Origin of the sequence: Mesorhizobium sp. Cs1321R2N1 (genome assembly GCF_037179725.1) — a bacterium.
Lineage (GTDB): Bacteria > Pseudomonadota > Alphaproteobacteria > Rhizobiales > Rhizobiaceae > Mesorhizobium > Mesorhizobium salmacidum.
In genome coordinates, this window is sequence record NZ_JAPYKP010000036.1 from 1 (window position 1) to 46,728 (window position 46,728).

Below are 46,728 nucleotides of genomic sequence, written 5' to 3' on the forward strand. Positions count from 1 at the left end.
GCGAATATGGCGACATGATCGTCATGGGTATCGTCGATCCGGTCAAGGTCGTGCGCACGGCCCTCCAGGACGCGGCATCGGTCGCCGGCCTGCTCGTCACCACCGAAGCCATGATCGCCGAAGCTCCGAAGAAGGACTCTGGCGCCGGCGGCATGCCTGGCGGCATGGGCGGCGGCGGCATGGGCGGCATGGGCGGCGGCGGCATGGGCGGTATGGGCGGCATGGGTTTCTGACCGCGCAATTTGACCATCTCGGAAGGGCGGCAGCGATGCCGCCCTTTTGCTTTTGCCTTTTGTCGATAGGGGCTATGGCAGCTCCATCGAGGCGGACCTTGGAAGGCCCTTCGCGCTTGCAAACAATTTTTTGTGCATTGCAATATGTTGCTCGATGGATATGGTTCCACTGTCGGCCATCTACTCCTCCCAGATGCGATGCCGACGCTGAAATGCAGCGCACCTCCTCCCGCGCTGTTTTCGACATCGGCCCGCTGCCATCGCCGCGGCAGCGGGCCTTTTTGCGTGAGCGATAGGGTTCGCCCGAAGCTGGCTCTAAGCGATGCGGATGCTGTGGACTTCCAAGCCCTTCTTCCCCGGCCGGCATTGGACCATTACCTTTTGCCCCTCCACCAGATTGGTGAGGCCAGAATCGGTCAACGCAGTGGCGTGAACGAAGACGTCCTTGCTCCCATCTTCAGCAGCAATGAAGCCGAAGCCCTTTTTGGGATTGTACCACCTCACTGTGCCCGCACTCTCCGTCGTTCCACCCACTGCAGAGACGGATCCTTCAGCACGATAGGCAGGCGGCGACGTTTTGGCGACCTCGTCAATCTCCAGCAACTGGGTGACCTGGGGACCCTTTGACCGCTCTTCGACGGCGACCTTGAGCCGGGTTCCTTGGGAGACACTGCGGCTTCCGGCTAGCTCAAGTACTCTGCTGGGCAGGTAGGCATCCCTACCGTCCAAGAGTTTGACGAAGCCAAATCCTTTGGTCACGTCGAACCACTTCACCTCGGCATCGACAGGATCTACGGACATGGGAGGCGGACGTTGAAAATAGCTGGGCTCGGGAGGCCGTTCCGAAAAAGAAGCCGGTTCGTCGTCATTCCAATGCCTGCGTGGTTTGCGATGATCTCTATATCGGCTCATGATCGTCTCGGCGGGATAGCGAAGGCACGGTGGTCCGCTAAGATAATCTCCATCGGGCGACGCGCTAGTGTCAATTGCCCTTGTGGCGCAAAGCTCTCTCAATCCATTGTGTCCAACTGGTTTGTTTTGCCGATTTGAGCAAAGGCGTCTGGTGCATTGGCCGGGCTGGCATTATGTGCAAGGAAATCACCAGACGATCATCGATAGACCTCGATGCCTGGGCCGCGAACATCCCTGTAGGGATCGCGTCGACACGCTTCAGCGCAAAAACCGGCACGACGAGTGAACTACCAATTGTCGAACGGCTGATGAGCACCTCGGTTTGTTCGATCTAATCGACGTTCTGGGCCGCAGTGAATGCTGCAGACTTCGTGGGGACGGGCGCTCGGCCGAAACGAGCGAAGGAGGCAAAAGTCGAGGTTCGCGTGCAAACTGCCCAACGCCAGGCGCTGGCGCGGCTGCGCAATCAGCGCTTCTTTTGCTTGGCGAGCTAAACGCCGAGATCAGTGTACTCGTCACACGAACTCAACGCCTCCAGCCGGGCCGAACTCGTGGCCGAGCTGGACAGGCCGAAGCAGGGGCAATTGCCGGACCTGCCCCGTCTTTGTGCGCTGGAAGCGCGGCCGTGTCGCGCCCGACTATCGAGATCGACGGACACTGGTATTCCACGCGCTCCAGCAAGAGATCTTTGAGCCGGGTGTCATCGGCCCAGTCCTTGAGATCGGTCACGCGTGCGCTCGGCATATCGTCCCGTGTCAAGATCACGCGATCCTCGCAGATCTCGGCTGTTCCCAACACCAGCCAGTTCAAGCTCCCCCCGGTCCGGGGGGAGCTCGTGCATCAGACGGCCCCCGAGTCGATTTTGCAGTGCCTGCCGATCGGCGACGAGGTTGTCGAGATGCCGTGACTGTTGCACTGGCAACCGCTCTTGCGCCAATTGCCCAACCAACGCCCGCGTGCCGTCCACCACGAACACGCCGCAATCATAATCGTTCTGTTGCTGGGACATGCGGGCTGGCTCCAGGCGCGCACCCAGCCGTGCTGCAACTACTGAAGCAGGTACATCATTGTGTCCGCGGACGGAGTCGTAGTGATACGCAACCGGGCTTTCCCGATCGCGGCGGTCAACCAGCAGCAGCGACCAATGAGTGCCGCGGCGATTGGGGTCCGTGGTGCTGGCGTCGCTCACTGGCACAAACACGAAGTCGGCTGTGTCGGTACCGTCTCTGTAAAGGATGCCATCCAATGCGCGTTGCATATCGATACCCCCACGCAGACTATAAAGAGCTATGAGGGGGTCCACGAACCGCGTCCGGGCGGCGAGGTTCGGATAGGTCACCGGCAACTCCTGGGCCAGGAGATCGTAATCTCTCTGAATATGCTCGTCACCCAGCCATTGCTCGGCGCCGAGCACCTGCCCGGTGCGGGCATGCGACGAGGCTCCCGGATCCAAAGCGTCTATATGAGCCACGGATGGCGTAACCGGAAGCTCCGGCCGATAGTAAGCATCGTCCTGCCATTCGGCCTGTTCCAACTGGCCTTCCGGCAGCCACTCATTCGCGTCAAAGTCGGACGGCACTCGCGGCGGCCAGCTTGAGCCCGACGACGCAGTTTCCTGCCGTTCGGCGTGTCCTAACGCGCCTTCCGGCAGCCACTCCCTCGCATCGAAGTCGGACGGCACTCGCGGCCAGCTTGAGCCGGACGACGCAGCTTCCTGGCGTTCTGAGTGTCCTGACTGGCCTTCCGGCAGCCACTCATTCGCGTCAAAGTCGGACGGCACTCGCGGCCAGCTTGAGCCGGACGACGCAGCTTCCTGGCGTTCGGGGTGTCCTGACTGGCCTTCCGGCAGCCACTCATTCGCGTCAAAGTCGGACGGCACATACGGGGACCAAGTTGAGCTCGACCCGGCAGGCTGCGGAGCCCAATCAACCTGTTCAGAGGAAGCCACACCCAGCGCTCTGTTCGCCTCAACAACTGCTAGGTACTGCCGAAGCCTGTTGAGACTCAGGGTGACCTTTCCTTCGGCGTTGGTGAAATCCTTGTGATCGGCTTTCAACGACAGTTTCTGCTGAGCAGTGCCGTTGAGTCGGCTCACTATGCTCGCCCTACCCTCCCTTTGGAGCCAATCACTAAACCTGCGTTGCGCGCTGGCAATGGTCACACTTACGTTTTTCTGCCGGGATGTCGGCTTGGGTCCGAGCTTGATCAGCTCTTCCTTGGCCAGGCCCTCAATGATGCGGGCGTCGTCGGGATAGGGATTATGCCGGTTGGATTGCCGGCTCGTTTGGATTCCGCCGCCTAGGTGCTGCTGAAGCCGGTCGAGACTCAGGGCGGTTTTTCCATAGACTGTGTTGAAGGCCTTTTGGTCTGCTTTCAACGCCAGTTTCTGCTGAGCAGTGCCGTTGAGTCGACCCGCTATGCTGCCCCTGCCCTCCCTTTGCAGCCAATCACTAAACCTACGTTGAGCCCAAGCAGTATTCCAGACGACTTTTCTCTGTTTGCCCACCTCGGGTCCGAGCTGGCGCAATTCTTCCTTTTCCAGGCCGTCGATAATGCTGGCGTCATCGGGATAAGGACTATGCCGGTTGATTTGGGGGTCGGCGCCTAGGTACTGCCGAAGCTGATCGAGTTGAGAGCTGGTCTGTCCTGTGGCTGTGATGAAGGCCTTGTGGTCTGCTTGCAACGACAATTGCTCCTGAGCACTGCCGTTGAGTCGGCTCACTATGCTTCCCTTACCCTCCCTTTGGAGCCAATCACTAAACTTGCGTTGCCTGGAAGCGATCACTGAAACGCGCGTTTTCTGTGGGCGAGTCGAGTCCGATGCGAGCTCGGCTAGGTTTTTCTTTTCCAAGCCATCGATGACGAGGGCGTCCTCGGGATAAGGGCCAAGTGTTTGGCGCCCCATCAGGCGGGGTCCGGCACCGACTGACTGGAGCCCCTCAGCCCCGAGCCTCCGGAAATGGGACAACGCCGACGAGAGACGGTCGCGGTCGTCCCCTCCGGCTTTCGTGTAGTCCTCGATGTCGATGGCCAGCGACCTTGGCTCGTTAAAAGCTCGAGTCGTCAACGGGCCCCTGTTCTCTTGGCGGAGCCAACGAGCAAATCCCCTAAGAACGCCTAGATTATCCTTGATGGTAGGCTCGGGAACCTTTCCCTCCCCTCGGCCGATGGTGCCGTCGGGAACGACTTCATAAGCTCGGAGTTCTGCCGCGAACTGCTCGATGAGGCGCTCGTCCTCGGGATGCATGTCTGCGCCGGTGGGGGGGCGACTACGCTTGGCCGAGTCCATACGAAGCTCTGAATGGACCACGTCGGACACCGGGCTGCGGGACGACTTTTCGCTTCGGCTTCCGAAGACTTTGCCGAGGCCTGATTTTACACGAGAAAACAGTCCACGGCTTTTGCTATCCTTGGTCCGCGTCGCGGGCTGCGCCTCCGATGGCGCTGTGAAACGCGTGCTACCGAATGACCTGTCACGCAGGTCAGACTGCGAGCCCGTCGGAGCCGAGCCAAGGTGAGCGCGAGGAATATCAATGCTGTGCCGCGTACTGCTGAACCCACTGTCGCGCAGATTGGATTGCTGCGGCATGCGCATTGAACCGCCGATGCCAGTGCGCCGCAGACTTCTTTGTGCCTCAGCGGGTCGAGTGCCGGGCGAGCTCAACTCAGCGGAGCTCTCCTCAGAAGAGCTGAGTTGAAGCTCGCTCAGCTGCTGTTCAAAGACAGCTTGATCCGCAGCCATGTTGTCCGAGCCTTGCCTCGCACGCTGCAGCTCTTTCTGCTCAGCGTACCAACGGGTCCAATAGTCTGGGTCGTTATAGTTCGCGTCCATAATACTATCCCTAGCTGAGATGAAACTGCATAGCTGCCCCATGTAGGGACGAGCCGCTTCGACTCGGGTTTCCGCAGCAACAGACTCTCGCGGCCAGAACTCGAGATATTTGAAGACTGTTGCAGACACAGCTTTCGAGAATCTGACGGGTCGCGGACGAGGCCAGCCCCGATCTGAATACCTGGGGGTTGGTGGAGGTCCTTCCCGAGTGCGAATTGTGCAACCGGTTGTTGAATCTGACCGCCGAGCGGCGGAATCTGCAAGGGTTAGCTGTTCGCTCGATACCAGCACCGTATCTTGGATGGCTGGATCGCGTGCGATCCAGCGTTAGCTGCGGCCCCATAACGAGCGGAGGGAGCCTGTCCGAGTTCGGGCGTTGATCGGGCTGGCGACCGAGCTTTCGTCCGCAGCCAGCATGGCTTCAGAACATCGCATCGGCTTGGTCAATGCTGCTCCAGGATCAGCAATATTCGCGCGTGTGGGTTCACCCGCCGGCCGTCCGAGGCCCTATGCTGACACCGGCCATGCGGGATAAACAAGCTCTTGCCACAGATGTCCGCCGCGTTGAGGAGAATACGGCATTGCCGCTCTGCCCGCCTTTGATCCGTCACGTAAAATCCCCCGGCCTGTTCGGCACCATCGATCGCTTGCCGTGCCTTGGCACGCCTGTGAGCGGCCGGACATTCGAGATCTTCAACCCATCGACAGGCGAATTGCTGGCGAAACTTCCCGACATGGGCATCGAGGAGACGCGCGCCGCGATCGGCAAAGCCCATATGGCGCAGCCTCGATGGGCGGCGCTAACCGCCAGAGAGCGCAGCGACATCCTGTGGCGCTGGCGTCAGCTGATCGTCGATCACGCCGACGACCTCGCAGCGATCCTCACCGCTGAAATGGGCAAGCCGCTCACCGAGGCGAAGTCGGAAGTCTCGCATGCCGCGGCGTATCTGCAGTGGTACGCTGAAGAGGCCAATCGCATCTATGGTGAGACTATCTCGGCACCGTCGACAGACCGCCGCATGCTGGTCATCAAACAGCCGATCGGGGTCGTCGGCACGATCACGCCGTGGAATTTCCCGGCATCCATGGTGGCGCGCAAGATCTCGCCAGCACTTGCCGCCGGCTGCACGATCGTTCTCAAGCCGGCCGAACAGACACCGCTCGTGGCGGGTGCGATGTTCGCCCTCGCCCATCAGGCTGGCTTTCCCGAAGGCGTCGTCAACCTGATCTATGCTTCGGATGGCGATGCGGTAGGCCGCGAACTCTGTTCCAATCCCAAGGTCCGCAAGATCAGCTTCACCGGCTCGACCGAGGTCGGACGCCTGTTGATGCGCCAGTGCTCGGACCAGATCAAGAAGCTCAGCCTCGAGCTCGGCGGCAATGCGCCGTTCATCGTCTTCGACGATGCCGATATCGATGCTGCCGTCGACGGCGCGATTCAAGCGAAGTTCCGCAATGCCGGCCAGACCTGTGTCTCCGCGAACCGCCTTTATGTGCAGGCGGGCGTTCACGACAGGTTTGTCGAGGAGTTCGTCGGAAAAGCCCGCCAGCTTTCGGTGGGTGACGGCTTCGATCCAGCTGTAGCTATCGGACCGCTGATCGATAGTCATGCGCTGGCCAAGATCGAATCCCATATCGCCGATGCCGTGGCAAAGGGCGGGGCAGTTCAATGCGGCGGCAATCGCATGGGCAAAGAGGGTACGTTTTTTCAACCGACGGTCCTCACTGATATCTCCGGCGAGATGGCCGTGGCCCGAGAGGAGACATTCGGGCCGTTGGCTCCGATCATTCGCTTCGAAGATGCGGATCAGATCGTGCACGAGGCCAACGACACGATTTACGGGCTTGCCGCCTATTTTTACGCTTCCAACCTCAAGCGGGTGTGGCGTGTGGCCGAGGCGCTGGAATATGGCATGGTTGGCATCAACACCGGGCGCATGTCATCGGAGGCCGCACCCTTCGGCGGCATCAAGCAATCCGGCATCGGGCGCGAAGGGTCGCGCCACGGCCTCGAGGATTACCTCGAGATGAAATACCTCTGCATGGGCGGGATATGAGCTCGCGAGGGTAAGTCGTTACTCCAGGCCACCAGGTCGTCACTTCAAAGCCGACATGCTTTGCCAGTGTTTTCGCCAGTGGCGCCTGCCCCGGATCCGGGCTCTCCGGACTGTGGCAAATCCCGATTAGGCCGGCAGCCTGGCGACAACTCTCGGTTATTGGGGTCTCAAGCCTGCGGCTCAAGCGCAGACCCTACAGGAGGCTGAGTTTGTTCTTCAGTTCCGCGTTCTCCTTGCGAAGGCGCTCAGCGAGAAGGATCTTTAGCCGTTTGTTTTCCTCCTCGAGCGCGACAAGGTCTTTCAGGTCGTCGCTGCGCGGCGCAGGTGTCGAGGCCCGTTTCCAATGGTAATAGGTCTGTTCCGATATGCCAGCCTGCTTTGCGGCGAGTTTCAAAGTGGCGCCGGCGTTGAGTGATTTCTCCATCTCGGAGAGCTTCTGAGCTCGCTCTTTTGCGGAGTAAATTTTCCGGCCGCTTCGAACCGTTGCCGTCGAATCCGACGTTGCAGGCTGTGTGACCGCTCCATTGGTACGGGATGGCGATGTTTTCTCCGGCTTCGACTTGCGCGATTGCGCAACTCTACTCTTGGCCTTTGGCTTTTCTGCTTTCGCAGGGGATTCAGAGGGGGATGCTACAGCTTCAGCGCCATTTGGATCGGGCATATGAGTCTCCGCTTGGGATTTGAACAGATGTTCAGGATCGACGGAGATTACGTTGGAGTCAATCGTCTGACAATTGGGCAGCTCTGCCGCCTCCGATTCTCGGATTGTCTCGGCGAGGGCCGCTGAGATATCAAAGTTCCCCCAAATCGGCCGGGACTGTTTTTGAACGCCACGCTTCCGCTTGACTTCCAAGATGAATGGTCGCGTTTGACGCCTCATGCCGCTTCCTTGTGAGCATTATTGTCTAAGAGGTCCAGTTTCGGGCTCCGATTTTCACCGCCAGTTCCTGTTCCGCGCCGGCCTTTATAGCCCAGAAGGAGTCTTGGCAACTCCATCAGAGCCATAGAGCCCGTCTCCAAACAAGAAGTTCATATGCGAGCCATGACCACCCATGTGGTATCATGCTTCATGGCCATTGCTTCGAATTCGCGCCCCCGGCACGTGCCGGAAAAGAGCTTTCCAGCCTATGCGTATTTACCGGGCAGGCAGCCGCATCCTGTGCGCGATCCCGCTGGACATAGCTATCTGGCCGAGCCGATGCCGGTCACCACGGATGCGGCGCTTGGCTCAGATCCATTCTTCTGGGGTCTCGACCTCTTCAATCACGGGTATTACTGGGAAGCACATGAGGCGTGGGAAGGTCTTTGGCAGGTTGCCGACCGAGGCAGCCCTTCTCGCATGTTCTTCAAAGCATTGATCCTGTTGTCAGCGGCCGGCGTAAAGATACGAGAGGGCAAAACTGCCGCAGCGGTGCGTCACTCCCGGCGCGCCGCATTGCTGTTTCGTCGATTGCGCGGCCCGTCGGAACACATCGTTGAAAACGCGCTCGGCCTCCCGCCAGCGATACTCGCCGACTATACCGAGGCAGCGACAGAGGCTCCGGCGTTGCAGGACGCGCCACTTGGTCAGCCTCGACCGGTATTTGATTTCGTCCTCGGATCAGATCAGCGGGGCAAAGCCACGCGCAACAACAGCATACCGTCCGCTGCAAGCACCTAAGCTGGTTGAGAGCCAGGTCCGAAGGCCGCCTGGCGGCCTCGCCGTTATCAAATGCTGGCGGTTGCCTCGACGACCCTTCCGGCGAGCTAACACCTGAAAGGGACAGGCCCTAAGCGTCGGCTATGGTGTCACGGCTCGCAATTTGGCTGCTTCAAAGTCGAAGGAAACGCGGTTCCGGCCGCGCTGTTTCGCTTCAGAAAGGCATCGTCCTGCTGTGCGAAGAATATCCTGCGTATCTGCATCGGGAGGGATTTCCGCACCCCCGATGCTGACGGTCACCTTTACATCGTCCTGTTGCGCTTTGATCCAGGGTATCCCTTCAACAAGACGGCGGATGTTCTCCGCTATGGTCATTGCCTGCTCCTTGCGCACCCCTCGCAGCAGGACCCCGAACTCTTCGCCACCAAGGCGCCCAACCGAATCGCCAGGGCGCGTTAGATAGACAAGCGCCTTAGCGATTCGAACCAAGGCCTCGTCGCCTTTGGAATGTCCGTGCTTGTCATTGAACGAGGAGAAGTGGTCCGGATCGACAAGGAGAAGCGTGTCGTATTCACCCTCATCGCGCTCCCTGTCCATCCTTGCGATGAATCCGCCGCGACTAAGAAGCCCCGTCATCGGGTCGTGGGTGGTGACGAACGCCAGCCTGTCATGGGTTTCTCTGAGGGCCGCATACGACTTTTCCAGCTTGTCACATGTGTCCTGGATGGTTTCCGACTGGGCGAAGATATAGGCCCCGACAGGCATCCCAATCAGGATGGGGATGAGCGTGCACTCGACCCAACTCAGCCAATCGATCGGCATGCGTAAGGCTATTCTTGCCGTGAACGACAGACCAAAGGTCGCGACGACGGCAATGATCGTCACGACTATCGATTTGCCTAGAATACGCTTGGTGCGAGGCGTCATGTTGTTTCTTTGGAGATTGGTACCGTTTTCTTAGATAGAGGCTCTGAAAGAGCCGTTACCAACTCTACTAAGATTAGTCGGAAACCAGAAGGCTGAGGGGCGGCCCCGTCTCCTGAGCCCCGGAGTGCGTGCGCACGCAAGACAGTGCGGCGAATTTTAGCAACGGTTAAAATGCGAGTTTTTCGATACTGCCGCTGTTCGTTGTCGAACACTACTGCATTCTCCATAGGTGGTGATCATTGAATATACGCCGCGCGCAGGACGGCCGGTAGAGCCGCTCTCGACACGGCGGGCCCGCGTCCGGCGGCCCGCGGAGCGGACGGGCCGGTGCAACCGCGGCCGAGCATCCCTGCCCGGTCGGGCTAGCGGGGCTTCCAGCCCTGCGCGGGACGCAGTGGCCGGGATTGCGCAGGTTCCCTTCCCATTACTATTCCCATTGATTGCCACGTTGGCTGACATTATATTGCGTCAGGCTAAGCGGCAAAACCAGCAGGAGAAAGCAATGGGTCTCGTCCAGTATTCCGATAATGGCCTCTTCGCGCCGCGCAAGATCGCGCAGGCGTTCCGTACGACCAGCGAGGAAGTCGCGCGCACCGCGGGGCTTGGCAGGGACGCGGTCCAGCGCAAGGACCGCATTCGGTCGGACAAGACCCAGCGTCGGCTGCGCGAGATGGTCGAGGTGATCAACAAGGTCGAGCCGCGCTTCGGTTCGCAGTTGATGGCCTATGCCTGGTATCGTTCGGAGCCGCTTCCGGGCTTCTCCGGCCAGACGGCTATGCAGCTCGTGCGCGGCGGTCGTGCCGATGACGTGTTGGACTATATCGACGCGGTCGACGCCGGCGTGCACGCCTGACCCGGTGCTTTATCGTGGAAAGCTCTATCGGGCGTTGAATCCCATCTATGCGCGCGAGCCGCTATCCGGCCGTGGTGCCGAACTCTACGGCGGACGATTCAATCCGAAGGGTGTGCCGGCGCTCTACGCGTCACTGTCGGTGATGACAGCGCTCCGCGAAGCGAACCAGGTCGGCAATCTCCAGCCGACGACGCTCGTTTCCTACGACGCGGAAATCGATGATGTCTTCGACGGCCGCGACGCGGAGGCTTTGTCGGCGCAGGATATGCATGCGGCTGCGCTCGCCGACGGCACATGGCGCGATCAGATGAAGGCGAGCGGAGAAGCGCGGACGCAGGCCTTTGCCCGACGCCTGATGGATCAGGGTTGCAACGGCCTGCTTGTCCGCAGCTTCGCACCCGGCGCAACCAGGCAGGATCTGAACCTCGTGCTCTGGAAATGGGGGGATGCGGCCCCGCACCGCCTCACGCTGATCGACGACGAGGATCGCCTGTCGAGATAGCAAGCCGTCAGGCCTCGATCCGATCGCTTCCGGGCTTGTCGCCAGATGCCTCGACATCGCTGGCGAGATCCGCGTCTACCTCAGCCAGTTTCTCCCGCTTCATCCTCAACTCCGCCTCGAAGGCAAAGGCTTCACCGACGCGCGGAAGATACGATGCAAGACGCTTGCGAGCATCGTCGAGCCGCAGGCGATAGTTTTCCTGTTCGCCCTCGAAACTGGCCAGCGCGTGCTCGAGCCGGGCTATGGCGCCGATCAGCGTCATGGTCACCGGCAACTCGACCTGATGCCGGCGCCGATGCGCAGCAAAATCGTCGTGTAACGGAACTCGTCGCTACCCAAGCGCTCGCCGGAAAATTCCAGATCGAAGCTGAGCAGGTATCCGCTCCTCATGATGGGAGGGCCGATGCGGCCAAGGCGGTGGAGCGCGCGCTGAAAGCCGAGGGAGTGTCGCAAGCCGGGAAGGAGTACGACGGCAAGAGCTGGTTGCCCTCAGCACTTAAAGCGCCAGAGCCGGAAACTGAGGCGGTGTCAATCGCCGCCGAATAGCAGACCTTCTACTTAGCAAGCCGGGGCAGCGATGTCCCGGCTTTACTATATGGGCAAACCGGGATAGCGAAATCCTGGTTTGTCTTATTCGACGAGGAATAGCCGATGCCCACCAGAATGATTGCGCAGGGCCTCACAAGTTACTCAGCAGCGGCTTTTGCTTCAGCGATCCACGCGTCCCACTGAGCACGGTGAGATTCTCTCCACGCTTCGGCGTCCTTGCGAATATCTTCGGCACTGCCGTGGCCATCGTGGATCTTCAGGCTTTCTGCGCTGACGTCTTCCAGCGGGATTTGGAGGAGCTCGAACCACTTCCGAGCCGCTGGGTTCTGGTCCAAAAAGGCGGTGTTGGCGATCACACGCTGAGTGAAGGAAGTGAAACCGAGGTTGCCAATTCCCGGAACGACCGTGTCAGCGCCTTCCAGGTCTTTTGGAAGGTCGGTGTGATCGACCGTCAGCCAAACCACGTCCTTTCCGGGCTGCAGAATTGTACCCAACCACATTGGCGACCAAGAATAATATAAGGTCGGCTTACCTTCTTTGACACGTTCAATGGCGTCAGCGATGATCGCGTTGTAGCTTCCCTGAAAATGGCGAACTGTATCGCGAAGCCCATAAGCATCCAGTTGATGCTCGATGACCCGCTCGCACCCCCAACCTGGATCACATCCGTACAAGGTCGCCTTGCCGCTGCCGTCTGTGTCAAACAGCTTTGCGATATTGGGATCCTTGAACTGATTTATAGTCTTAATATGGTAAGCGTCGGCCGTTTTCTTATCAATCGAATAGCCTTGAATAGACTGTTTGACCAATAGGCCAACCGGCTGAAGCTTAGAGCTCCCACCGCTATGATCCCAGAAATCTTTATGCAGAGGATCGTCATAAGCGGCATAAAAGGTTGCGTCCCCATTTCCCACTGATAAGTAGGCGGCTTGGATCTGCGTAGAAGCAGATTCCTTTACGTCATAGCCCAAATCCTCCAGTCCCATGCTGACCAGATCTCTTTGAAGATACTCTTCAGGATAGTTCTGATCGGTAGGCTGTACGGAAATCCCGGTTCCAGGGAGTTTATCCGCAGATTCCGCAGTATTAGTTATCGCGCCCGTCATCATAAGGGCCGCAAACAAAATGGCTAACGCTCTTCCACGCATAGATAGTCTCCCATTGTTTTCAGATAGATGGATATTTTTCCCCAGCTTATTATGATGACGGGTTATGATGTTGCCTTTATAATATCCGGCCCACACCCCATTCCGATCTCACTTAATTCCTTTCCCCAAGACCTGATCGATGGCTAGACACCGAATGCTTGGGACGCGAATGCCATACAACGTTCGCAGCCACAGGAATTTAGACTGCACAGCTTACTGCGCCTTTGATACGACTTGAAGGCATCGCTTTCGTTGGCGCTGAACGCTAATGGCGGCGGGAGTTACAAATCAACCGTATAAAAAGTCATGCGCAGTAGGACTAAATGTTATCTATGGAAGAGGCTGGAGCATCCGTTATGACCCGCGCGCAGGATCCTGTCTTGTGTTCCCAAGCTGGGCGAGGTTCAGTCGGGACCTGTTTGACGCGGCTATACCGGGATGCTCAGCTCACTATGGCGACTGCGAAGGACTAAGTCCCAACTCGCGGCTGCGTACGGCTCGAGCCCGCTATCGGACAACGCATGTCCGAGGGGGGGGCGCGATAACATTTAGTCCTGCTGCGCATGACTTTTTGTATCGTTGTCTCGCCCCCCACTCGTCGATAGCGTTTAAGATGTTCAATAGAGAACCTCATCCTCGGTTAGAGACCCGGAGCTGATCTAAGCCATAGCGAAAAGCCCCTACATTCTGCCGCACGACGCTACCTCAAGCAGGCGCCACCTCAAGCAGGCGCCACGCGTCGCGGGTGCGCCAGTTCCCCAGAATGACAGCACTTTTTGGGCGCGCCCCGCAACGCTTTGAACAATGGTCCCGGCTTGGATCGAATAGGAAGTAACTATGTCCACCTGCGCCATCAAGTGCATCGATGTCTTCAAGGCGGACCTCCGCTATGAGGGCGGCGTTTATCGTTTGTCAGGTGGGCGCGAGTACACCGTCCTGGACGCGACCATCGTGCGGGTTACTACGCAGGATGGAATTGAAGGCTGGGGGGAAAGTACTCCCTGGGGCTCTAATTATGTCGCCTCCCACGCGCTCGGCGTCAGGTCTGGCATCGCAGAAATGGCGCCGCACCTTATTGGCCTTGACCCACGGCGCGTTGACCGCACCTATGACGCCATGGATGCAGCCCTTCTAGGGCATGAACATGCCAAGACGGCGATCGATGTCGCATGCTGGGACATTTTTGGAAAGTCTGTGGGTCTCCCCGTCTGCGAGCTGTTGGGGGGGCGCACCAACGTTAAGATGCCAGTGATCTCGTCGATCCATATGGATGAACCGGAGAGTATGCGCCGGAGCGTAGCTGAGTATCGCGCCATGGGTTATCTCGGGCACTCAGTGAAGGTGGGCGGGGAACCGGCTGAGGACGCGGCCAGAATTGCGGCCGCTCTCGGCGATCAAAAGCCCGGAGAATTCTATATCGTGGACGCAAATGGAGGGCTTACGGTAGAGACCGCCCTACGCATGCTGCGTCTTCTTCCTCATGGGCTCGACTTTGTACTCGAGGCCCCCTGCGCAACGTGGCGGGAATGCGTGTCTCTGCGCAGGAGGACCAATATCCCGATTTTTTTCGACGAATTGGCAACCAGTGACGCTTCGATCGTACAGTTGATCGCTGACGATGCGGCAGACGGCATAGGTTTGAAAATCTCCAAAAATGGCGGGCTTACCAAAGGCCGTCGCCACCGCGATATCGGCATTGCTGCCGGCTACACCATGAGCGTCCAGGAGACGGCAGGTTCTGATATTGCATTCGCCGCCATAGTGCATATGGGCCAGACCGTACCGGAGAAATACCTTCGCTGTGTGCTTGAAAGCCGCGCAGTGATGTCTGGGAAAACTGCTGACGGCCCCTACGATGTCATTAACGGACGGATCGTCGCCCCAGATCTGCCAGGCCTGGGGATCACACCCCGCCTCGAGTTCCTCGGTGATCCGGTTGCCCGTTATTCCTAGAATCGGCTCTGAGTGTCGGCTCGGTCTTCGAGCGTAGTCAGCCAAAAGCGGAAACGCTGCGTGTGAAGGAGGATTCAAGGCCGATGGGCCCTGGAATGACCGGACTAGCTGCCATTCGAGCCGCAACGCTCCTACGGCCACAACAACTTGAGTTCATTCGCTTCAGGGATCCCCGATCACCGACAATGTCAACCTGATGTCCATGCAAGGGAACCGTGACAGGCGATGCGATCAAGGACGCTGTATCATAACATCCAAAGGCTGTTGCCGACCTTCGAGGCAGCTGCGCGCCGCGAAAGCTTTACCTTGGCCGGTGAGGAAGTCGGCCTGTCACAGAGCTCAGTGAGCAAGCAGATCATGGAGCTTGAGCGAAGGCTCGGACAGCCGCTGTTTGCCAGAATGCATAAACAAATTTCGCTAACTCCGGCAGGCGATCGGCTCGTGAGAGTCTATTCCGCTGCGGCATCTCAAATCATTGATGTCCTTGAAGACTTGATTCAGGACCGATCCCGGCAGCAGATCGTCCTTTCGACGTCAACGGCCAATGCGACCTTCATGCTGCTGCCTCGGGTCGCTGAGGTCCGGGATTGTTTTGGCGGCGGGGAGATCTTTGTCGTCACCGCCGACCCTCAAGGCATCGACCCGACCGGACAGGTGGATCTTATGTTCACCTTCGGCGAACCAGACTTTCCGGGCCTCACCATCCGCCCCTTGTTTCAAGACATCATGACGCCGGTCTGCTCCCCTGAATTTCTGGAAAGGAACGGCCCGCTCCAGAGCGTTACCGACCTGGCAGATTGTGAGCTTCTCTACATGCAGGCTCAACATCCGTCGTGGGTGGGTTGGAGAAAGTGGCTACGCGAATTTTCAATGGAGCCGCCCAAGAACCAGCGCACGATGGGGTTCAATAACTATTACAACTTGATCCAAGCCTGCTTGGCGGGCCAGGGCGTCGGGCTGGGCTACCTCCGGGTGCTTGGCGATCTGCTTGAAGCCGGACGCCTGGTAACCCCGCTCACTGAGTTCTTGCAGACAGACGATCGGTATTGCATAGCTTGGCCCTCAGGTCGGCGTCCAAATTTTCCCACAGAGCCATTTCAGCAATGGCTGACACGCCGCTACGGCGGTCCGATAAGCGGATTTTCACAGCTTGGTGAATGAACTTAGGTGCTGGCCTGCTGCCGGCCGCATATTCCCGAATACGACCAAGGCTATCGGTCCCAAGTAGATTCTCTGCACGCCGCCGGGATCTTGCATTCCCAGGAGGAATGCAAGATCGGCCTAACATTCATTTGATTTCGAACTGTCCCGTCGACATCTTCCCTTAGGTGTAGACCGCAGCGGACCTGAGATCCGCCCCGAGGAAGATGGCAGATGCGCAACATATTTACGTTTGGTCATCAGCCAGCTCGACGCAACTGGACCGTCGCTGATTTGCGCGCCAATAAGGGCAAAGTTCAGCTAACTGAGGTGACTGTCACAAGCCGGGAACAGGCAGAGCGAGCTGCGGCCGCCGGTATCGACACACTGATGGTGCGGTCGCAATACCTGAAAGCGGTGAGGGAGGGGGCGCCGACCACATTCGTGACAGCCGCCCTTATGTTAGTGGACCATCCCACGGAAAAGGATGTCTTCGAAGGCGCAATGCGAGCAATGGATGAGGGGGCCGATGCGCTTTATACGAGCCGAAGTCTCAACACCATCCGAATGCTCGCTGACCTTGACTTCCCGGTCATGGGCCACGTCGGGCTTATTCCCCCGTACAGCACATGGATAGGTGGGTTGCGGGCGTACGGGACGAACGCCATAGAGGCGATGAAGCTCGTGGAGCGCTTCCGCGCCATGGAGGCTGTGGGCGCCTTTGCTGTCGAGGTGGAGCTCGTACCCCAGGAGGTACTTGAAGCTATTAATAAGCAAACCAGCCTGATCACGTTCTCGATTGGATCCGGCTCGGGTGGCGACGTCACCTTCCTGTTTTCCGAAGACATCTGTGGGGAGACCAAGAACCCACCGCGTCACGCGTTCGCTTACGGCAATGTCTTGCACCTGCAGGAACAGATGGAGCGTGAGAGGATCAAAGCATTGACGGCCTTCCACACAGCCGTTCGTGAGGGGTCTTTTCCCTACCGCGACGTCACAATTTCCATGAAACCCGACGAGTTGGAAGCATTCCAGGCTCGGCTTAGCGAAACAGCCCCACTGGGCGCGCAAAGCATAGGATGACGCAAATGGCCGCCGACACCACAAAGCCAGAAGTTACTCTCCCGGGAAAGGCCACATGGAACTACAGGCCAAACCTCCCACTTCAGGATCGGTCCATCTTCAACATCCAGCGGGGGCCCCTAGAGGGCCTTAAACTCATTTGGAATTCGTGGCTGCCGATTTCTGATCGACTGCTTGTGGTGGGCGTGTCTTTCCTGACTTGGTACTATCTATCACCCAGCCTCCAGACTGCTCGAACATTTGGTATCGATTGGATAGCGGCGGTCTATCTGCGCAACCTCGCGATGATCGTCATTCTCGCCGGTGGACTGCATCTATACCTGTATACGTTCAAGATGCAGGGAGACCGTCTGCGGTATGATACCCGCCCGTTCCACAAGAAAAATGCGCTATTCACCTTCAGCAGCCAGTTTCTCGATAACGTGTTCTGGACGATCGCAAGTGGCGTTACCATCTGGACAGCCTACGAGGTCATCGGTCTCTGGTGCTATGCCAACGGCTATATGCCGATACTGACCTTTACGGCCCATCCCGTCTGGTTTGTGCTCTGGTTTGTTTTTTTACCGCTCTATGGGGTGTTCCACTTCTACTGGATTCATCGCCTCCTGCATTGGGGACCGATCTACAACCATTTCCATTCCCTGCATCATCGCAATGTCAACGTGGGACCATGGTCAGGCATGTCCATGCACCCCGTCGAGCACCTGACGTATTTGACGTCAGTTGCGATACACTTCCTCATCGCGTCTCACCCGGTCCACTTTCTGCTCCATCTTCAGTCGAAGGTGTTGTTGGCCGTCAGCTCGCATGCTGGCTATGAGTCGGTGACAGCCGGGGAGCACAGCGACGCGGGCTTAAAGGTTGGCGATTTCTTCCACCAACTTCACCATCGGTACTTCGAATGCAACTATGGTGAACCAGAGGTGCCTTGCGACAAGTGGTTTGGCACCTTCCATGACGGCTCGGAAGAGGCCACCGCACGGACCAGGATACGCACCAAGGAGATGCGCAAGAAGTGACGCCGCGCAAAGGCTTGTCATTTTCAAGGATTTTCCGGCCCAGCAGCAGGGCCGTTTAGGCCAAATCCGAGCGTGCCGTAGAAAGGTTATCATGGTCAGGATCACTTACGTCGAATACAACGGCCGCGAACACACCGTCAGTGTTCCCAGGGGCGCGACCCTTATGGAAGGCGCTCGGGATAACGGTATTCCGGGTATCGAAGCGGACTGCGGAGGCGCATGTTCCTGCGCCACCTGTCACGCCTATATTGACCCTGAGTGGGCGTCAAAACTCCCGGCTAAACAGCCTATGGAGGCAGACATGCTGGATTTCGCACACGAACCGGATCCGTCCCGCTCACGCCTGACCTGCCAGGTCAAGGTCAATGAGGCCCTAGATGGTTTGGTTCTGCACATGCCACAGAGGCAAGCCTGAGACATCTTAGGGAACTGGTCAGCGATAGGGATTACGGATGTCAGGTATCGTCATCATAGGCGCAGGCCAAGCAGGCGCCGCGGTTGCGGCAAAGGCTCGTGCAGTCGATTTCTGTGGGCAGATAACGATACTAGGCGACGAGCCCGTCGCACCTTACCAACGCCCTCCCTTGTCAAAAGGTTATCTCCTCGGTGAAACCAAGCTCGAGAGGCTTCTGTTGCGGGCACCGGAGTTCTGGCGGGAGAATGCAATTGATCTAAGGCTAGGTGCGACGGTGTCGGCGATCGACCGGTTCACAAAGACAGTGAATGCAGGCGGCCGGAGCCTAGCCTATGACCACCTGGTTCTGGCGACGGGCTCTAGTCCGCGGAGACTTCCGGCGGAAATGGGCGGTGAGTTGGGCGGTGTTTACACGATCCGCACGCTCGCCGATGCGAACGCGATGGCGATGGAATTTTGCGCGGGCCGGAAACTGCTGATTGTTGGGGGTGGTTATATAGGCCTGGAAGCTGCTGCCCTCGGCGCAAAACTGGGTCTCGCCGTAACCCTTATCGAAACGACGCCGCGAATTCTGCAGAGAGTTGCTGCACCGGCGACCTCAACCTTCTTCAGAGAATTGCATGCTGAGCATGGCGTCACCATCAGAGAGAACACAGGTCTTGACCGGCTGACGGGCGAGGGGCGAGTGTCCGGTGCCCGGCTTTCCGACGGCAGCGAACATGAGGTCGATTTTGTTATCGTCGGCATTGGGATCGCGCCCAGAACCCAGCTTGCTTACGATGCAGGCCTGGTCATCGACAATGGGGTGGCAACAGATGCCTTCGGCCGAACATCAGATCTAAACATCTGGGCGGCAGGGGAATGCGCGTCATTTCGGTACGGGGGCAGCCGCATCAGGGTTGAGAGCGTTGGTCACGCGATCGACCATGGCGAACTGGTAGCCGCGAATATTGCTGGTGCCGGAAGTCAATACAAAGCGCGACCATGGTTCTGGTCAGATCAGTATGACATCAAGCTGCAAATTGCAGGTCTCAATGTGGGCTATGATAGCGTCGTGGTCCGTGGAGGAGAGGGCAAATCGCGTTCTACATGGTACTACCGCGGTCCACAGCTTCTCGCGCTTGATGCGATGAACGACCCGCGATCCTATATGGTAGGGAAGCGCGTCATCGAAGCGGGTCTGACAATTTTACCAGAACATGTCAGTGACACGTCTATAGACCAAAAGTCGCTGCTCTCGCTTGCCACAACGATTACAGAAACATTTGCGGCATGAGTAGACTTGATGCAATATACAACGTAAAGTTGCATGATTTGTATTATAGAACGAATAGTTTTACGGAATCAGCAAGTACCGATAGCGCCGCCGCGTCTGCTGAGATCCCCTGCGTCGATAACATTTCGTCCGACCAGCCATGACTATTTGTCCGGTTGTTATCTCACTGACCACGCTCTAGCCTTACGATTATTGGGTAAACCTGTAGCCAATGAGGTCTCTTGAGCGATGACAAGTGGGTTTTCGAACTCTTCGGATGGCACTGGTATCGAAATTCCCGAGTTAATGGCAGGTGTCGTCCTCGTAGGGCATGGTGGGTTCGACATGCTGGAGTACCGCGATGATATCCCGGTACCTAGGCCAGGCCCAGGAGAGGTTTTGATCCGCGTTGCGGCCGCCGGCATCAACAATACCGACATCAACACGCGTATTGGGTGGTATTCTAAGGGCGTGAACAGCGCCACAGAGGCAGGCGCGACCCAAGGTTTTGAAAGCGTGCAGGACGCCGACGCAACGTGGTCCGGCGTTCCGATGTCATTTCCGCGCATTCAAGGAGGCGACTGCTGTGGCCGCATCGTCGGTGTGGGCGAGGGCGTTGATGCAAGCAGGATCGGTGAACGCGTCATGGTGCGAAATATCATTCGCACCTATGCAGACTTCAAACCTCTCGAAGGTTGGGTATTTGGATCAGAATGCGATGGGGCTTTCGCCCAATACACCAAAGCGCCTTCACACGAAACCGACAAGGTCGAATGCAATTGGAGCGATGTGGAGCTCGCATCCATGCCTGTCGCCTATTCAACGGCCGAAGCCATGTTACATCGTGCCGGCGTCAGGCGAGACGAGCATGTGGTCATCACCGGCGCCTCAGGCGGTGTCGGATCGGCTGCGATCCAGCTGGCGAAACGCCGGGGCGCGATAGTGACCGCGATAGCGGGGGCTAACAAACTAGAGCAGCTGCGCGAGCTTGGTGCCGATCGAGTCGTCCCGCGTGGCGAAAATCTGGTCAAAATCATCGGCAAAGAGGTGGCCGACGTCGCTATCGATGTCGCCGCGGGACCTGGCTTCGGAGCGCTCCTCGACGTCCTGAAGAAAGGCGGACGTTACGCGGTCGCCGGCGCTATTGCTGGGCCAATCGTCGAGCTCGATGTGCGGACATTGTACCTAAAAGATCTCACCTTTTTTGGGTGCACTTTCCAGCCTGACGAAGTGTTTACGAATCTCGTCTCTTACATCGAAAAAGGTGAGATTCGACCGTTCGTAGGCAACACCTATCCCCTCAAGGATATTGTCAGGGCGCAGCAGGACTTCCTGTCGAAGCGTATTTCCGGGAAACTGGTTCTCGTCATACCCCAATAGAATTGGATTTTCAAAATGCCAGATCTTAAGATTGCGAGCATCGACGTATTCAAGGTCGACCTGCCCTACTCTGGAGGTGTCTATCTGCTGTCAGGCGATCGTGAGTATACGACATTCGATGCAACGATGGTCCGTATCACGACCCAATCTGGCCTTGAGGGTTGGGGTGAAAGCACGCCATTTGGCTCGAACTATGTGGCGTCTCACGCTCTGGGCGTCCGGTCTGGGATTGCGGAAATTGCTCCTTGGCTTATCGGGCTCGATCCTAGACGTGTGGACCGCATCAACGATGCGATGGATGCGGCACTTCTCGGCCACGAGCATGCCAAAACAGCGATCGACGTCGCATGTTGGGACGTTTTCGGCAAGTCCGTAGGTCTTTCGGTTTGTGAATTATTGGGAGGGCGGACCAATCTCAAAATGCCCCTTATTTCGTCTATCCGCATGGATGAACCCGAGAGCATGCGCCGTAACGTGGCTGAGCACCGGGCAAGGGGCTATCGCGGTCATTCGGTAAAAATTGGCGGGGAGCCGGCCGAGGATGCCGCTCGCATTGCGGCGGCGCTGGCTGACAAAAAAGCAGGCGAGCATTTTATTGTCGACGCTAACGGGGGAATGACGGTCGAGACCGCCCTCCGTCTGCTTAGACTTCTCCCGCATGGACTGGATTTTGTTCTTGAGGCGCCCTGCGCGACATGGCGCGAGTGCCTCTCGTTACGCCGGCGTTCGAACGTCCCGATGATTTTCGATGAACTTGCAATGAGCGACTCATCAATTATTCAATTGGTCGCCGACGATGCGGCAGAGGCCTTTGGGCTAAAAATCTCCAAGAACGGTGGTTTGACACGGGGTCGTCGTCATCGCGACGTTGCAATCGCAGCTGGCTACACGATGAGTGTGCAGGACACGATCGGATCAGCTATCGCCTTTGCGGCCATTGTTCAAATGGGACAGACGATCCCGGAAAAATATTTACGCTGCGTCGTCGACCTCCGGGCCATGGTTGCCCTGACAACGGCTGATGGAAACTTTGACATCATCGAAGGACGTGTGACCGCACCGGACACGCCAGGTCTCGGGATCACGCCGAGGCTTGAAGCTTTAGGCGAACCAGTCGCCAGCTACTCATAGCGCGAACGCTGGCGATCAAAGTTCCGTCCCCCGGAAAGGTCGATATGCCTCAATCGTCGGGCCCCCTCCCAATAAATCAAGTCAATGCCAGGTTTACGGCGTACGACTGCCACTGCGAGGGGGATGTGGAGAAAGTTGTCGTCTCGGGGCTTCCCAAATTGCCCCCGGGCACCGCTTTCGAAAAAATGAAGTTCTTTCGGAATCACCACGACGATCTGCGTCGGTTCTTTCTTCGAGAACCCCGCGGGAGCATGATTCAGAGCGTCAATTTCGTCGTGCCGACCGACAATCCCGAAGCGGTCGCTGCCTACATCATTGCTGAGGCCGAAGAGTATCCTGAGATGTCAGGCGGCAACACGATTAGCGTGGCAACCACTCTGCTTAAAACCGGCATCGTGTCGATCACCGGTCCAATAACCCGGTTCAAACTTGAAGCTCCTGCAGGTCTCATCGAGATCCAATGCGACACGTCAGGTGGCAAGGTAGGTTCGGTCCGGTTCACAAACCAGCCTGCCTTTGCCTACTGCATCGGCCGGACAATTCATCTGCCGGACTTCGGCGACTTGAACGTGGACGTTGGGTACGGGGGCATGACGTATGCCATCGTAGACGCACGCCAGTTCGGGTTCGAACTCCTTGCGTCGGAGGGGCGGCGGCTCAGCGACCTGGGACAGAAGATCAAGTCTGCGGCAGCCGCGCAAATACCTGTGACCCATCCGTTGAATGCCGAATTACCTGGCATCACCCAGGTTATGTTTGTGGACCCCATTACACGTACCTCACAAGGTGTCGAGTCGAAGAACGCAGTGATCGTCTCGCCCGGCCGAGTTGATCGCTGCCCATGCGGGACAGGAACATCGGCACGGCTCGCCGTCATGTATGCAAAGGGAGAAATTGATGTGGGGCAGTCCTTTGCCCACAGGTCATTGATCGACTCGGTGTTCACAGGGGAAATACTGAGCACGACGATGGTCGGGCCCTACAGCGCCGTCGCCACGGCAATTGGCGGGCGCGCGTGGATCACTGCAGAGTGCGTCTACATGCTGGAAGACGATGATCCTTATCCTACGGGGTACGCGATCTCGGACACGTGGCCGGAAATGCACCAAGATGCGGGTCGGACCTAAATGGCTTCAACGCAGCTGAGGGTTTGGACATGTTTACGCGATTTTCTGACGCTTATGTTCATGGCACCGGTCAATATCGGCCCAGATCGGTGTAGCAGCGTTGTTATCGGAGGCGGAGTAATCTGGATCGACAGCTGGTCACCGGGCAACACTGATAACATCGAACGTAAGGCGTAAGACCAATTTCATAAGTATATCAATAGTTAGCTTGGATAATAGGACTTATATTAAATTGTGCGCTTCTAACGGCTTTGCGAGCCCCTCACCGTCCGTCAAAGGTGGAACGATCGCAATAGGCCGGCTTAGCGAGATGCCTGCCCGGCGAGGCAGATCGTCAGCCCGCAGAGCTTCGCCAAAGTCAGCGGCTCATCGAAGAAGAGCCAGGTCACAGCAATCCGGCGTTAAATAGAGCACAGTTCCAACGTGAACCGCCGACGAGCGCCGCAGGATACATCCAGTAGAAGCTAAAGGCCACAAGGGTCGAGAACACGATAAACCACGCCACCACAAACCAGAACGCAGGATCTTGGAACGGCGGTCGTAGACCCACGTCGCCAAGCGCGAACAGCATGAACAAGGCTGCGCAAAAACTGCTTTGGATGCCTATGGACGGCAGGATTGGCGTGGCATCATTGGTGACCTTCGCGACCAGCGTTGCTGCAACCAAGCCGAACGTTCCCACGGCGAGGCCGACTGGCCTCCGTAGCTGGCGATCGAGACCCCTGCAAATGCGGTGGCAAGGCCGATCCATTGCCGGGGGGAAACATACCCTCGCCCAGCACTGGTCCCGCCAGTGCGGCGGTCAGAAGCGGTTGCGTTGCGTAAATGATCGAGACTGTGCCTGCCGACATCCCCATTCCGACTGCGACTACGACACAGCCAATCTGCATAAACATGCCGCAGACACGACACCGTTCAACCAGGCGGCGGGGAAGCCGCCTCCCCTGGCGACGTGTCCGATCGATGCCGGCGCAAGCAGCAGAGCCACCAGCAGAAACCGCCAGAACAAGACGAGGTAAACCGACTGGGTCTCGGCCGCGAGCCTAGCTCCGACATACCCGGAGCTCCACATGGCGACGAGGCCAAGATCCAGTAGCGTGAAGGGATGCCGCCTAATCATGCAGGGGCGCCTATTCGCGTCCCGCGCGCCATTCCCTATAGGCCAGGTTCAACCGAGCCCCAACATCGACAAACGGACGTGGGGGCAACGTCTGCGGCTTAGCAAAGGCTTGGAAGATGTCGCCCAGTCGCGACTGATGTCCAACCATGAGCTCGGCGGCGGCAATGCCTGCGGCGGTCGACTTGGTCCCGCCAATGCCGTTGCACGCGCAAGCTGCGAAGATGCCGGGAGCGACTTGGCCAAAAAGGGGCACCGTGTTTCGCGTAAGCGCCATGGCGCCCCCCCACCGGTACTGCATCTTCAAACGGCGAAGCGTCGGAAACCGATCTGCGAATTTGCGGTCGTGGAGATTCCCTGCTCTCTTAATTGTGGCGTCACTCGCTTCAATCGTGGGGTGATAGGTGTAGCGCGAGCGGATGAGAATGCGGTCGCCGTCCGGGCCGTTGATGCGCCGCACCGTCGTTCCCATGGGAGACGAGGGCGTGGCTCCCCATTTGCGGAGACCGCCCAGTACGGCGGGATCAAACGGCTCACTCAGCGAGGCGTGCGTAAAAACGTGGAGAAGCTCGCCGCGACCGAATCCAAAGCTCTCAGCATGGCCGTTGGTCGCCAATACAACTCGCCCAGCCCGCACCTCTCCCTTTGGGGTCTTGATCTTGCAGCTGCCGGGAGACGTTTCGATCGCGAGCGCCGGCGTCCGTTCATAAAGTTTGACCGGCTCTTGAAACACGGCGGCCACGGCTCTTACCAAAGCCGTCGGCTGCACCATGACCGCCCCAGGCGTGAATAGCCCCGATTTGAAAGCTGGCGTGCCGGTAACCTTCTCGATGTCGCCTCGATCCAGAAGCTGGTTTGGTTCGCCTAGTGACTTAAGTTGCAAAGAGTAGGCTTCAAGGTGCTCCGTGCCGCCATCTGTCATGGCCACGCTGTATTTGCCGCTTGGGTCGAAAACATCGCTGTCCCACCCTTGGGCCTCTGCGAGCCGTGCATATTGCTGAATCGCGGTTCGAGCCACAAGGATTTCATCCCGGCTTTTGGCAACCGCGTCAGCCCCGAAGCTACCTGATGAGATGTCATGCGGCAGGTCGATGAGGAATCCAGAATTGCGACCGCTAGCGCCGTGGCCGACTTCGTCAGCGTCAATGATGGCAATGGAGAGCTTGGGATCCAGTTCGGTGAGGCGCACGGCGGCTGACAGGCCCGCAAACCCTGCGCCAATGATGGCGACGTCGACAGAGACTGCACGATCGAGCTCCGTCGTGGGAGCCCTGGCTGGGAGCAAAGCGTCCCAGCCGGACTGGGCGCCATGAGACGGGAGGCGACGTGAACGATAGACTTTGCTGGCCATTATGCCGCTTCTTGTTCAACCAGAGGGCCAAGTGCGGTACGAAGGGCGGAGATGCGGTCCGCTGAGAGCGGCCGAAAAGGCTTCCTGGCGCTGCCGCCCCCATAGCCCGTGATCTCGGAAGCCGCATAGACGCTCGGTACGTAGTCCCCGTCCCAAAGGAGAGCCATGATTGGCTCCAGCAGCTGCCACAATGAACGGACGTCGTCCCATCTCTTTTCCTGCGCGGCCCTGACGATGGCGACACAGGTTCGCGGGGCAATGTTCGCCCCGCCCCAGATCAAGCCAGAGCAGCCAGCAAACAGCGAGAACGGGACCAACGGGTCCGCCCCATTGATCACGTTGAGACCGGTCCCGATCAACCTGACTTGGCCGACTAGATCGCCGCTGCTGTCCTTAACAGCTTGAAATTCGGGCAGTTCGCAGAGCCTCCGGAGCAGCTGCGGTGTGATCCGCACTCCCACCGCTTGGGGCACATTGTAGCCAATGATAGGCAAACCGACCCCGGCGACTTCGCTGTAGAATTCAAAAACGCTGTCGTCGTCCGACGGGCCCTCGAAAAATGGCGGCAGCACCATTACTCCGTCTGCCCCGACCTCCTTGGCAAATCGTGTTCTTTCGACGACGTCGGCCGTAAGGAGCGCGGAGGCCTGGGCTACGACTTTCGCCCGGCCCGCAACGACGCGCGCACCGCGTTCAACCAGAGCCCGCGACTCCTCCGGCGTCAAGTAGGCGTGCATCCCCGTACCGGAGCTGAACACGAACCCGTCGACGCCGACCGCCAGGTGGCGTTCGATGAGCTCCTCGAACCGCACGAAATCGATGCGGCCGTTTGCGTCAAAAGGCGCAGTGATGGCCAAGTTAAGGCCGGAAAAGGCGAATGGAGACATCTCAGAAACCTTCATTTGAGCCGCTCAAGTCGATCCAGAGCGTTTTGGTCTGGGTGTACTGATCATGTGCGTGCAGGGACTTATCCCGCCCGCCGAACCCCGACTGCTTGTAGCCACCGAACGGAGTCGAAGCGTCCCCCTCACCGTACGAGTTTACCGTGACGGTACCTGCCTTGAGCGCCCGGGCGGCCCGCAGTGCTCGCGTCCCGTCCGCGGTAAATATCGAGGCCGCGAGTCCATATTCCGTCTGGTTAGCGAGCGAAACGGCCTCAGCTAGCGAGTTGACGCCGACCACGGACACTATCGGGCCGAAGATCTCCTCGCGCACATGTTTGCCATCATGCTGGCCAAACTCCATGATGGTCGGCTCGATCGTGGTGCCGTTGAATGCCTTTCCACCTGTCACCACCCTGCCCTCGCCGCCGAGATAGCCACTGACTTTTCCAAAGTGGGTCGCAGAGATCAGTGGCCCGATGCGGGTATCCGGATCCAGAGGGTCGCCTACCGTCCATGACTTTGCCACGTGGGTGAGCTTCTCAAGAAGGCGGTCCTTTACGTTGTTATGGACAAAGACCCGCGATATCGCCGAACAATTTTGACCCATGTTCCAGAACGCCCCGTTACCGATATGGGCAGCCACAGCGTCGAGATCTGGCACATCATCCATGACAATGCACGGGTTCTTGCCACCCATCTCAAGCACAATCTCCTTCAGGTTGCTTTCCGAAGAGTACTTCAGGAAGCGGCGCCCAGTTTCGGTCGAACCGGTGAACGAAACGGCGTCGATATCAGGATGCCGGCCGATCGGTTCCCCAACATCCGGACCGTCGCCGGTCAATACGTTGAAAACGCCTGCAGGAATGCCGGCGTCCAGGGCCAACTCTGCAACCCGCAAAGTGCTAAGTGACGTCTCTTCGGCGGGCTTGACCACGATGGTGCAGCCAGCGGCAAGTGCCGGACCGATCTTCCAGGCAAGCATCAGCAGGGGAAAATTCCAGGGGAGGACCAGGCCAACAACGCCGATGGGTTCGCGTACGATTAGGCCGAGCGTTGCGTCATTGGCCGGGGCGACTTGATCGTAGATCTTGTCGACAGCTTCGGCATGCCACCTGAGGCTGTTAACCGCCTCGGGCACGTCGATATTGATGCAGTCACTGATGGTTTTGCCGCTGTCCAGGCTTTCCATCAGGGCGAGCTCAAGCGCATTGTTTTCGATGACGGTGGCCAGCTGGAGGAGCACCTTCTTCCGGCTGGCCGGCGGCAGCTTTGACCACCGGCCGTCTTCGAAGGCCCGTCGGGCCGCTGCGACGGCCTTGTCCACGTCCGCTGAGGACGCAGCTGGTAGCTCCGCCAGAACTTCCCCTGTCGCTGGGTTGAGGGTTGGGAAGGTTTTGCCCGAAAGTGCCGTGACCGCTTCCCCGTCCACAACCATTTTGGTGGGCAGATTGAGTGCGCTTGCCTGCGTCTTGTAGTCGACTTTATTCAGCATTTCTGTTCTCCCTCGTGTCCAATGACACTGACAATAACTAACCTTCCAGTTCGCCCTGCATGCCGCTCGGCACCGCGTAGAGCGCGACGTCGCTGCGGAACACTTCAAGATGAGCGCGCACCACCTCGCCGGCGCGCTCTGCATCACGGCCCTCGATGGCATCGATCATCTGATCGTGCTGTAGGGCCGCGGTCTCCTGATCTCTTTGAATTCGCGGGCCGCCGTTCTGGCGGTAAAAGATTTTCCCAATCCGCGCATGGTCGATGAGCAGCTTCTTAAGGCTGGGCAGCAGGTATGGATTGTGTGCCATCCTCCCGATGTTCAAGTGGAACTGGTGATTGAAAATTACCCTGCTCTCAACGTCACCGTCCGCTATGGATTGCTGAAATTTGCGCTGCGTATGCTTGAGGACCGCAAGGTCCCCCGCATTGTGGTTCAGCGCCGCGAGCTTCGTCGTTCCGACGTAGATCATGGGCGCAACGATCAGGAAGTTCCGCAGGGTTTGATAGGACATGACGGATACTCGGGCCGCACGATTGGCCTCGAGGTCGACATAGCCTTCGCCGGCCATCTGACGCATGAGTTCGCGCACTGGTGGACGGGAGAGTCCGAATTCCTCGCTCAGGGCGACCTCATCCAAAACTGCCCCGGGCTCGAGCTGCATCGTCAGAATGCGGTGCGCCAAGGTTTCAGCGAGAAGGCCTTTGCGGTCGGTCGTGGCTGGCTGCTCATTAAGGTTCATGGGTGGTCCTTTTTTCAAGGATAGACATATTGTAGACAAAGATCATCAGTCAAGATAGGAAACATGATATTCCTTGGGAACGGCGGCTTGTAAGTGTCCTGGTCGCCATTGGCTGGAGCATGACTGTGTTTCATTCATCCCCACGTGGCAGGCAAGCGACCTCCGTCCCGTTGAAGATCGGGTTCATACTAGCCCGCTCATTTACGTTGACCGCGTTCGCCCTGTTCATAGATGCGCTCCGCCTTGCTAGCGACGAAAAGGACCGATCCGGCAGGGTCAAGGCTGACTGGGAGGTGTTGTCGGCCACCGGGCACCTCGTTAGCGCGAGTTGCGGTATACAGGTGTCGCCGACGTCATCGCTTCAAGATCCGATGGAGTTTGATTACATCGTTGTGGTTGGGGGCAGGTTGTCCGACAGCCAGGCAGTCGACAGTCGGACCCTACAGTATCTTCGGGAAGCCGCCCTGCGAGGCGCGTGCCTGATTGGGGTTTGCACCGGGACATTTATCTTAGCGGAAGCCGGCCTCATGAGCGCGCATGAGACGTGTGTGAGCTGGCTGCATTACGTTGACTTCCGAGAGCGATTTCCTGAGCTCCGGGTCCAAGCTGACAGAATCTATAATCTGGATGTCATACGGGGGTCATGTGCAGGAGGCAGCAGCACAGCCGACTTGGCGGCGGCTTTGGTGCGGCGTCATATCGGTGAGGCTGCCGAACGTAATGCGCTTGACGTCCTGCAAATCGACAGGGTCCGCAGTGCGCAGTGGGTACAACCGCGCAGACCGCTCGAGCTGGAGATCCGGAATCCAAAGCTTCGCGCTGCACTGATTTTGATGGAGCAGAACGTCGAGAGCGTCCTGTCGATTTCGAGACTATCCGCCGCATTGGGCGTTTCCAGGCGACAACTCGAACGCCTGTTTTTTACCGAACTGCAAAGCTCTCCCGCGCTCGTTTACACGCGCATCAGGCTTGAGCGTGCCAAGCAGCTCCTCCGGACCGGCAATGCGGCCCTGATCGACGTTGCGGTCGCCGCGGGCTTCGAGAATGCCTCACATTTCGGCAGAGTCTTTCGGACCGCATATGAACAGTCGCCATCAGCTTGGAGGCGGTCGGAGGGTGGCGAGCCTCCATCAGATGCCGAATGTGGAGAAGTTACAGGGTCGGGGGATACCCCCCAAGGTGCTGTTCGAAGGGAGACAAATTGGCTCCAAACTGTATGATAGGTTTCTGGATAGGCTTTCGGCCCGTGAATGGCTCTGGTTTGGTGACAAAAATTCATGTCTAATTATCGACGGCTTCCGTTGAGCGCTCTTCGCGCTTTCGAGGCTGCGGCACGTCATCTCAGTTTTACCAAAGCTGCCAATGAGCTCTCCGTGACCCAGGCGGCAGTGAGCCGCCATATTCTCACCCTTGAGGACCACCTCGATATCCAGCTCTTCAACCGGGGCAACCAGAAGGTATCCCTGTCTCCCGCAGGCGAGGAGCTCTTCGAAGCGGCCACGCTTAGCCTGGCGCATATTGCTGCGGCCTTCGACAGCGTGAAAAGGAGGGAAAAGGCGCGACGGCTAACTGTCGGCATGCCCATGTCGTTCGCTACACTCTTTATGAGCCACCGCATCGGTGATTTCGTGGCGAACAACCCAGATGTCGACCTCCATCTGGTTTCTCTTGAGCGCAGCCCGTCGCCGGCTACGGATGGTTTTGATGTATCCGTCGTTATGGGCTATTTGGCGCGGCCAGGCTTTACTGCCACAGAGCTTTTCGGGGAGGAAGTTTTTCCCGTCTGCAGCAAGTCCTATCAGCCCCACGCGCCAATTGTGACGCCTGAGGACCTCGTCAACGAGGTCCTCCTCGTCATGGATGATCAACACTGGTCCGCTTATCCATGGTCGCCCTTTGACTGGGTCCATTGGCTGGGCCAGTTCGGCGTTTCATCCGATTTTAAACGCGTCATTACGTTCAACAACTACCCTACGATGATGCAGGCTGTGATCAGAGGTCATGGGATCGGGCTAGGCTGGCGTCATCTGGTCAACGATTTCCTGAATGAAGGCTCCCTGATCCGGCCCCTGCCGGAAAGCTGCCTGACCGGGCGGAAACACCATCTGGTCATACCTGACACGGCCATCGACCGGGAAGACGTCCAGATTTTTCGCAACTGGCTATTGGCCCAAGTCGCAGACCTCAATCCTGTGCCCACGCTAACAGACACGGGTATCGAAACAGCCGATTTTTCGCAGCGCAAGGGATCGGGGCGCTGACGCGCGCGATAACATTTAGTCTTGGGGCGCATGACTTTTTATACCGTTGTACCGCAAGCGCCCCATCGCTAGCGTTTCGGCAACGTTAGGAGGGAATACCCTCATGCTGGGCTGAGGGCCTGGTGGAACATGGGAGCCAAGCTTCGACGCATATCCTACGGCGGGCAACTGCGCGAATACATCATCGCGGTAAAAGTCCTCGTATGGATAACCCGCGCGGCGACCAATAAGCCCGGTGAAAGGAAGTTTAGTGAAGCCTGAAGATATTCTGAACCCGTTTAAAAGCTGGCATCTACCGTTTGATAAGTGGGTCAGTGACGGTTTGGGGTGGGTGGTACAGAACTACCGGCCATTTTTTCAGAGTGTCAAATGGCCCATCGACCAACTTTTGACAACACTCGCAGCGGTTTTGAATGGAATTCCACCCATCATTGCCATAGTTATCGTTGGTCTTATTGCTTGGCAGATTTCCGGTTTGCGGCTGGCTGTCCAAACGGCAGGACTCCTGATCATCATCGGCCTCCTCGGCATCTGGGGAGAAACCATGACCACGCTCTCTCTCGTTTTTACGGCGGTCCTTTTCTGCACGATCGTCGGTATTCCGTTGGGAGTGCTTGCGGCGCGGAGCGCACGGACGGCCGCGATCTTCAGGCCGATCCTCGATACGATGCAAACGATACCGTCATTTGTCTATCTCGTCCCCGTTGTCATGTTGTTTGGCATCGGCAACGTGCCGGGCGTGATCGTAACCATCGTTTTCGCCTTGCCGCCGGTCATAAGGCTAACCACGCTAGGTATCCAACAGGTCTCGGAGGAAGTGGTCGAAGCAATGCGTGCCTTTGGCGCCTCGGACAGTCAACTTCTCTTCAAGGCGCAGCTGCCGCTGGCGTTGCCTAGCATTTTAGCAGGCGTCAACCAGACCCTGATGATGTCGCTGGCGATGGTTGTGGTTGCGTCGATGATCGCCGTCGGCGGCTTGGGACAAATGGTCCTCCGGGGCATCGGCAGACTTGATGTCGGCCAGGCCGCAACGGGCGGTCTCGGCATTGTACTCTTGGCAATCATCTTGGATCGTCTCACGCAATCAGCCATGTCCAGCAGCAGGCAATTCGCCCATGTAGCTTGGTACAACCGCGGCCCTGCCGGGATCGTTACAACCCTATTCGGGACCCTCGCTGCCCGTCCGGCAAGCCGCGAGCAATTGCAAAGTGACCGGCAACAAGTATCGAATTCATAACAGGGGAGCAACAATGAACCAGTTTACAATGACTTCGGCCCTCAGGCGGCTCGCCGTCGCCGTAACTGTGATCGGCACAATAATGTTGACGTCCGGATACGTGGCTGCGGAAGCCCTCCCGGGCAAGGGCGTCACGGTGAAGCCGATGTATAACGGGATCGCCGAAGAACTATTTGAATCCTACGTGGTAAAGCTTGGGCTTGAGGATCTAGGCTATACGGTGGAGGAACCGGCGCAGTCCCAGGTTGCAGTTGCCCATGTGGCCGTCGCAAATGGTGATGCCGATTACTACACTCCGCACTGGTTCCCGCTGCATACCGCGTTTGCAAACCAGGCTGGTGGAGACGCGAAAGCCCATCGGGTGGGCACACTCGCGAAAAACTCGATCCAGGGGTACTCGATCGATAAAGCTACGGCGGACAAGTATAGCATAAAGAGCATCGATCAGTTGAAAGATCCGAACATTGCCAAGCTCTTCGATCTTGACGGAGATGGCAAGGCAGATCTCTACGGTTGTGAGCCGGGATGGGGGTGTGAGCGCATTATCGAGCATCAACTAGATGCTTACGGGTTGCGGGATACCGTAACGCATAATCAGGGCGAGTATTTCGCTTTGATTGCTGATGCGATCGAACGGATCAAAGAGGGCAAACCGGTTCTGTACTACGGTTGGACCCCTACGTGGATTAACGGCATCCTTCGCCACGGCGAGAATGTTTCATGGCTCACGGTCCCCTTCACAGCTTTGCCCGATGAACAGGCCGGAGCAGATACAACTGTCCCCGGCATAGGGAATCTCGGCTTTACCGTGAACACGCACCACGTGTTCGCGAACACGGCGTTTCTCGAGAAAAACCCCGTCGCCAACAAGTGGTTCGAGCAAGTTCAGATTCCGATCGAAGACATCGACAGCGAAAACCTGCTGATTCACAAGGGCGAAAAGTCCAATGACGACATCCGTCGGCATGCGGAAGATTGGAAGAAGGCTCATCTCGACGAGTGGAACAAGTGGATCGCTCAGGCCAAAATCACTGGCAAATAATCATCAAGGATAGACATCGTCCGGCAGAATAGCCCTGCCGGACGTTAAGCCTGGAAACCTGGAGACGAATTTTGACTGCTCATGCCATCGAATTCAGGGATGTTTGGAAGGTCTTCGGATCGTCTGCAAAATATGACTTGGCCCGGATCCAGAGAGATTTTCTGTCAAAGGACGCTCTCCTTGAGCAGCACGGCTGCGTCGTTGCGGTGGCCGGCGTTTCGTTCAAGGTCGAGGCTGGAGAGATCTTCTGCGTCATGGGTTTGTCGGGAAGTGGCAAGTCGACATTGGTGCGACATGTCAACCGGCTAATCAGACCCAGCGCTGGCCAGATTATCGTAGGCGGTGAGGACGTCAACCTGAAGTCCGAGACGGAGATGCGCCAGCTGCGGGCTCAATCGATCGGCATGGTATTCCAGAATGTGGCGCTACTGCCGCATCGCACCGTGCGGGACAATGTTGCGTTGAGTCTGGAGCTACGAGGCGTTCCTAAACGTCGCCGCTACGAGGTCGCTGAGGACAAGCTGGAGCTGGTTCAACTGGCCGGTTGGGGCGATCGTTATCCGGATGAATTGTCCGGGGGCATGAAACAGAGAATTGGATTGGCCCGTGCGCTCGCCGCTGACCCAGCCATATTGCTGATGGATGAGCCTTTTTCGGCGCTCGATCCCCTTATCCGCCGAGAGTTGCAAGATCAGTTCAAGGAGCTATCGAGCAAGCTCCGGAAAACGACCCTTTTCATCACCCACGACTTGGACGAGGCAGTGCGCCTGGGTCACCAAATCGGCGTCATGAAAGACGGCAAGATGCTGCAGATCGGCACTGCAGATGACATCATTGGAAACCCGCAGGATCCGTACGTCGAGAAATTTGTACAGGGAAGCAGCCGTCTTAAGCTCCTGACGGCCGCCTCTGTCATTTCACCCCTCAGCGGATATTCGAGTGCCGCAGGCATGGCGCTCGCCGATGCTCCAAGAGTCATGTCAGACATTGGGATAGAGGAGCTGGTCGCGCTATCAAATAAAAATGGCAATAGGCCGCTAGTGGTAACTGATGAGTCCGGCGACGACGTAGGAATCGTCACAGCATCCTCTCTGCTCAAAGGCATTGAGGACAGGATTTAGCGGCCCAACACTCCCCGACATAACCTTACTTCATGACGCGGATGACTATTTATTGTTAGTTATCCGCTGATTGCTGATCTATGCTCTAACATCAACTGAGGATCAAGCTATGTCTGCACGACCCGGTGGCCGGGACGCCCGGCAGAAGATACGTTCGGAGCGGGCGGTTAGATATATGCCCCCGATGGACCGCGGCCTGCCTTATATGGATTTGCTGAGCGCGGATGAGCTGGAGCGTCTTCATGGCTACTCCATGCAGATCCTTGAAGAAATCGGCATTGAATTTCGTGATGACGAATCTATCGCTCTGTGGCAGGCCGCCGGCGCCGACGTCAGGGGACAGCGAGTCAGGATCGACCGCAACCTCCTGATGGAGCTCGTCGCGAAAGCCCCTGAGACGATTACTGTGCACGCCCGCAATCCGGCAAAAACAGTCACCCTTGGCGGTCGAAGAACAATTTTCACTCCGGCGTACGGCTCCCCGAACGTGCTTGACCTGGAAGGCAAGCGACGTAACTCGACGATCGCCGATTTCGTGAATTTTGCGAAGCTGGCCTATCAGGCGCCCGCGATGCATATGACAGGCGGCGTTCTTTGCGAGCCGATGGACGTGGCCGTTCCCAAGCGCCATCTGCATATGAACTACAGCCTGATCAAGTATTCGGACAAAGCTTTCATGGGGGCCGTCACCTCGCGCGAGAGGGCCGAAGACACCGTTTCCATGGCCAAGATCGTGTTCGGTGACGAATTTGTCCACAACAACACCGTCACAGTATCAATTGCGAATTGCAATTCGCCGCTGGTGTGGGACTCGACTATGCTCGACGCGGTCAAAGTCTATGCCGCGAGCAATCAGGCAATCCTGTTTACCCCATTTGTGCTTGCGGGTGCCAGCACCCCGGCGAGTACCATTGGTGCGGTGGCACAGCTTAACGCCGAGGCGCTTGCCGGCGTAGCTTTCGCTCAAGTCGTCCGGCCGGGAGCTCCGGCCATCTATGGACAGTGGCTTGCCACGGTCTCGATGAAGACCGGCGCGCCTATGGCAGGAACGCCGGAAATCGACCATATGAACATGTTAGTCGGTCAGCTGGCGAGGCGCTACAAGCTCCCTTGGCGCTGCAGCGGCATGTGTTCGAGTTCCAAGCTCGTCGATGCCCAGGCGGGCTATGAGGCAGCCCGCAATATGTATGGCGTGCTGATCGCAGGCGCGAACTTTGTTCTTTCAACCACCGGCTATCTCGAGGGAGCCCTTACCCAGAGCTATAGCAAGTTCATGCTCGACGCAGAGCAGATGGTCATGTTCTACAAACTCGGACAGGGTCTGGTGAAAAGCGAGCTGGATGAGACGCTTGATGCGATCCGCCAGAGCGAGCCCGGCGGCCACTATCTCGGGACCGCCCACACGCTCAAGAACTTCGAGCAGGCCTTTTTTGTGCCCGATCTAATGGACCACGACAGTTTTGAGCAATGGTCGTTTGCAGGCGCAAGGGACGCCGACACCAGGGCGCGCGACGCGGCTGTTAAAGCGCTGAGGGAGTATCAGGCCCCCCCTCTTGACGAAGCCATTGACGAAGCGCTGCTCGACTTCATGAAGCGCAAGGAACTCCTGATCGGCGACGCAGTCCTCTAAACGACCGGCGCAGGTCGAGGAAACGGCTCAGCTCACGGCAGGTGTCGCACGATGGTGCGCTCGGCACCTGTGGCCGTGACGGAGTGCGACATGCACCAGTTAGCTGAAATCGCAGCAAGGCTGACGGGTTCACCCCGGCAAGCTTCCGAAAGGTATGGAACAAGCTGATGAATGCACCTCCCGACATGAATGCCATGAAGGCTTTGTCCTCAGTTGACAGTCACATGCGCGGTGGCGAGCCGGTAGATCTGGTCGTGTTGGTCCTGCCGGGCTTTTCGCAATTGGCGCTCCACGCGTTCATTGAACCGTTCCGCATTGCCAATGTGCTCTCAAAGCTTGCGTTGTTCCGGTGGCGCATAGGGGGACTTGACGCAGGGCCGGTCATGGGCGCGAGCGGGCTGTCGGTGGCGGTCGATATGACCGTCGATGACCTGGATGTCTGTATCGGACGCAAGGCACCAAACCACTTTGCGATCATCGCAGGGGACCTTGTGAGCCCGCGCATGCCCCAAATCACTAACGTCCTGCGGACATTCGCACGCCGCGGGATTCCAATCTCGGCACTGGGCACGGCACCCTGGCTTTTGGCACAGACAGGTCTGCTATCAGGTAGGCGTTGCACGATCCATTGGTCGAAGCTGGCCGCTTTCTCGGAGATGTTCCAACAGACGCAAGCGCGGGATGCGCTTTTCATAAAAGACGGACAATTTGCGACGTGCGCGGGGGAATTGGCGGCCTTCGACCTCGCCGTCGATCTGATCTCTGGCCATGTCAACGGAACGATCGCCCAAGAGATATGCCGGTATGCAACAGTTGATGGGCAACGTTCTGGCTCGAACCGTCAGACGGGACCAAGCGGCCTCGCGTTCGCCGGCGCGAGCGCCAAGCTGCTGATGGCAATGCGTATTATGGAAGAATACGTGGAAAACCCTTTAAGTATGGCGGAAGTTTCCCAACGCGTTGGCATATCGCGACGTCAGTTGGAACGGCTGTTTTCAGCCCACGTCGGTATGCCTCCGGTGCGTCACTACCTGCGCGTGCGTGTCGAGCACGCGAAACGGCTGATCGAAGGCTCAAGCTTGCCCATTATCGATATCGCCATGGCCTGTGGCTTCATGTCCGCTTCGCACTTCGCAAAGGCGTTTAGGACCTTTCATGGCGTGTCACCTCAGCAATGCCGTATAGCGCTACCGGCGTGGGTCGGGCCCGGCCTTGGTTGACGTAGCTATTCATGATCACCGGAGGCCCGCATTCATGGCCTAAGCTTGCCGCGCAACCGGCTGCTTTGACGGAAGGCCGGGTACCTAACCAGAATTGATTAGAGCGTCACCACGTCTGCCAGCAAACCGCTTCGGACAATCGGACCGCTGTGAGGGTCATTGTGTGACTCGCGGATCTCTGACATCGTTTCTGTCGACAGGGCGAAGCCGTTCATTCCTGCGAGGGTGCTTGCGCTGCGCAGGGCAGTGAGGAGGTTCACCGTTCTCTCGAAACATTGAACCTGTAAAAGCTAAACCGCGATCCTGGGTCTTCCCGACGCGACCGCCACCACCTGTGCCTCGATAAAGAGACGCTGACCTTCCACGGTCGAAATTCGATATTCGGTGGTGACCTCAATCTCGGCGCTGTCGGTGCCCGCATCCCTAGCGGTCGCTGCGACGAGTGCGCGGACATCCGCCTCTGCGACCGCGATGGCCGAGGGCTCATCGAGAAAATCGTGAACTCTACCCCCTGATGCAAGACGAAAGAGCCCCTCTTTGGGTTGGCTGACCTGCGCCTCGGCCAACACCCGCACCTGGCCGACGACTGCGCCCAGCGCATTGGCGACATCGGTATCTTCCGGCACGACGCAGTCGTTGCCGATTAAGGGGGGGAGGCCCGCGTAGTGCAGCGGTGCCGAGGCGCCGAGGCCTATGACCGGCCGGTCGAGCGCGACGGTTAAGCGGGCGATGCCGGGATGTGCGTCGACGGCGCGCTGGACCAGCGCATGTGCCACTGTCGAAGCGCCATCTAGCCCGTCCTCGGTAAAGGCCGTCTCCAGAATGACCTCGGCGGACCAACGTGTCAGCGTCAGCAGCACACGCTCCGAAAACGCCTCTGGGGACACAGCAACGGGGTGGCCGCGGCCATCGCGCTTGCGGGCGAACAATTCGGCGCCGAGCCGGGCAGCGACCGGGTCCCAATTCGCCTGCCTGCCCAGCACATGCGCAGCGTCTGACGGGGTAAAGCCGGCGACATGCACCAGTCCCCGCGACACCAGCCGATTGAGCGTGGCGTTCTGGGCGTTTGAGGTAAGAAGGTTGTCCAAAGCGACAGCCATATTGCCAATAGCCTCGTAGAGACGGCTTTCAGGCGCGGTAAGGCCAGTGGCAAGCCGGTCCGGCACGCCTGTACGCACCGCGAAGCGGCCATCCATGCGGCCCGGATTGGGGGTCCGCAATTGTCGCTCGAGCTCTCCCGTCACGGCCTCGCCATGCGTTAGGCCCGCCAGCGCCAATGGCACCAGACGGCGCGGCCCAAGCAGGACCTTTGGAACCAGCCCCCCGTCCTCTAGGGCCACTTCAGAATCGCCACCAAGGCCGAAGGTGCGCATGGCCACGGCCTCGACCATGGTGCGGAAGCCGCCGACGGTGGCACCTTCCGGATCAAGCCGCGGACGGCCCTCATCGAGCACCGCGACGTCGGTGGTTGTGCCGCCAATGTCGGAAACAACGGCGTTGTCGAGGCCGGTCATGTAATGGGCGCCGACCAGGCTGGCGGCCGGGCCGGAGAGGATGGTCTCGATCGGCCGCTGGCGGGCAAAGGCCGCCGATACCAGCGCGCCGTCGCCACGCACCACCATCAAAGGGGCCACGATCTTGCGCACTTCGAGAAACCCTTCGGTTGCCACAACCAGCCGATCGATCATCGAGATCAGCCTGGCATTGAGCAATGTGGTCAGCGCTCGACGAGGGCCCCCGAGCTTAGCCGACAGTTCGTGGCTCGCGGTGACCGGAAGCCCGGTTCTGTCGCGGATCATGTTGCGCGCGGCAACTTCATGCGCGGGATTGCGGGTGGCAAAATAGGCACAGACGGCAAACCCGGAAACCGAGGCGCCAAGTGCCGGGAGTGCCTCTTCCAAATCCGACAAGTCGAGTCCGGCGGTGTTGCCATGCACATCATGGCCGCCGGGGCAGAAAATCACCGGGTCTGTGCCAAGCGCGGCCTTCAGCCCGTCGCGGGCAAGGTCGGCCTCCGAGAAACCGATCATGACCAGCGCGACGCGGCCACCCTGCGCTTCGACCAGCGCGTTCGTAGCCAGCGTCGTTGACATCGAGACCAGTTTGACGTCGGCCGGACTCGTACCGGCTTTGCGCAACACTGCGTCGACTGCCCCTGAAATGCCGACGGCCAGGTCGTGCCTCGTGGTCAAAGCCTTGGCTTTGGCCAGCACCTTGCCCTTGTTCGGTCCCTGCTGCGGACCCTCCATTTCGGACCACAGCACCGCATCAGTATAGGTGCCGCCGGTGTCAATTCCGAGGAACACCGGCTTTGGCTTTGTCTTCGAACTCACTGCGGATAGCCGGGCTGTAAGCGCTTGTTAGAGTTGCCTCCCGGGCTGGCGGGATCCTTGTCCTTTAACAAAGGGTGCTGCGAGCAGCTTAACCTGACGCGTGCCGTCATGGAGAGCCGGCGCACCGTTAGGCCTGGGCTTTCGTCAGCTTGGCTCGGTACTCTTCGTCCAAGATTGCTGGCAGCGAAATTTTCTTGGTGCGCGCGCCGTCGACGGAGACCATTTCGCCACTGACGAAAGTGGAATCGTCACTTGCCAGCCACAGGACCGCATTGGCTATCTCCCTGGGAGCGCCAATTCTACCCACCGGATGCAGCTGACCCAATTCGCGCTCAATCAGGGCTCGATCAGGATGCATCTCAACGTAGGCACGGTTCAGATCAGTGTCGATCCAGCCCGGGCAGACGGTATTACAACGGATACTATCGGGACCAAGGTCAACAGACAGCCCGAGGGTCAGACCATGAACACCGGCTTTTGAGGCCGCATAGGCGGTGTGCCAGGGATTAACCATGTAGCCTTCGACCGACCCTATATTGACGATCGCCCCGCCACCCTGACGTCTCATTTCAGGGACGATATATTTTGCCATTAAGAAAGGCCCGCGGAGGTTAACAGCCATGAGCCGGTCCCACTCTTCGGCTGTCTGGTCATCTATCGTCTTGTGCATGACCAAACCGGCATTGTTGACCAGAATATCGATCCGCCCGAACTTGTGGAGGACAGAATCAACGAAAGTCCGGATCGACACCTCTTTAGTCACATCAAGGGTGAGAGCGGTAATCCCCTCGCCGCCAGGCGCTCCGGAGGAACGATCGTCGCGCAGGTCGCCGACGACGACAGTCGCGCCCTCTTCAGCAAGCCTCTCCGCGATTGCACGCCCTATGCCCTGATTCCCCCCGGTGACGATGGCGACCTTGCCCGATACCCGACTACCCAAAATGTCCTCCTAGCCTGCGGTGAACCCGCCATCAATTGGAATAGCGACGCCTGTAATGTGCCTGGCGCCGTCACTTGCGAGGAACAGCGTTAGACTTGCGATTTCCCCGGGCTTAGCCACGCGGCCCTGTGGTATCGAATCTACGTTCCTCTGCAGGATTTCTTCCGCGGTGACAGGTTTCTGGTGAGCCGACACCAGCATCGGTGTATCGACGGCCCCGGGACAGACCGCATTAATGGTGATCTGCTCCTTGGCGTGATCCAGGGCCATCGCCTGTGTCATCAGTACGACCGCACCTTTGGAAGCGCAGTAGGCCACGAGCCCAGGACAACCGACCAATCCGACATTCGAAGCGATATTGATAATGCTGCCGCCGCCGGTATTCCGCATGGATCTCACAGCGGCTCGGCTAAAGTAGAACACGCCGTTGACGTTGGCCTCGAAGGTCTGTCGCCAGTCATCATCGCTAGTGTCAACCGCATTGCCACGCCGGATAATGCCGGCGCTGTTTACCAGCACGTCAACCTTGCCAAAGCGCTCGACGCAAGAACTTACCACCTCGTCCGCAAAGCTCGAGTCGGCCACGTCCCCTAGCATTAGCTGCGCGGTGCAACCTAGCTTGTCGACGACCTCCAGAGCCCGCTGGCCACGTTCTCGATCGCGGCCGACCAGCAGCAGTGTCGCCCCCGCCGATGCGAACGCCTCCGAAATGGCGCCGCCGATTCCAGATGTTGCGCCCGTGACGATAACGATCTTCTTGGATTGGGTCATATGCCGGTCGCCTGTATACGATTAGCCCGACGAAACCGCCGCCCGGCACATTTCCTGATCTAGGGCCCCAGACTGCACCTTCGCAAGCGACCAAAAAGTCATGCCTCAAACAAGCTGAAGTCATGACGTCACAATAGCAGGGCCTTGGCTAATTGCCGGCTCCATCCTCATGACGCCAGGTTATCCGGTTCGACAGTAATACTCATTTGAATGAAGGAGCGCCGCTGCCTATAGCTCCCTATCGCGGCCCTCTGCGTGGTCGCGCACGCTGCCTGGCTAGGTCCGCTAAACGCGCAATAGTCCTTCCAAGCTATGATCAAGCTCAGCAGCAACCCAACAAGGAGCGTGTTATGCCAGTCATCCACATCGAAACCTTCAAGACCGATGACGATAAGAAAGAAGAAATTGCCGCAGAGATCACCAAGTTGTTCTGCGAGAAATCCAACCTGAAGCCTGAGCAAGTCCACGTTGTTTTCGACGAGTACACCCCGAATAACTGGGCAACCGGCGGCAAACTCTGGTCTAGAATGTAAGACACAGGCCCCAGTAATCAATATAAGCGAGGAGCCTTATGAGCGACACCAAAGCGGTTTCACCTGGTCCTGACAGGTCCCTGCTCGACGACAACTGGAGCGATTTGCGACAGTTCCGCCAGATGCCTGAAATCGACGCGCAAAGGCTCGACAAGTACCGCAAAGAACGCCTGAGGGCTGCGATGCGCGCGTCGGACGTCGCCATGTGCGTCCTGGTTAGCCCCATCAGCCTTCGCTATGCGGTTGATTACAATGTGTATCCTCTCTTTCAATCCCATATTCCTGTCACCTACCTCTTCATGCCTGTCGAAGGGCCGCTCGCGCTATATGCTGGGCTTGGGAACTCATCCACTGCCGACGTATCGCGGCCAGGTCGGCCGATTTCGTTTTTCGAGGGCGGCGGCGAGCTGACGGAGAACGCCCGACTCTTCGCGGATGATATTGTTCAGTATTTAAGCGAGATCGGGTCCACAAACCGCAGGGTAGCTATTGAATATGTAAATCCGACCGTCACACTGGCGTTGCTGCAGCGCGGAATCGAGGTCATCGATGCTGTCGACATCGCTGAAGGCGCACGCGTCATCAAATCGCCTGATGAGGTCGAATGCATTCGGTGGGCATGCGCCGTAGCAGAGCATGGCATAGCCCGCATGCAGGCCAGCATGGGACCTGGCGTCACCGAAGTGCAACTTTGGGGAATTCTGAACTACACCAACCTCGCCAACATGGGCGGATGGCATGAAGGGCGGATGCTCGCGTCTGGCCCTCGCATCAATCCGTGGCTTCAGGAAGCGACCCAGCGGGTTATCGAGCCAGGCGACTTGGTTGGGTTTGATACAGACATGGTCGGCCCGTTCGGCTATTTTTGCGATGTTTCGCGGACTTTCTACTACGGTGATGACCGTCCAACGGCACGTCAGCGACAACTCTACCGCTACGCCTACGACGAATTGCACACCAATCTGAAGCTTATTCGTCCCGGTCTGACCATGAAAGACCTTCAAGAGAAGGCTTGGCCGGTGCCAGAGGAGTTCCAGCAGCAGGCCTACACGTGCCTGATGCACGGCGTCGGAATGTGCGACGAATATCCGCAAGCTAAACCGATTTTTAGGGGGCCAGCTGCCTTCGAGGCGATCCTCGAAGCCGGCATGATTGTTTGCGTTGAGTCCTACATTGGTGCGGTCGGCGAGCGAGACGGCGTGAAGCTTGAGGAACAAGTCCTGGTGACAGCGGATGGATATGAACTGTTGTCGTCCTACCCGTTCGAAGACCGCCTGTTAGATTAGGTCCGATATGACGATCCGGTCGCCCCGGCGTTCAAGGCAAATGCGAAACGGCCAGGAGCCAAGTGCTTTCGGCCTGGTACAACACTGGACATGATCGGCTTATAAGCGATGACTTGGATCCACGAACAAGTGGCCGCGACCATTCTCGCCGACACTCACGAGCATCTCGTGGAAGAATCCAGACGCCTTGTCCCAATAAACGACTGGCTGCTGCCGTGTGATGACTGGTCATTGCTGTTTAAAGAGTATCTGCAAGACGACCTTTATTCTTCAGGGATGAGCCAGTCACATGCACGGCGGTTCTATGATCCGGAGGTTGCCGCAGCAGATAAGTACGCTATTGTCGCCCCCTATTGGGAGCGCGTTCAACATACCGGTTATGGACGAAATTTTAGCGTTACGATCCGAGAGCTTTATGGCGTCGACTCCTTTTCCCTAGATAATATAGAGCTCTTGGATAGCCGATATCGTGAGGTCCGAAAGCCTGGCTTTTACGAATTTATATTGAAGCGTGTCTGTAACATATCTCTTTGCCAAGTGAACTCTCTCGAGCGCATCTTCATGGAGACGGCTCAGCCTTCGCTCCTGCAGCAGGACCTCAGCATCAAGGAAATCACCCGGTGCAGTCTTGCCGACATTGCGAAGGTCAAGGCGGAACTGGGCATCGAAATTGATTCATTCGCTGACTGGCTGGCGGCGATCGACCTCTATTTCGAGCGCTTTGGCCGACGTGCGGTGGCGGTAAAATACGTCGGAGCGTACTATAGGGCTTTGGACTTTGCACATGTCGATCGACATGTTGCAGAACGCCACTTTGCGACACTGGTCGCGCCGCGACCCTTCATCGGCGTGGAAGGCGCCCAGGCGCTCGAAGACTACCTCTTTCACTACTGTCTCAAGAAAGCCCAGGATTATGGACTGCCCGTGAAGATCCACACAGGATACCATGCAGGTTCAAATTTAATGCCCATCGGAAGAGTCCGCGACAACGCAGCCGACGTTTGCAAGCTGTTGCAGTCCTATCCGGATATCCGATTTGTGCTCATGCATATCGGCTATCCGTACCAAGATGAATATATCGCGCTCTGCAAACACTATACCAATGCCTATATCGACATGTGTTGGGCATGGATCCTCAATCCAGAAGCATCAGTTCGTTTCTTGGTCGAGTTCTTGGTCTCGGTGCCCAGCAATAAGCTCCTCACATTTGGCGGGGATTTTATTGTCGCGGAAAACATTGTCGGCCACAGCGTCATCGCGCGAAGAGGCATTGCTGAAGCCCTTTCAGCACTGGTGCATCGAGGTTGGATAGACCGCGGTGCTGTTCCTGACCTGATCGACCGCCTCATGCACCGGAATGCCGAGGAACTATTCTCCAATGTAGCTGGTCCAGCCTGACTCAACGGGCGGGGACCAAGACAGGAGGACAGATGCTCCAAAACTACCGCATTTTCATAGGAGAGGACGACTTCGCCCTAGGTTCCGAACTGCAGCGAGCTTTCATCAAGGCGGGTGCTACGGTCTATTACCCAGCAGATACCATCGAAGACGCATTGGACGTCATTATGTCGTCGGCTGCTATTGATGGGGCTGTCCTTAATGTGAACCTGCAAGGCGAGGCCACCTTTGCGGCGGCTGAACATCTGGAGCGACGCCAAATCCCTTTTGTGTTTTTGGCGGGTTTCAACGCCTCGAATATCCCTGAAAGCTTCAGGAACACGGCCAGGTTTGAGAAGCCTGTTGACGTCGATAGGCTGACGAGAGTCATGGAGGCACTTGTCTTGGCTAGTAAACCTCTGTCTCACGCCTGACCATAACCGCCATGCCCTGTAATGTCTTGGAGCCCTTTGTGACTGAAACCAATTATATCCTTACCGTCTCATGTAAATCGACACGTGGCATCGTCGCCGCGATTTCGAGCTATCTTGCCGACAAGGGTTGCAACATTACGGATAGCTCTCAGTTCGACGACCTGGAGACGGGCCACTTTTTCATGCGCATCGGTTTTCAGTCGGAAACGGGCATCGAGGAGGCGGAAATACGCGAGGGTTTTGCCCAGGTCGCAACGGTATTTGGGATGGAATATGAGTTTAACCGAAGTGATAAAAAAACCAGAGTTTTGCTCATGGTCTCCCGCTTCGGCCACATTCTCAACGACTTGCTCTACCGCTGGAAGATCGGTGCTATGCCTATCGAGATCGTGGGGGTTGTGTCTAACCATCTCGATTACCAGAAGCTCATCGTCAACCATGACTTACCCTTTCATCACATTAATGTAACGAAGGACAATAAGGCTCAGGCTGAGGCGCGCCTGATGGAGGTGGTTGAGCAATCCGGCGCCGAGCTCATCGTTCTTGCCCGCTACATGCAGATTCTGTCGCACGCTGTGTGCAAAAAGATGTCAGGCCGGATCATCAACATCCACCACTCTTTCCTGCCGTCTTTCAAGGGGGCTAACCCTTACAAGCAGGCTTTTGAGCGGGGCGTGAAGCTGATCGGGGCGACAGCGCATTACGTGACGGAGGATCTCGACGAAGGCCCGATTATCGAGCAGGACGTTGCGCGGATCACGCATGCCCAGTCGGCTGAAGACTATGTCTCGATCGGCCGAGATGTGGAAAGCCAGGTGCTAGCCCGCGCCGTCCACGCGCATATACACCACCGCACCATCAAGAACGGCAACAAAACTATCGTTTTTCCACCCAGTCCCGGCTCCTATGCCTCTGAGCGGATGGGCTAATCAACGGGTAACCGCGCCATCGCAAACGGGCCAGTTCGGGCGGCATGGTGCGATGTCAGTCCGCTCACTATCGTATGAAAATTTCACCCCAGTAGAGAGCCAGCGCTCTATGACATTGTGCCGTTCAAAATTATCTGTCGCTGTGCAAAAGCTTGAGCGCACCGCTGCTGCATGACATGACACGAAGGGTGATCTCGATCCGGGAAAGACGAATGCTGCCAACGCCGTTGGTAACGGCCGCGCAGTTCTGGAGGAGGTGGCAAAGCCCGCGAAGGGAGGTGTTCTCACCGTAGACAACAATTGCTTCGTAGGCGTCGGCTCCCTCAACGTTGTGTTCGGCGCCGATCCTCACGCAATCCTCCCGCGTCGGCTGACCGATCTCGAAACGCAGGCCGACACGGCTTTCTATTTGTTCCATAGCGGATATCGCGCCTCGTGCCCGCCAATCGGTGAGTGTTGCCGGTGAGCGGTAAAGCGAAGCCGCAGCGCTCCTGAAGATGCAGCAGCTCCCGCAAAACACTGCGTGTGAAGTTCTGATATTCGCCCACCAGCAACGGACGCATCGGGCCCCAAAAAGTTCATGCAATCCTTCGCAAGGTCGTATGTATGCTTGCTGTCCTTTTGGACGCCGTAGGCGTCGTGCAGCATCAGGGGCCTGATCGCCTTGGTATGCTGCGCAACCTCACAATAGGCAGCTCCGCTTTGGGCGGCTATCCAGTTGAGCGCTACAGTCTTTCCGAGCCCGGTGACCTGAGACCCTTGTTCCCTCCATTTCAATGGAGAGTCCGGCGCTTCATTTCTGGCCTCATGCGGCCTGTTTTTCCAGCGCCATTTTTATGGCGAATTCGATGGGCGTGATGTTGCCCAGGGCTG

The 46,728-nt window shown here is 57.9% G+C and carries 40 protein-coding genes and 2 pseudogenes; 27 read left to right on the forward strand and 15 right to left on the reverse strand.

Features of this window, described 5'->3' with window-relative positions; all coding sequences use genetic code 11:
- Window positions 1–233: pseudogene (gene groEL, locus O7A61_RS12295) on the forward strand (chaperonin GroEL); the annotation flags it as partial.
- A 315-nt stretch (window positions 234–548) separates the two neighbouring features.
- On the opposite strand, the gene O7A61_RS12300 reads toward groEL, so the two are convergent.
- Window positions 549–1,145 (reverse strand): cold-shock protein, encoded by a 597-nt coding sequence (locus O7A61_RS12300; RefSeq protein WP_337130010.1) that lies wholly within the window; start codon window positions 1,143–1,145, stop codon window positions 549–551.
- A gap of 383 nt (window positions 1,146–1,528) precedes the next feature.
- Here O7A61_RS12300 and O7A61_RS32590 point away from each other — a divergent pair.
- A pseudogene (locus tag O7A61_RS32590) lies at window positions 1,529–1,812 on the forward strand (IS21 family transposase); the annotation flags it as partial.
- Between the two features lie 33 nt (window positions 1,813–1,845).
- Here the strand turns inward: O7A61_RS32590 and O7A61_RS12305 are convergent.
- Window positions 1,846–4,977, reverse strand: coding sequence for a Ulp1 family isopeptidase (locus O7A61_RS12305; protein ID WP_337130011.1), 3,132 nt, complete (start codon window positions 4,975–4,977; stop codon window positions 1,846–1,848).
- Between the two features lie 581 nt (window positions 4,978–5,558).
- Here O7A61_RS12305 and O7A61_RS12310 point away from each other — a divergent pair.
- On the forward strand, window positions 5,559–7,034 hold the full coding sequence (locus tag O7A61_RS12310) for an NAD-dependent succinate-semialdehyde dehydrogenase (RefSeq protein ID WP_337130051.1): 1,476 nt from the start codon (window positions 5,559–5,561) through the stop codon (window positions 7,032–7,034).
- A 193-nt stretch (window positions 7,035–7,227) separates the two neighbouring features.
- Here O7A61_RS12310 and O7A61_RS12315 read toward each other — a convergent pair whose 3' ends face one another.
- A complete protein-coding gene (locus tag O7A61_RS12315) occupies window positions 7,228–7,914 on the reverse strand; it encodes a transposase (protein ID WP_337130012.1) in 687 nt (228 codons plus the stop codon).
- Between the two features lie 162 nt (window positions 7,915–8,076).
- On the opposite strand from O7A61_RS12315, the gene O7A61_RS12320 reads away from it, so the two are divergent.
- Window positions 8,077–8,694: a DUF309 domain-containing protein gene (locus O7A61_RS12320; protein WP_337130013.1), complete on the forward strand. Its 618-nt coding sequence runs from the start codon at window positions 8,077–8,079 to the stop codon at window positions 8,692–8,694.
- 120 nt (window positions 8,695–8,814) lie between these two features.
- Here O7A61_RS12320 and O7A61_RS12325 read toward each other — a convergent pair whose 3' ends face one another.
- Window positions 8,815–9,600, reverse strand: coding sequence for a GGDEF domain-containing protein (locus O7A61_RS12325; protein ID WP_337130014.1), 786 nt, complete (start codon window positions 9,598–9,600; stop codon window positions 8,815–8,817).
- 502 nt (window positions 9,601–10,102) lie between these two features.
- Here O7A61_RS12325 and O7A61_RS12330 point away from each other — a divergent pair.
- The gene (locus tag O7A61_RS12330; RefSeq protein WP_337130015.1) at window positions 10,103–10,453 is read left to right on the forward strand and encodes an MbcA/ParS/Xre antitoxin family protein; all 351 of its coding nucleotides are present in this window, start codon (window positions 10,103–10,105) and stop codon (window positions 10,451–10,453) included.
- Between the two features lie 4 nt (window positions 10,454–10,457).
- Window positions 10,458–10,955, forward strand: a complete 498-nt coding sequence (locus tag O7A61_RS12335) for an RES family NAD+ phosphorylase (protein WP_337130017.1) — start codon at window positions 10,458–10,460, stop codon at window positions 10,953–10,955.
- A gap of 7 nt (window positions 10,956–10,962) precedes the next feature.
- On the opposite strand, the gene O7A61_RS12340 is transcribed toward O7A61_RS12335, so the two are convergent.
- Together O7A61_RS12340 and proX (O7A61_RS12345) are read right to left on the reverse strand one after the other, a co-directional pair.
- The gene (locus O7A61_RS12340) at window positions 10,963–11,217 is read right to left on the reverse strand and encodes a hypothetical protein (RefSeq protein WP_337130018.1); all 255 of its coding nucleotides are present in this window, start codon (window positions 11,215–11,217) and stop codon (window positions 10,963–10,965) included.
- Between the two features lie 424 nt (window positions 11,218–11,641).
- Window positions 11,642–12,652 (reverse strand): glycine betaine/L-proline ABC transporter substrate-binding protein ProX, encoded by a 1,011-nt coding sequence (proX, locus tag O7A61_RS12345; protein WP_337130019.1) that lies wholly within the window; start codon window positions 12,650–12,652, stop codon window positions 11,642–11,644.
- Between the two features lie 837 nt (window positions 12,653–13,489).
- Here proX (O7A61_RS12345) and O7A61_RS12350 point away from each other — a divergent pair.
- From O7A61_RS12350 to O7A61_RS12390, 9 genes are all read left to right on the forward strand, one after another.
- Entirely contained in the window at window positions 13,490–14,605 is a 1,116-nt protein-coding gene (locus O7A61_RS12350) for a mandelate racemase/muconate lactonizing enzyme family protein (protein WP_337130021.1), read from the forward strand.
- Window positions 14,606–14,869: 264 nt separating this feature from the next.
- A complete protein-coding gene (locus tag O7A61_RS12355) occupies window positions 14,870–15,766 on the forward strand; it encodes a LysR substrate-binding domain-containing protein (RefSeq protein WP_337130022.1) in 897 nt (298 codons plus the stop codon).
- Between the two features lie 213 nt (window positions 15,767–15,979).
- Window positions 15,980–16,828, forward strand: coding sequence for a 3-methyl-2-oxobutanoate hydroxymethyltransferase (locus O7A61_RS12360; protein WP_337130023.1), 849 nt, complete (start codon window positions 15,980–15,982; stop codon window positions 16,826–16,828).
- 5 nt (window positions 16,829–16,833) lie between these two features.
- Window positions 16,834–17,847: a sterol desaturase family protein gene (locus tag O7A61_RS12365; protein ID WP_337130024.1), complete on the forward strand. Its 1,014-nt coding sequence runs from the start codon at window positions 16,834–16,836 to the stop codon at window positions 17,845–17,847.
- 91 nt (window positions 17,848–17,938) lie between these two features.
- The gene (locus O7A61_RS12370) at window positions 17,939–18,262 is read left to right on the forward strand and encodes a 2Fe-2S iron-sulfur cluster-binding protein (RefSeq protein WP_337130025.1); all 324 of its coding nucleotides are present in this window, start codon (window positions 17,939–17,941) and stop codon (window positions 18,260–18,262) included.
- A gap of 37 nt (window positions 18,263–18,299) precedes the next feature.
- Window positions 18,300–19,538: an NAD(P)/FAD-dependent oxidoreductase gene (locus O7A61_RS12375; protein WP_337130026.1), complete on the forward strand. Its 1,239-nt coding sequence runs from the start codon at window positions 18,300–18,302 to the stop codon at window positions 19,536–19,538.
- A 285-nt stretch (window positions 19,539–19,823) separates the two neighbouring features.
- Complete coding sequence (locus tag O7A61_RS12380; RefSeq protein ID WP_337130027.1) at window positions 19,824–20,897, forward strand: alcohol dehydrogenase family protein; 1,074 nt, start codon at window positions 19,824–19,826, stop codon at window positions 20,895–20,897.
- Window positions 20,898–20,912: 15 nt separating this feature from the next.
- Window positions 20,913–22,028, forward strand: coding sequence for a mandelate racemase/muconate lactonizing enzyme family protein (locus O7A61_RS12385; RefSeq protein ID WP_337130028.1), 1,116 nt, complete (start codon window positions 20,913–20,915; stop codon window positions 22,026–22,028).
- 44 nt (window positions 22,029–22,072) lie between these two features.
- On the forward strand, window positions 22,073–23,155 hold the full coding sequence (locus tag O7A61_RS12390) for a proline racemase family protein (RefSeq protein WP_337130029.1): 1,083 nt from the start codon (window positions 22,073–22,075) through the stop codon (window positions 23,153–23,155).
- Window positions 23,156–23,540: 385 nt separating this feature from the next.
- Here O7A61_RS12390 and O7A61_RS12395 read toward each other — a convergent pair whose 3' ends face one another.
- From O7A61_RS12395 to O7A61_RS12415, 5 genes are all read right to left on the reverse strand, one after another.
- The gene (locus tag O7A61_RS12395; protein WP_337130030.1) at window positions 23,541–23,822 is read right to left on the reverse strand and encodes a hypothetical protein; all 282 of its coding nucleotides are present in this window, start codon (window positions 23,820–23,822) and stop codon (window positions 23,541–23,543) included.
- 463 nt (window positions 23,823–24,285) lie between these two features.
- Window positions 24,286–25,623, reverse strand: a complete 1,338-nt coding sequence (locus O7A61_RS12400) for an NAD(P)/FAD-dependent oxidoreductase (RefSeq protein ID WP_337130031.1) — start codon at window positions 25,621–25,623, stop codon at window positions 24,286–24,288.
- Window positions 25,623–26,510: a dihydrodipicolinate synthase family protein gene (locus O7A61_RS12405; protein ID WP_337130052.1), complete on the reverse strand. Its 888-nt coding sequence runs from the start codon at window positions 26,508–26,510 to the stop codon at window positions 25,623–25,625. The genes O7A61_RS12400 and O7A61_RS12405 overlap by 1 nt, the downstream gene beginning before the upstream one ends.
- 1 nt (window position 26,511) lies before the next feature.
- The gene (locus tag O7A61_RS12410) at window positions 26,512–27,999 is read right to left on the reverse strand and encodes an aldehyde dehydrogenase (RefSeq protein WP_337130032.1); all 1,488 of its coding nucleotides are present in this window, start codon (window positions 27,997–27,999) and stop codon (window positions 26,512–26,514) included.
- 37 nt (window positions 28,000–28,036) lie between these two features.
- On the reverse strand, window positions 28,037–28,741 hold the full coding sequence (locus tag O7A61_RS12415; RefSeq protein WP_337130033.1) for a GntR family transcriptional regulator: 705 nt from the start codon (window positions 28,739–28,741) through the stop codon (window positions 28,037–28,039).
- A 119-nt stretch (window positions 28,742–28,860) separates the two neighbouring features.
- Here O7A61_RS12415 and O7A61_RS12420 point away from each other — a divergent pair, with 119 nt between their 5' ends.
- From O7A61_RS12420 to O7A61_RS12450, 7 genes are all read left to right on the forward strand, one after another.
- Entirely contained in the window at window positions 28,861–29,961 is a 1,101-nt protein-coding gene (locus O7A61_RS12420) for a GlxA family transcriptional regulator (protein WP_337130034.1), read from the forward strand.
- A gap of 81 nt (window positions 29,962–30,042) precedes the next feature.
- Complete coding sequence (locus O7A61_RS12425; RefSeq protein WP_337130035.1) at window positions 30,043–31,002, forward strand: LysR substrate-binding domain-containing protein; 960 nt, start codon at window positions 30,043–30,045, stop codon at window positions 31,000–31,002.
- A 250-nt stretch (window positions 31,003–31,252) separates the two neighbouring features.
- Window positions 31,253–32,239, forward strand: coding sequence for an ABC transporter permease subunit (locus O7A61_RS12430; protein WP_337130036.1), 987 nt, complete (start codon window positions 31,253–31,255; stop codon window positions 32,237–32,239).
- A 13-nt stretch (window positions 32,240–32,252) separates the two neighbouring features.
- Complete coding sequence (gene proX, locus O7A61_RS12435) at window positions 32,253–33,281, forward strand: glycine betaine/L-proline ABC transporter substrate-binding protein ProX (protein WP_337130037.1); 1,029 nt, start codon at window positions 32,253–32,255, stop codon at window positions 33,279–33,281.
- A gap of 71 nt (window positions 33,282–33,352) precedes the next feature.
- Window positions 33,353–34,402: a quaternary amine ABC transporter ATP-binding protein gene (locus O7A61_RS12440; RefSeq protein ID WP_337130038.1), complete on the forward strand. Its 1,050-nt coding sequence runs from the start codon at window positions 33,353–33,355 to the stop codon at window positions 34,400–34,402.
- A gap of 109 nt (window positions 34,403–34,511) precedes the next feature.
- Complete coding sequence (locus O7A61_RS12445) at window positions 34,512–36,032, forward strand: trimethylamine methyltransferase family protein (protein WP_337130039.1); 1,521 nt, start codon at window positions 34,512–34,514, stop codon at window positions 36,030–36,032.
- A 167-nt stretch (window positions 36,033–36,199) separates the two neighbouring features.
- Window positions 36,200–37,252 carry a GlxA family transcriptional regulator gene (locus O7A61_RS12450; protein WP_337130040.1) on the forward strand — a complete coding sequence of 351 codons (1,053 nt, stop codon included), beginning with the start codon at window positions 36,200–36,202 and terminating at the stop codon, window positions 37,250–37,252.
- Between the two features lie 290 nt (window positions 37,253–37,542).
- Here O7A61_RS12450 and O7A61_RS12455 read toward each other — a convergent pair whose 3' ends face one another.
- The 3 genes from O7A61_RS12455 to O7A61_RS12465 form a co-directional block, all read right to left on the reverse strand.
- Window positions 37,543–39,585 carry a hydantoinase/oxoprolinase family protein gene (locus O7A61_RS12455; protein WP_337130041.1) on the reverse strand — a complete coding sequence of 681 codons (2,043 nt, stop codon included), beginning with the start codon at window positions 39,583–39,585 and terminating at the stop codon, window positions 37,543–37,545.
- Window positions 39,586–39,712: 127 nt separating this feature from the next.
- The gene (locus O7A61_RS12460; protein ID WP_337130042.1) at window positions 39,713–40,525 is read right to left on the reverse strand and encodes an SDR family NAD(P)-dependent oxidoreductase; all 813 of its coding nucleotides are present in this window, start codon (window positions 40,523–40,525) and stop codon (window positions 39,713–39,715) included.
- 9 nt (window positions 40,526–40,534) lie between these two features.
- On the reverse strand, window positions 40,535–41,296 hold the full coding sequence (locus tag O7A61_RS12465) for an SDR family NAD(P)-dependent oxidoreductase (RefSeq protein WP_337130043.1): 762 nt from the start codon (window positions 41,294–41,296) through the stop codon (window positions 40,535–40,537).
- Window positions 41,297–41,646: 350 nt separating this feature from the next.
- Here O7A61_RS12465 and O7A61_RS12470 point away from each other — a divergent pair, with 350 nt between their 5' ends.
- The 5 genes from O7A61_RS12470 to purU all read left to right on the forward strand — a co-directional run bounded on the left by O7A61_RS12470 (window position 41,647) and on the right by purU (window position 45,855).
- On the forward strand, window positions 41,647–41,829 hold the full coding sequence (locus tag O7A61_RS12470; RefSeq protein ID WP_337130044.1) for a tautomerase family protein: 183 nt from the start codon (window positions 41,647–41,649) through the stop codon (window positions 41,827–41,829).
- 38 nt (window positions 41,830–41,867) lie between these two features.
- Complete coding sequence (locus O7A61_RS12475) at window positions 41,868–43,115, forward strand: M24 family metallopeptidase (RefSeq protein ID WP_337130045.1); 1,248 nt, start codon at window positions 41,868–41,870, stop codon at window positions 43,113–43,115.
- Window positions 43,116–43,244: 129 nt separating this feature from the next.
- Window positions 43,245–44,513 carry an amidohydrolase family protein gene (locus O7A61_RS12480; RefSeq protein WP_337130046.1) on the forward strand — a complete coding sequence of 423 codons (1,269 nt, stop codon included), beginning with the start codon at window positions 43,245–43,247 and terminating at the stop codon, window positions 44,511–44,513.
- Window positions 44,514–44,545: 32 nt separating this feature from the next.
- Window positions 44,546–44,926, forward strand: coding sequence for a response regulator (locus O7A61_RS12485; protein ID WP_337130047.1), 381 nt, complete (start codon window positions 44,546–44,548; stop codon window positions 44,924–44,926).
- 38 nt (window positions 44,927–44,964) lie between these two features.
- Window positions 44,965–45,855, forward strand: a complete 891-nt coding sequence (gene purU / locus O7A61_RS12490; protein WP_442921065.1) for a formyltetrahydrofolate deformylase — start codon at window positions 44,965–44,967, stop codon at window positions 45,853–45,855.
- 130 nt (window positions 45,856–45,985) lie between these two features.
- On the opposite strand, the gene O7A61_RS12495 is transcribed toward purU, so the two are convergent.
- Window positions 45,986–46,273 carry a hypothetical protein gene (locus tag O7A61_RS12495; protein WP_337130050.1) on the reverse strand — a complete coding sequence of 96 codons (288 nt, stop codon included), beginning with the start codon at window positions 46,271–46,273 and terminating at the stop codon, window positions 45,986–45,988.
- Window positions 46,274–46,728: the final 455 nt, after the last annotated feature.

Bases quoted from the DNA above. Each gene is read 5' to 3' on its own strand.
- O7A61_RS12415 (WP_337130033.1), bottom strand. From the start codon at position 28,741: ATGAACCTTAATGAGCAGCCAGCCACGACCGACCGCAAAGGCCTTCTC.
- O7A61_RS12300 (WP_337130010.1), bottom strand. From the start codon at position 1,145: ATGAGCCGATATAGAGATCATCGCAAACCACGCAGGCATTGGAATGAC.
- proX (WP_337130037.1), top strand. From the start codon at position 32,253: ATGAACCAGTTTACAATGACTTCGGCCCTCAGGCGGCTCGCCGTCGCC.
- O7A61_RS12485 (WP_337130047.1), top strand. From the start codon at position 44,546: ATGCTCCAAAACTACCGCATTTTCATAGGAGAGGACGACTTCGCCCTA.
- O7A61_RS12360 (WP_337130023.1), top strand. From the start codon at position 15,980: ATGCGCAACATATTTACGTTTGGTCATCAGCCAGCTCGACGCAACTGG.
- O7A61_RS12365 (WP_337130024.1), top strand. From the start codon at position 16,834: ATGGCCGCCGACACCACAAAGCCAGAAGTTACTCTCCCGGGAAAGGCC.
- O7A61_RS12420 (WP_337130034.1), top strand. From the start codon at position 28,861: ATGACTGTGTTTCATTCATCCCCACGTGGCAGGCAAGCGACCTCCGTC.
- O7A61_RS12470 (WP_337130044.1), top strand. From the start codon at position 41,647: ATGCCAGTCATCCACATCGAAACCTTCAAGACCGATGACGATAAGAAA.
- proX (WP_337130019.1), bottom strand. From the start codon at position 12,652: ATGCGTGGAAGAGCGTTAGCCATTTTGTTTGCGGCCCTTATGATGACG.
- O7A61_RS12340 (WP_337130018.1), bottom strand. From the start codon at position 11,217: ATGACGCTGATCGGCGCCATAGCCCGGCTCGAGCACGCGCTGGCCAGT.
- O7A61_RS12375 (WP_337130026.1), top strand. From the start codon at position 18,300: ATGTCAGGTATCGTCATCATAGGCGCAGGCCAAGCAGGCGCCGCGGTT.
- O7A61_RS12385 (WP_337130028.1), top strand. From the start codon at position 20,913: ATGCCAGATCTTAAGATTGCGAGCATCGACGTATTCAAGGTCGACCTG.
- O7A61_RS12350 (WP_337130021.1), top strand. From the start codon at position 13,490: ATGTCCACCTGCGCCATCAAGTGCATCGATGTCTTCAAGGCGGACCTC.
- O7A61_RS12330 (WP_337130015.1), top strand. From the start codon at position 10,103: ATGGGTCTCGTCCAGTATTCCGATAATGGCCTCTTCGCGCCGCGCAAG.
- O7A61_RS12475 (WP_337130045.1), top strand. From the start codon at position 41,868: ATGAGCGACACCAAAGCGGTTTCACCTGGTCCTGACAGGTCCCTGCTC.
- O7A61_RS12325 (WP_337130014.1), bottom strand. From the start codon at position 9,600: ATGACGCCTCGCACCAAGCGTATTCTAGGCAAATCGATAGTCGTGACG.
- O7A61_RS12320 (WP_337130013.1), top strand. From the start codon at position 8,077: ATGACCACCCATGTGGTATCATGCTTCATGGCCATTGCTTCGAATTCG.
- O7A61_RS12465 (WP_337130043.1), bottom strand. From the start codon at position 41,296: ATGACCCAATCCAAGAAGATCGTTATCGTCACGGGCGCAACATCTGGA.
- O7A61_RS12305 (WP_337130011.1), bottom strand. From the start codon at position 4,977: ATGGACGCGAACTATAACGACCCAGACTATTGGACCCGTTGGTACGCT.
- O7A61_RS12410 (WP_337130032.1), bottom strand. From the start codon at position 27,999: ATGCTGAATAAAGTCGACTACAAGACGCAGGCAAGCGCACTCAATCTG.
- O7A61_RS12405 (WP_337130052.1), bottom strand. From the start codon at position 26,510: ATGTCTCCATTCGCCTTTTCCGGCCTTAACTTGGCCATCACTGCGCCT.
- O7A61_RS12450 (WP_337130040.1), top strand. From the start codon at position 36,200: ATGAATGCACCTCCCGACATGAATGCCATGAAGGCTTTGTCCTCAGTT.
- O7A61_RS12315 (WP_337130012.1), bottom strand. From the start codon at position 7,914: ATGAGGCGTCAAACGCGACCATTCATCTTGGAAGTCAAGCGGAAGCGT.
- O7A61_RS12445 (WP_337130039.1), top strand. From the start codon at position 34,512: ATGTCTGCACGACCCGGTGGCCGGGACGCCCGGCAGAAGATACGTTCG.
- O7A61_RS12390 (WP_337130029.1), top strand. From the start codon at position 22,073: ATGCCTCAATCGTCGGGCCCCCTCCCAATAAATCAAGTCAATGCCAGG.
- O7A61_RS12370 (WP_337130025.1), top strand. From the start codon at position 17,939: ATGGTCAGGATCACTTACGTCGAATACAACGGCCGCGAACACACCGTC.
- O7A61_RS12495 (WP_337130050.1), bottom strand. From the start codon at position 46,273: ATGGAACAAATAGAAAGCCGTGTCGGCCTGCGTTTCGAGATCGGTCAG.
- O7A61_RS12400 (WP_337130031.1), bottom strand. From the start codon at position 25,623: ATGGCCAGCAAAGTCTATCGTTCACGTCGCCTCCCGTCTCATGGCGCC.
- O7A61_RS12380 (WP_337130027.1), top strand. From the start codon at position 19,824: ATGGCAGGTGTCGTCCTCGTAGGGCATGGTGGGTTCGACATGCTGGAG.